At 58.9% G+C, this 55,762-nt stretch carries 57 protein-coding genes and 7 pseudogenes (1 of these 64 cut by a window edge); 34 read left to right on the top strand and 30 right to left on the bottom strand.

Annotation, left to right across the window (positions count from 1 at the left end; all coding sequences use genetic code 11):
- Both P8Q88_RS00320 and P8Q88_RS00315 read left to right on the top strand, forming a co-directional pair.
- Window positions 1-2,709, top strand: the 3' portion of a protein-coding gene (locus P8Q88_RS00320) for a TonB-dependent receptor (protein ID WP_034922553.1). 24 nt of this gene lie to the left of the window's left edge; 2,709 of the gene's 2,733 nt are visible here — the last part of the coding sequence; its start codon lies off the left edge, out of view; its stop codon occupies window positions 2,707-2,709.
- A gap of 311 nt (window positions 2,710-3,020) precedes the next feature.
- Window positions 3,021-3,200, top strand: a pseudogene (locus P8Q88_RS00315) (IS3 family transposase); the annotation flags it as partial.
- Window positions 3,201-3,355: 155 nt separating this feature from the next.
- Here P8Q88_RS00315 and P8Q88_RS00310 read toward each other — a convergent pair.
- The gene (locus tag P8Q88_RS00310) at window positions 3,356-3,769 is read right to left on the bottom strand and encodes a hotdog fold thioesterase (RefSeq protein ID WP_006834195.1); all 414 of its coding nucleotides are present in this window, start codon (window positions 3,767-3,769) and stop codon (window positions 3,356-3,358) included.
- Window positions 3,766-4,653 carry an alpha/beta fold hydrolase gene (locus tag P8Q88_RS00305; protein ID WP_011415890.1) on the bottom strand — a complete coding sequence of 296 codons (888 nt, stop codon included), beginning with the start codon at window positions 4,651-4,653 and terminating at the stop codon, window positions 3,766-3,768. The genes P8Q88_RS00310 and P8Q88_RS00305 overlap by 4 nt, the downstream gene beginning before the upstream one ends.
- Window positions 4,654-4,916: 263 nt before the next feature.
- Between P8Q88_RS00305 and P8Q88_RS00300 the strand changes: the two genes are divergently transcribed.
- From P8Q88_RS00300 to P8Q88_RS00285, 4 genes are all read left to right on the top strand, one after another.
- On the top strand, window positions 4,917-5,102 hold the full coding sequence (locus P8Q88_RS00300; protein WP_228135198.1) for a MarR family transcriptional regulator: 186 nt from the start codon (window positions 4,917-4,919) through the stop codon (window positions 5,100-5,102).
- A gap of 408 nt (window positions 5,103-5,510) precedes the next feature.
- The gene (locus P8Q88_RS00295) at window positions 5,511-5,999 is read left to right on the top strand and encodes a MarR family winged helix-turn-helix transcriptional regulator (RefSeq protein WP_094744504.1); all 489 of its coding nucleotides are present in this window, start codon (window positions 5,511-5,513) and stop codon (window positions 5,997-5,999) included.
- A complete protein-coding gene (locus P8Q88_RS00290; protein WP_278321858.1) occupies window positions 5,996-7,582 on the top strand; it encodes an ABC1 kinase family protein in 1,587 nt (528 codons plus the stop codon). Before P8Q88_RS00295 ends, P8Q88_RS00290 begins: the two co-directional genes overlap by 4 nt.
- A gap of 77 nt (window positions 7,583-7,659) precedes the next feature.
- Window positions 7,660-8,406: an NUDIX hydrolase gene (locus tag P8Q88_RS00285; protein WP_512700428.1), complete on the top strand. Its 747-nt coding sequence runs from the start codon at window positions 7,660-7,662 to the stop codon at window positions 8,404-8,406.
- Window positions 8,407-8,555: 149 nt separating this feature from the next.
- Here P8Q88_RS00285 and P8Q88_RS00280 read toward each other — a convergent pair whose 3' ends face one another.
- On the bottom strand, window positions 8,556-9,500 hold the full coding sequence (locus P8Q88_RS00280; protein ID WP_278321856.1) for a LysR family transcriptional regulator: 945 nt from the start codon (window positions 9,498-9,500) through the stop codon (window positions 8,556-8,558).
- 109 nt (window positions 9,501-9,609) lie between these two features.
- On the opposite strand from P8Q88_RS00280, the gene P8Q88_RS00275 reads away from it, so the two are divergent.
- From P8Q88_RS00275 to P8Q88_RS00250, 6 genes and pseudogenes are all read left to right on the top strand, one after another.
- On the top strand, window positions 9,610-11,169 hold the full coding sequence (locus P8Q88_RS00275) for a proton-conducting transporter transmembrane domain-containing protein (protein WP_278321855.1): 1,560 nt from the start codon (window positions 9,610-9,612) through the stop codon (window positions 11,167-11,169).
- Window positions 11,170-11,190: 21 nt separating this feature from the next.
- On the top strand, window positions 11,191-13,614 hold the full coding sequence (locus P8Q88_RS00270) for a YbcC family protein (RefSeq protein WP_278321854.1): 2,424 nt from the start codon (window positions 11,191-11,193) through the stop codon (window positions 13,612-13,614).
- Window positions 13,560-14,531, top strand: a complete 972-nt coding sequence (gene cysD, locus P8Q88_RS00265; RefSeq protein ID WP_278321853.1) for a sulfate adenylyltransferase subunit CysD — start codon at window positions 13,560-13,562, stop codon at window positions 14,529-14,531. Before P8Q88_RS00270 ends, cysD begins: the two co-directional genes overlap by 55 nt.
- Before the next feature lie 14 nt (window positions 14,532-14,545).
- Window positions 14,546-15,412: a DUF6671 family protein gene (locus tag P8Q88_RS00260; protein WP_278321852.1), complete on the top strand. Its 867-nt coding sequence runs from the start codon at window positions 14,546-14,548 to the stop codon at window positions 15,410-15,412.
- 23 nt (window positions 15,413-15,435) lie between these two features.
- On the top strand, window positions 15,436-15,663 hold the full coding sequence (locus tag P8Q88_RS00255) for a hypothetical protein (RefSeq protein ID WP_278321851.1): 228 nt from the start codon (window positions 15,436-15,438) through the stop codon (window positions 15,661-15,663).
- A gap of 239 nt (window positions 15,664-15,902) precedes the next feature.
- Window positions 15,903-16,496 (top strand): annotated as a pseudogene (locus P8Q88_RS00250) (tyrosine-type recombinase/integrase); the annotation flags it as partial.
- Between the two features lie 277 nt (window positions 16,497-16,773).
- Here the strand turns inward: P8Q88_RS00250 and P8Q88_RS00245 are convergent.
- From P8Q88_RS00245 to P8Q88_RS00235, 3 genes are all read right to left on the bottom strand, one after another.
- Window positions 16,774-18,246 (bottom strand): sensor histidine kinase, encoded by a 1,473-nt coding sequence (locus P8Q88_RS00245; RefSeq protein ID WP_278321850.1) that lies wholly within the window; start codon window positions 18,244-18,246, stop codon window positions 16,774-16,776.
- A gap of 29 nt (window positions 18,247-18,275) precedes the next feature.
- Complete coding sequence (locus tag P8Q88_RS00240) at window positions 18,276-18,704, bottom strand: response regulator (RefSeq protein ID WP_278321849.1); 429 nt, start codon at window positions 18,702-18,704, stop codon at window positions 18,276-18,278.
- 175 nt (window positions 18,705-18,879) lie between these two features.
- Window positions 18,880-19,131, bottom strand: a complete 252-nt coding sequence (locus P8Q88_RS00235) for a hypothetical protein (protein WP_278321848.1) — start codon at window positions 19,129-19,131, stop codon at window positions 18,880-18,882.
- Window positions 19,132-19,271: 140 nt separating this feature from the next.
- Here P8Q88_RS00235 and P8Q88_RS00230 point away from each other — a divergent pair.
- The 7 genes and pseudogenes from P8Q88_RS00230 to P8Q88_RS00200 all read left to right on the top strand — a co-directional run bounded on the left by P8Q88_RS00230 (window position 19,272) and on the right by P8Q88_RS00200 (window position 23,717).
- Window positions 19,272-20,447: pseudogene (locus P8Q88_RS00230) on the top strand (IS3 family transposase).
- 97 nt (window positions 20,448-20,544) lie between these two features.
- Entirely contained in the window at window positions 20,545-20,979 is a 435-nt protein-coding gene (locus P8Q88_RS00225; protein ID WP_278321847.1) for a hypothetical protein, read from the top strand.
- 225 nt (window positions 20,980-21,204) lie between these two features.
- A complete protein-coding gene (locus P8Q88_RS00220; protein ID WP_278321846.1) occupies window positions 21,205-21,753 on the top strand; it encodes a DUF421 domain-containing protein in 549 nt (182 codons plus the stop codon).
- Window positions 21,754-21,933: 180 nt separating this feature from the next.
- Window positions 21,934-22,149, top strand: a complete 216-nt coding sequence (locus tag P8Q88_RS00215) for a hypothetical protein (protein WP_278321845.1) — start codon at window positions 21,934-21,936, stop codon at window positions 22,147-22,149.
- A 46-nt stretch (window positions 22,150-22,195) separates the two neighbouring features.
- Entirely contained in the window at window positions 22,196-22,561 is a 366-nt protein-coding gene (locus P8Q88_RS00210) for a YidH family protein (RefSeq protein ID WP_278321844.1), read from the top strand.
- A gap of 289 nt (window positions 22,562-22,850) precedes the next feature.
- Window positions 22,851-23,189, top strand: coding sequence for a cation:proton antiporter (locus P8Q88_RS00205; protein WP_278321843.1), 339 nt, complete (start codon window positions 22,851-22,853; stop codon window positions 23,187-23,189).
- 39 nt (window positions 23,190-23,228) lie between these two features.
- Window positions 23,229-23,717, top strand: coding sequence for a cation:proton antiporter domain-containing protein (locus P8Q88_RS00200; RefSeq protein ID WP_278321842.1), 489 nt, complete (start codon window positions 23,229-23,231; stop codon window positions 23,715-23,717).
- A 73-nt stretch (window positions 23,718-23,790) separates the two neighbouring features.
- Here the strand turns inward: P8Q88_RS00200 and P8Q88_RS00195 are convergent, their stop codons facing one another.
- Window positions 23,791-24,009 (bottom strand): hypothetical protein, encoded by a 219-nt coding sequence (locus P8Q88_RS00195; RefSeq protein ID WP_278321840.1) that lies wholly within the window; start codon window positions 24,007-24,009, stop codon window positions 23,791-23,793.
- Here P8Q88_RS00195 and P8Q88_RS00190 point away from each other — a divergent pair.
- Window positions 24,008-24,751 carry a Crp/Fnr family transcriptional regulator gene (locus tag P8Q88_RS00190; protein ID WP_278321839.1) on the top strand — a complete coding sequence of 248 codons (744 nt, stop codon included), beginning with the start codon at window positions 24,008-24,010 and terminating at the stop codon, window positions 24,749-24,751. The two genes, P8Q88_RS00195 and P8Q88_RS00190, sit on opposite strands and share 2 nt — an antisense overlap.
- Here the strand turns inward: P8Q88_RS00190 and P8Q88_RS00185 are convergent.
- A complete protein-coding gene (locus tag P8Q88_RS00185; RefSeq protein ID WP_278321838.1) occupies window positions 24,739-25,794 on the bottom strand; it encodes a glycosyltransferase family 4 protein in 1,056 nt (351 codons plus the stop codon). The two genes, P8Q88_RS00190 and P8Q88_RS00185, sit on opposite strands and share 13 nt — an antisense overlap.
- A 70-nt stretch (window positions 25,795-25,864) precedes the next feature.
- On the opposite strand from P8Q88_RS00185, the gene P8Q88_RS00180 reads away from it, so the two are divergent.
- Together P8Q88_RS00180 and P8Q88_RS00175 are read left to right on the top strand one after the other, a co-directional pair.
- Entirely contained in the window at window positions 25,865-27,907 is a 2,043-nt protein-coding gene (locus P8Q88_RS00180) for an HAD-IIB family hydrolase (protein WP_278321837.1), read from the top strand.
- Window positions 27,904-28,794 carry a glycosyltransferase family 2 protein gene (locus P8Q88_RS00175; protein ID WP_278321836.1) on the top strand — a complete coding sequence of 297 codons (891 nt, stop codon included), beginning with the start codon at window positions 27,904-27,906 and terminating at the stop codon, window positions 28,792-28,794. Before P8Q88_RS00180 ends, P8Q88_RS00175 begins: the two co-directional genes overlap by 4 nt.
- On the opposite strand, the gene P8Q88_RS00170 is transcribed toward P8Q88_RS00175, so the two are convergent.
- The 5 genes from P8Q88_RS00170 to gntA are packed head-to-tail and all read right to left on the bottom strand — an operon-like array spanning window position 28,787 to window position 32,010.
- The gene (locus P8Q88_RS00170; protein ID WP_278321835.1) at window positions 28,787-29,890 is read right to left on the bottom strand and encodes a glycosyltransferase; all 1,104 of its coding nucleotides are present in this window, start codon (window positions 29,888-29,890) and stop codon (window positions 28,787-28,789) included. The genes P8Q88_RS00175 and P8Q88_RS00170 overlap by 8 nt on opposite strands.
- 59 nt (window positions 29,891-29,949) lie before the next feature.
- The gene (locus tag P8Q88_RS00165) at window positions 29,950-30,441 is read right to left on the bottom strand and encodes a hypothetical protein (RefSeq protein ID WP_278321834.1); all 492 of its coding nucleotides are present in this window, start codon (window positions 30,439-30,441) and stop codon (window positions 29,950-29,952) included.
- Window positions 30,438-30,716, bottom strand: a complete 279-nt coding sequence (locus P8Q88_RS00160) for a hypothetical protein (RefSeq protein WP_278321833.1) — start codon at window positions 30,714-30,716, stop codon at window positions 30,438-30,440. Before P8Q88_RS00160 ends, P8Q88_RS00165 begins: the two co-directional genes overlap by 4 nt.
- Complete coding sequence (locus P8Q88_RS00155; protein WP_278322744.1) at window positions 30,713-31,336, bottom strand: DUF1989 domain-containing protein; 624 nt, start codon at window positions 31,334-31,336, stop codon at window positions 30,713-30,715. The genes P8Q88_RS00160 and P8Q88_RS00155 overlap by 4 nt, the downstream gene beginning before the upstream one ends.
- The gene (gene gntA / locus P8Q88_RS00150; RefSeq protein WP_278321832.1) at window positions 31,309-32,010 is read right to left on the bottom strand and encodes a guanitoxin biosynthesis heme-dependent pre-guanitoxin N-hydroxylase GntA; all 702 of its coding nucleotides are present in this window, start codon (window positions 32,008-32,010) and stop codon (window positions 31,309-31,311) included. Before gntA ends, P8Q88_RS00155 begins: the two co-directional genes overlap by 28 nt.
- Window positions 32,011-32,126: 116 nt before the next feature.
- Here gntA and P8Q88_RS00145 point away from each other — a divergent pair, with 116 nt between their 5' ends.
- From P8Q88_RS00145 to P8Q88_RS00125, 5 genes and pseudogenes are all read left to right on the top strand, one after another.
- Complete coding sequence (locus P8Q88_RS00145) at window positions 32,127-32,636, top strand: hypothetical protein (RefSeq protein ID WP_278321831.1); 510 nt, start codon at window positions 32,127-32,129, stop codon at window positions 32,634-32,636.
- Window positions 32,637-32,802: 166 nt separating this feature from the next.
- Window positions 32,803-33,952 (top strand): annotated as a pseudogene (locus P8Q88_RS00140) (IS3 family transposase).
- Window positions 33,953-34,083: 131 nt separating this feature from the next.
- Window positions 34,084-36,177 carry a catalase gene (locus P8Q88_RS00135; RefSeq protein ID WP_278321830.1) on the top strand — a complete coding sequence of 698 codons (2,094 nt, stop codon included), beginning with the start codon at window positions 34,084-34,086 and terminating at the stop codon, window positions 36,175-36,177.
- Between the two features lie 9 nt (window positions 36,178-36,186).
- Complete coding sequence (locus P8Q88_RS00130) at window positions 36,187-36,837, top strand: SRPBCC family protein (protein WP_278321829.1); 651 nt, start codon at window positions 36,187-36,189, stop codon at window positions 36,835-36,837.
- Window positions 36,834-38,027, top strand: a complete 1,194-nt coding sequence (locus P8Q88_RS00125) for a zinc-dependent alcohol dehydrogenase (protein ID WP_278321828.1) — start codon at window positions 36,834-36,836, stop codon at window positions 38,025-38,027. The genes P8Q88_RS00130 and P8Q88_RS00125 overlap by 4 nt, the downstream gene beginning before the upstream one ends.
- On the opposite strand, the gene P8Q88_RS00120 is transcribed toward P8Q88_RS00125, so the two are convergent.
- The 11 genes and pseudogenes from P8Q88_RS00120 to P8Q88_RS00070 form a co-directional block, all read right to left on the bottom strand.
- A complete protein-coding gene (locus tag P8Q88_RS00120) occupies window positions 37,993-38,610 on the bottom strand; it encodes a class I SAM-dependent methyltransferase (RefSeq protein ID WP_278321827.1) in 618 nt (205 codons plus the stop codon). The two genes, P8Q88_RS00125 and P8Q88_RS00120, sit on opposite strands and share 35 nt — an antisense overlap.
- Window positions 38,603-39,325: a PIG-L deacetylase family protein gene (locus P8Q88_RS00115; RefSeq protein ID WP_278321826.1), complete on the bottom strand. Its 723-nt coding sequence runs from the start codon at window positions 39,323-39,325 to the stop codon at window positions 38,603-38,605. Before P8Q88_RS00115 ends, P8Q88_RS00120 begins: the two co-directional genes overlap by 8 nt.
- Window positions 39,322-40,449 (bottom strand): acyl-CoA dehydrogenase family protein, encoded by a 1,128-nt coding sequence (locus P8Q88_RS00110; protein WP_278321825.1) that lies wholly within the window; start codon window positions 40,447-40,449, stop codon window positions 39,322-39,324. Before P8Q88_RS00110 ends, P8Q88_RS00115 begins: the two co-directional genes overlap by 4 nt.
- Before the next feature lie 109 nt (window positions 40,450-40,558).
- Window positions 40,559-41,668, bottom strand: a complete 1,110-nt coding sequence (locus P8Q88_RS00105; protein ID WP_278321824.1) for a glycosyltransferase family 2 protein — start codon at window positions 41,666-41,668, stop codon at window positions 40,559-40,561.
- A gap of 22 nt (window positions 41,669-41,690) precedes the next feature.
- Window positions 41,691-42,188, bottom strand: coding sequence for a YciE/YciF ferroxidase family protein (locus tag P8Q88_RS00100; RefSeq protein WP_278321823.1), 498 nt, complete (start codon window positions 42,186-42,188; stop codon window positions 41,691-41,693).
- Window positions 42,189-42,457: 269 nt separating this feature from the next.
- Entirely contained in the window at window positions 42,458-42,928 is a 471-nt protein-coding gene (locus P8Q88_RS00095) for a DUF421 domain-containing protein (protein WP_278321822.1), read from the bottom strand.
- 274 nt (window positions 42,929-43,202) lie between these two features.
- On the bottom strand, window positions 43,203-44,162 hold the full coding sequence (locus tag P8Q88_RS00090) for a YihY/virulence factor BrkB family protein (RefSeq protein ID WP_278321821.1): 960 nt from the start codon (window positions 44,160-44,162) through the stop codon (window positions 43,203-43,205).
- A 178-nt stretch (window positions 44,163-44,340) separates the two neighbouring features.
- Window positions 44,341-45,165: a DUF3618 domain-containing protein gene (locus P8Q88_RS00085; RefSeq protein ID WP_278321820.1), complete on the bottom strand. Its 825-nt coding sequence runs from the start codon at window positions 45,163-45,165 to the stop codon at window positions 44,341-44,343.
- Window positions 45,162-45,608: a phage holin family protein gene (locus tag P8Q88_RS00080; RefSeq protein WP_278321819.1), complete on the bottom strand. Its 447-nt coding sequence runs from the start codon at window positions 45,606-45,608 to the stop codon at window positions 45,162-45,164. The genes P8Q88_RS00085 and P8Q88_RS00080 overlap by 4 nt, the downstream gene beginning before the upstream one ends.
- Window positions 45,605-46,237 (bottom strand): hypothetical protein, encoded by a 633-nt coding sequence (locus tag P8Q88_RS00075; protein ID WP_278321818.1) that lies wholly within the window; start codon window positions 46,235-46,237, stop codon window positions 45,605-45,607. The genes P8Q88_RS00080 and P8Q88_RS00075 overlap by 4 nt, the downstream gene beginning before the upstream one ends.
- Window positions 46,238-46,630: 393 nt before the next feature.
- Window positions 46,631-48,003 (bottom strand): annotated as a pseudogene (locus tag P8Q88_RS00070) (transposase).
- A 241-nt stretch (window positions 48,004-48,244) separates the two neighbouring features.
- Here P8Q88_RS00070 and P8Q88_RS00065 point away from each other — a divergent pair.
- Window positions 48,245-49,354, top strand: coding sequence for a S1C family serine protease (locus tag P8Q88_RS00065; protein WP_278321817.1), 1,110 nt, complete (start codon window positions 48,245-48,247; stop codon window positions 49,352-49,354).
- A 50-nt stretch (window positions 49,355-49,404) separates the two neighbouring features.
- On the opposite strand, the gene P8Q88_RS00060 is transcribed toward P8Q88_RS00065, so the two are convergent.
- From P8Q88_RS00060 to P8Q88_RS00040, 5 genes are all read right to left on the bottom strand, one after another.
- Window positions 49,405-49,905, bottom strand: a complete 501-nt coding sequence (locus tag P8Q88_RS00060; protein ID WP_278321816.1) for an Hsp20/alpha crystallin family protein — start codon at window positions 49,903-49,905, stop codon at window positions 49,405-49,407.
- A gap of 103 nt (window positions 49,906-50,008) precedes the next feature.
- Window positions 50,009-50,485: an Hsp20 family protein gene (locus tag P8Q88_RS00055; protein ID WP_278321815.1), complete on the bottom strand. Its 477-nt coding sequence runs from the start codon at window positions 50,483-50,485 to the stop codon at window positions 50,009-50,011.
- Window positions 50,486-50,734: 249 nt separating this feature from the next.
- Entirely contained in the window at window positions 50,735-50,926 is a 192-nt protein-coding gene (locus P8Q88_RS00050; RefSeq protein ID WP_278321814.1) for a DUF465 domain-containing protein, read from the bottom strand.
- A gap of 150 nt (window positions 50,927-51,076) precedes the next feature.
- Window positions 51,077-52,696: a chaperonin GroEL gene (groL, locus tag P8Q88_RS00045; RefSeq protein ID WP_278321813.1), complete on the bottom strand. Its 1,620-nt coding sequence runs from the start codon at window positions 52,694-52,696 to the stop codon at window positions 51,077-51,079.
- A gap of 52 nt (window positions 52,697-52,748) precedes the next feature.
- Window positions 52,749-53,063, bottom strand: coding sequence for a co-chaperone GroES (locus P8Q88_RS00040; RefSeq protein ID WP_278321812.1), 315 nt, complete (start codon window positions 53,061-53,063; stop codon window positions 52,749-52,751).
- Between the two features lie 263 nt (window positions 53,064-53,326).
- Between P8Q88_RS00040 and P8Q88_RS00035 the strand changes: the two genes are divergently transcribed.
- Both P8Q88_RS00035 and P8Q88_RS00030 read left to right on the top strand, forming a co-directional pair.
- Window positions 53,327-53,560 (top strand): hypothetical protein, encoded by a 234-nt coding sequence (locus P8Q88_RS00035; RefSeq protein WP_278321811.1) that lies wholly within the window; start codon window positions 53,327-53,329, stop codon window positions 53,558-53,560.
- Window positions 53,557-53,826 (top strand): usg protein, encoded by a 270-nt coding sequence (locus P8Q88_RS00030; protein ID WP_160611634.1) that lies wholly within the window; start codon window positions 53,557-53,559, stop codon window positions 53,824-53,826. The genes P8Q88_RS00035 and P8Q88_RS00030 overlap by 4 nt, the downstream gene beginning before the upstream one ends.
- A gap of 196 nt (window positions 53,827-54,022) precedes the next feature.
- Here P8Q88_RS00030 and P8Q88_RS00025 read toward each other — a convergent pair.
- A pseudogene (locus tag P8Q88_RS00025) lies at window positions 54,023-54,166 on the bottom strand (transposase); the annotation flags it as partial.
- 252 nt (window positions 54,167-54,418) lie between these two features.
- Between P8Q88_RS00025 and P8Q88_RS00020 the strand changes: the two are divergent.
- From P8Q88_RS00020 to P8Q88_RS00005, 4 genes and pseudogenes are all read left to right on the top strand, one after another.
- Window positions 54,419-54,766 carry a hypothetical protein gene (locus P8Q88_RS00020; protein ID WP_278321810.1) on the top strand — a complete coding sequence of 116 codons (348 nt, stop codon included), beginning with the start codon at window positions 54,419-54,421 and terminating at the stop codon, window positions 54,764-54,766.
- Window positions 54,712-54,846 (top strand): annotated as a pseudogene (locus tag P8Q88_RS00015) (hypothetical protein); the annotation flags it as partial. The gene P8Q88_RS00020 and the pseudogene P8Q88_RS00015, both read left to right, overlap by 55 nt.
- A gap of 87 nt (window positions 54,847-54,933) precedes the next feature.
- Window positions 54,934-55,398 (top strand): DUF2083 domain-containing protein, encoded by a 465-nt coding sequence (locus tag P8Q88_RS00010; protein ID WP_278322743.1) that lies wholly within the window; start codon window positions 54,934-54,936, stop codon window positions 55,396-55,398.
- 20 nt (window positions 55,399-55,418) lie between these two features.
- Window positions 55,419-55,762: GNAT family N-acetyltransferase (locus tag P8Q88_RS00005; RefSeq protein WP_512700427.1), on the top strand; the 344-nt coding region annotated here is incomplete at its 3' end.

Raw genomic sequence — 55,762 nt, 5'->3', positions numbered from 1 at the left:
CATTGCGCCCTTGGTGCATTGGCAGCGGCACTTGCCTTCACACCGACAGCCGCCTTCGCCCAGGATGTTGGCGAACCCGATGCGGATCTGGTTGAAGGGGCCGATGTCGAAGACCAAAACGTAATCATTGTTACCGCGCAAGGGCGATCGCAGGTCTTGGCGGATGTTCCAGTCGCCGTGTCAGCTGTTTCCGGAGAAACCCTCCAGAATTCGGGCGCCAGCGACATACGTGAGCTGAACCAGGTTGCACCGTCCCTGCTGGTGTCTTCCACCGGCAACGAAGCTAACGGTTCCGCGCGTATTCGCGGTATCGGCACGGTCGGCGACAACCCTGGTCTGGAAAGTTCGGTCGCGGTTTTTGTCGATGGAGTCTATCGCTCTCGTTCGGGAAGCGCCCTGAGTGAGCTCGGCCCTATCGACAGGGTCGAAATCCTTCGCGGTCCCCAAGGTACTCTGGGCGGGCGGAACTCATCGGCAGGCCTGATCAATATCTACACCGCACCGCCCGAGTTCGATTTCAGCGCATACGGGGCCTTCACTTATGGCAACTATGATGCGATCCGCGTCGAAGGTGGCATAAACGCTCCGCTTGGCGACACCGTAGCTGCGCGTGTGGACGGCGTGTATTTTGAGCGCGACGGCTTCTACAACGATATTACCAACGGCGGGACGATCAACAATCGCGATCGTTATCTGGTCCGCGGTCAGCTCCTGTTCGAACCCAATGACGACCTGTCCATTCGCCTTGTCGGGGATTATTCCAAAAAGGACGAAGCGTGCTGTGCCGCGACGTTCGTCCAGCCCGAGTTTGCTCCGCTTGCACGGATCAGCGCTGGATTTGATCCCTTTACGAGGCCATCGGATGGGGCCGCCCTGACGAGTACCGCAAATCCGATCGTTCCCGTGTTGCTTGCGCTTGGGCAGGATCCGCGTGCCCTCACCCAGGATACATTCAACCGCGACCTGTACCCTACGCCGGGCAGAAGCTATGAAGGCGAAACCGAAGACTACGGTATTTCCGCTGAGATCAATTGGGATTTCGGGAACGTCACGTTGACGTCTATCACGGGCTACCGTGAATATGCCAACAGCCAGGGATCTGACACCGATTACACTACTGTCGATATTCTCTACCGCGCTCCGACCGAGAATGCTCTTGCTCGAGACTTTGAAACATTCACTCAGGAACTGCGCCTTACCGGTGAGGCCTTCGATGGCAAACTCGATTGGTTGATCGGCGCGTATTACGCCAATGAAGAACTGCAGGTGCGTGACAATCTGCGGTTCGGCACCCAGTACGGCAATTTCGTAGCGTGCCGCATCGCTATCGCGATCAACCCGGCTTTGGTCAATCCGGGGGCTTCCAATTGCCTGGGTGCCAACGTGGCGGCATTGGACGGTACGCTGACCGGAAGCCCGGCATTCGGCGCTGCAACCCCGGCGATCCTCGCAGGTATCAACAACCTTGCAAGCATCAGCGATTTGGGAACGGTCAGCGAGGTCTACAATCAGACGAGTGAGAACTTCGCGTTCTTCACGCATAATATCTTTGCGATCACGGATACGCTCGATTTGACGCTGGGGCTTCGTTATACAAACGAAACCAAGGACTTCGACGCAACTTTCCGCAACGACAACACGGTTTGTCCGACAAACCGCAATCTGCTCGGAGGCTTTCTGGGTGTTCCGACTTTGGCACCTCTGGCCGGTGGTATCATCAGCCTTTCCTGCCAAGGCAATTCGACATCGGAGCTCGATGGAGTTTCTCTCGAAGACTCGCGCGAAGAAGAGGAGTTTACCGGCACGGCTATCCTGAGCTGGAAGCCAACTCCCGATCTGCTAGTCTACGGTTCGTATTCACGCGGCTACAAGGCGGGCGGTTTCAACCTCGACAGGTCTGCACTGTCAAATCCGCTTGCGTTCGATCCGGCCAATATCTCGGCAGCCGCGCTGCAGTTCGATGAAGAAACAGTCGATGCATATGAGATCGGCCTCAAATACTCGACACGCGAGTTCGGGGTTAGCATTGCAGGCTTCCGGCAAGAGTTCAGTAACTTCCAGTTGAACACGTTCAATGGGGCGTTCTACATTGTGCAGACGGTCAATAGTTGCGATAGCGATCTCGGCGGGGCCGACAGAGACGCAAGCGCGACAACCGGTGCATGCTCTTCCGATGAAGTTGCACCAGGTGTGATCGCTCAAGGTGTCGAGATCGAAACCTATCTACGGCCCGCTCGTGATTTGGATATTACCCTTGGCGTCACCTATTCTGATACGAGCTTTGAAGACAATCTTATCGGGGACGATACCGGGGCACCGCTCGACCCCGCACTACGCTTGCTGCCAGGCGACAACCTGTCGAATGCACCAGAGATCGTGGCAACATCGTCGCTTACGTGGACGCCGCCAATCGGCGACAGTGGGCTCGAAGGCCTGGTCTTCGTGAACGCTCGTATGGCTGGTGATTACAACACCGGCTCCGACCTGCTCTTCGGCAAGGAACAGGACAGCTTCGTCGTAGTGAACGGGCGTGTGGGTCTGACCAATATTGCGGATCGCTTCGCGATCGAGGGATGGGTCAATAATTTGTTTGACGTTGGGTATACGCAGGTGGCCTTCAACACGCCTTTCGTGGCTCCGCAACAAACGTTCTCCGCTTTTCTTGCGGAACCGCGGACTTACGGCATCACCGTGCGCGGCAAGTTTTAAACTTACTCGCTAATTGCAAGAGGGTTCGGCGCTTCGCTGTGTCGAGCCCTCTTTTTCGAACTTTTATTTGCTCACGACTTGGTGGCGTCCGAACAAAAGTTCCGTGTGCTCAATATCGTCGATGATGTGATAGGGAGAGGCCGGCAGCGGTGTTCGCTGCATGAATCCCTCTTCGCTGGGCTACCAGCCGCCGGCCCCACAAACGATCTTGCCTCGTCCTGCCATGCTGCCTTACGCTGCGCTCGAGGCCGTCCAGCAGGGCGACCCCAACCGCCGGAACTCTAACTTAACCGGTGGACCACCCTGATGGGGCAGGTCAGGTGGAAGACTACAACCGAAAGAGACCGCCCTCATCCCTTGGCTACGCGACACCGGCGGCGTTCGCCGCCGAACTAGATAAGCAATGGCCTGCTTCGCCACGCCCTACGGGCTCCGCTGCGCAGCCCATTGCTTCAACCGCGCTCATACGCATCAACGCAGCTCGGCTCTAATCCCAGCTGGGGGAAGATCAGGGGGTCACGTCACTCATTGGAAGGCGGCTATCGCGACGCAACTCGCTCTGAAAGTCGTGGGACTATTTTGCAGGTCTTCGAGGAACAGACCTGCTAATTTTCGCCCTGCAGTTAGTTCCATTAGGATAACGCTGTTAGCATACGTAGGCACCGCGGCCGCTAGCCAAAAGGTTGCCAGTAGGACCGTATACACGTGTTTCAGCGACCGAGATATTTTTACCGATCTTGATTATTTTGCCCGATGCTACGAGTGGTCCCGAGGTTGCCGGGCGGTGGTAGTCGACCCTCAGATCGGCGGTCGCCTTGGCCCCTGTACCTTGCGACAATAAGGTGTAGAGCCCGGTTAAATCGATCAGAGAGGCGAGCACGCCGCCATGCGCTGAACCGATTGCCGGGTTTGACACGATCTCGTCGCGCCAAGGCATCTCCAGTTCAAGCTGCTCGTTCGAGCATGACCGTAAAGTGAGGCCAAGCCACCGGTGAAACGGGGCAATCTGCAGGATCTCTTCGAGGCGCTTAGGATCGATCCTTGTCAGATTATCGGTCATGTAACGGCTCCCTGCGGACTGTGATTACGCTTGAGAAAATCGAGTATCGCTGCCGAAAAGGCATCGTTGGCATCGCCAACCACCATATGTGTTGCCTCTGCGATGTCGGTGTATTCAGCGTGTGGAACAAGTTCGAGCAATTGCGCGACCGCGTCTTCGGAAACCAGATCGCTCGATCCGCCGCGAATAATATGCAATGGCAGCGAAAGCCTGCTGGCTGCATCGTTCAGCGCATCAAACTGGCGTTCCTGATGAGCCGGATCGCTTCGCTTGGCTAGTGTGATGTTGCGGATAAAGGCCGGATCCCAATGCCAGTAGTAGCGGCCGTCTTCCTTCTCTCGCAGATAGCGCCGTAAGCCCTTGCCGGCTCCGCGCTTGCGGCGATGTGGCATGTAGCGCGCGATGACCTCTGCCGCTTCGTCCGGTGAAGAGAAACCGGTCTCCACGTGCTCCTCCATAAAGCCGACTACGCGCATAACGCCCCCCGTCTCCATACGCGGCGCGATGTCGACGAGAGTGAGCGACGCGAAGCGGCCCGGCGCAAGGTGTCCTTCGGCGATCAGTCCGGCCAGCCCGCCAAGGGAGGCCCCGACGAGCGCTGGCTTGCGGTCCATTTTTGAAGCGATCGCAACGAGATCTGAAGCGAAGTCGCGCGTTTCGTAAGCGCCCTCGGCAGACCATTCGCTGTCGCCATGACCGCGCATATCAATTGCGATCGGACGAAATCCCGCATTGGCGAGATCGGCTGTGACACGTTTCCATGCGTGACGGGTCTGGCCGCCCCCATGCGCGAGCAAGACCGGTAAAGCATCGGCATTTCCGGTCGCTTCGGCTGCTATGGAGATGCCACCATCTCCCCCGATATGGAAAGTTTGCGACTGCATACCGCAACCTCATATTGTAAATCGATTTACAGTAAACGGCTTTATTTCCTGATCCGCTATGGTAGGTTGCCCTAGATGGCTGCCATGACGGGCTATGACGCGGATACAAAGGGGGGCAAGTTCCCTCACCGATACCGATCGGCTGTTCTTTCTTATGGAGGAAGTGACCCGGCGTTTGCGCAGGACCGCCGATTCTTCGGTTGAACAATTCGGGCTCACGCGGACGCAATGGAGTATATTGGCTTATCTTTCGGAGCCCAGGCATGACCCAGACAGAGCTGGCTCGGGAACTGAAGCTAGAGCGCGCTAGCATCGGCCAGACTATTGATCGCCTGGAAGAACTTGAGCTGGTGGAAAGACGCAGGCGCGAAGAACGACAGGCGCGTTTGGCGGGTTCATTTACGCCCTGCCGCAATCGAGCTACTTCCCAAGATGCGAGTAGAAGCTGATGCAATGTATGCTCGCTTGCTCGGGGGGATCCGTTTTGGGGAACTGGAGCGCTTACGCGGATCGCTGGCTAGGATGCATGACAATCTGGGCAGCGAGCCATAATCACTCGAAATCGAGCCCATGCCCCGCGTTCACGCCCGCGTTTGCCCTTCAGGGGGTCTGATGCTCAGATGAGGGACGCCGAGCGCATGCGATCATAACATCCCGGCAGTCGTGGCAGGCGAGGTGGCCGGAGCCCCCGCACTCACCCAGCGCCGTTCGGTTCCTTATCAGCTTGAGCGACCATCGGATTCAGTTTCTGCTGTAGCGTGAAATCAGCGAGTGTTTGCATGGCGGCACTGCTAGCGAATATGGTTGACGCTGAGCTTGAACACGCCAGGCATGCGCGAGCCTTCCAAGATAGCGCTATGGATAAGCATATGCCGAAAGATGAGATACGTGATTACGCCCCCAACGAAAAGGATGACATCCTTTATTTGCTAGAAGAGGTGAACAGGACCGCTCGGCGGACCTTCGACGCTCTGATCGTGGGGCTCGACCTCAATCAAACACAATGGCGGATCATCGCGTCCTTGTTGCGAGAACCTACGCTAACACAGACCGAGATTTCTCGCCTGCTCGAGCTTGAATCGGCGACGATAGGACAGGCTGTCGCAGTTTTGGTTGAAAAAGGTTTGATCGAGCGAGAGCGGGCGGCGCACGATCGAAGGGTTTGGAACCTCCACCTCACCGAGCAAGTAAGAACCATCTGGCCGGAACTGCGCGAAGCGGCTGATCGACTCCACGAAATTCTCTGGAAGGGAATGTCTGCGCCTCAAATCGACCTCCTGCGTACGATGCTTCGAAAAGTTGCGGAGAATCAGAAGCAGGCTGACACTTGCGAAGAAAGCCGATGAAGCATGATCTGGAAAACAGTGTCGGTGAACTGACGCGGCTAGCAGAACTCGGTCAGATTTTCGCCCGGCACGGTCTGAAAAATCTCGGAAGCTTGCTTGGCTTTATGCCGGTTTCGGAGAATGAGCCAGATACCGAGGACTTGCGTCCTGCATCGGTGGTGGCGCTGTTGCGCGATGTCGGCCCTGTCGGAATAAAGCTTGGCCAGCTCCTGGCGACCAGAAGCGATCTGTTTACACAACCCTGGATTTCCGCGTTCGGCACTCTCCACGACCAGGTGGAACCGCTGCCGTTCGATAAGATCGAACCGGTGATTGTATCGGCTTGGGGCAGCGACTGGGAACGTGAATTCGCCGCTTTCAAGAGAAACCCGATCGCCTCAGCCTCTATCGCGCAGACTTATGTCGCAACCCTGCTGGACGGAAGCGAGACTATCGTGAAAATCCGCCGACCCGGCATGGCGTCTAGGATCGAGGCGGACATGAGGCTGTTGACACGGCTCGCGGGCCTCGCCGAGCGTCGGTCAAGCGACATTGCCCGCTATCGACCCGTGGAATTCCTTCAGACATTCGCCAAGAATTTAGCGCGGGAGATGGACCTGGCGGCAGAAGCACGTGCCTGTGAAAGGATTGGCGGTTATCTGGAGATGCTTGGGGTGAAGACGCCCGCGATCCACTGGGAACTCACAGGCTTGACGATCAATGTGCAGGAAGCCCTGGGCGGAAAGCCCGCGTCGCGGCACCCGGCAACTGATCCGGCAGGGAATGCCCAGTTCGCGAAGCGCTATGCCGATGCAGTGCTACGGATGATCCTTCTCAATGGAGAGTTTCATGGCGACCCGCATCCCGGCAACGTCTTCTGGATGGAAGGGAACCAGGTAGGCTTCATCGATTTTGGCTCGGTCGGCTTTCTCAGCGGCGCGCGGCGTCAGGAAATCGTCCGACTGATTTTCGCTATCGCGAACGGACAGATAGACAAGGTGGCCGATCTGCTGCTCGACTGGGCAGGCAATCCACTCGTGGATCGCGCGCAATTGGTGATGGACCTGGATGAGCTGATCGCGGAATTTAGCGGCACAGCTCTTGCCGGGATAGAATTCGCGGCAATTTTCGATCGGGTTTTCGGATTATTGCGCGATTATCGCCTCGTATTGCCGCCCGACCTCGCTATTTTGCTGCGCACCCTGCTGACCGCAGAGGGCTTCGTTCGCTCTTTGGCGCCGGACTACAATATCGCCGAAGAAACGAAGCCGATCGTGATGCAATTGTTTGCCGAGCGATTTTCGATCGGAGCCGCGCGGGATCATTTGGCCAAGGTCCGCAGTGGCCTGCTGGATTTCTCGGCATCGCTGCCCGAGCTAATCGAGAACGTTACCTCGGTCGCTCGATCGGGTACGATTCAGGTTTCCATCGACCCAGCCAGTCTGAACCATCTGACGCGGGAAGAGGACCGCAGCACCCCCGTCAAGGGTCCGGTGGTGGCAGCGTTGATCATCTCTGCCGCATTGCTGGCCGACCAATCGTTGTTACTGGCAGGAATTGTTCTGGCTTTCGCGGGAATAGCACTCATTCCTAGATGGAACTGATAAGACCACACACAATGAACGCTTAGACCACGGCCGCCCGGCACCGATATTGGCTACATCCGGGGAGAAGAGTGGAAATGACCGAGCAGAAACCTGCCGAGGCGGTGCCTGCCGCCACCATGCTGCTGGTGCGGGATGAACCGGAGTTTCAGGTTCTCATGGTGAAGCGACATCATCAGATCGACTTCGCATCTGGAGCACTGGTCTTCACTGGCGGGAAACCCCATTCAGATGATTCTTTGGAGGAATGGGCCGCTTACTCTGACGGGTGGGATCAGGTCGATACGACCCAGAGAATTTTAAAGATCGCTGCGATCCGCGAAGCTTACGAGGAGGCTGGCATTTTGCTGGCGGTCAACCGCGATGGCAGCCCTTTCGAAGGGGCCTGTGACCCGGACAGCCGCAGGGCAGTCGAACAGGGCGAAAGATCGTTCCTCGATGTCGTCCGGCAGTCCGATGTGATCTTGCGGCTCGACAGTCTCACCGATTTTGCCCGGTGGATTACCCCGGTCTTCATGAAGAAACGGTTTGACACCTGGTTCTACGTCGCTCGAGCCCCCGAACGCCAGATTGCCGCGTGCGATGGCTATGAGACGGTGGATGCAGAATGGCTGTCACCCAATCGTGCTCTGGAGATGGGCAAATCGGGCGAGCGCACGGTCATTTTCCCGACCCGACTGAACCTGGAACTGTTGTCCAAGGCGAACAGTGCTGCGGACTGCGTAGATCGCGCGCTGGCGCGCACGATCGTGCCTGTCCTGCCGCGGGTCTTGCAGCGAGATGGCAAGAATATCCTGACCATCCCGGAGGATGCAGGTTACTGACCTGCCCCAGAAGAGGCATCACATTCGAGCAATTTTTCCGCGAGTTATCTGACAGTTAGGAATTTGGTCCTCGGCAAAAAGCCCTCAAAAGGCCCTCAAAAACCATCTAATGCATTGGTTCGATGCCTTTTTCAGGACTCGGAATTGTCTCAGCAGCTTCGAATGGCAAGGTAGTTCAATGTCTCCTTTGCGCCCCAATCTCGGAAGTAGAGCGGGTCGGGCGACCACCCCAAAAGCTGACGAAGGAGAGGGTTGGGGAAGCGCCGCGAAAGCGTGACGGCATAGAATATTTCGCTGAGCTGAGGAAAACGGTCGACCTCGACGAGCCGCCCATTCTCGAGTTCGTCCTTGACGACGATGGGCGGGACAACGGCCAGTCCGGCTCCCTCGCGCGCCAGGAGCCGGATCATTGCCATGTCATCGACCTCTGCGGCGATCCGGGGACGGATGTGCAGGCGGTCGAACAGAGCATCAATGCCGGATCGGATACTGCTCTCAACGGTCGGAAGGACGAGCGGCTCACGGGCAAGCAAGACCTCGAATGCGGCATTCGTGCCGATCCTGTCGGGCGTCCCGATAAGGCTGACCGGCTGCTCGGCGATCGCATGAGATATCCATGGCGTCGCGGCGTCGCGCGGCGGCGCCATGTTGGCGAGGACCACATCAAGGCGGTGTGCTTCGAGATTGTTGAGCAGATCACCGAGCGCGCCGGAGCGAATGACGACCTCGACGTCGTCGCGGCCGAGTAGCGGTCGCAGGAAACCGATCTGGAAGTTCCGCGACAGCGTCGCCAGAGACCCTACGCGGAGCACTTCACGCCGACCGGACCTGCGTTCGCCGAGCGTGTTGAGCAGATCCTCGCCAGTAGCGAAAATGGAATCGGCGTGATCCAGCGCGATCCGGCCCGCTTCGGTGAGAACGAGCGAGCGGCCGCGCCGTTCGAACAGCGGCTGTCCCAGGCGCTCCTCGAGGTGCCGGAGCTGGGAGGAGACCGCAGACTGCGACACGTTCAACCGTTCGGCGGCGCGCGTCAGGTTCCCCTCATGCGCGACGGCGTGGAAATACCGCAAGTGATGAAAGTTCAGTTCGGGCATACCGTTCAGATAAACAGAACGATAAGCCCGGAACAATGTATTTTAATTGAGGCTGGGACGCGGCTTAGAAGCGCGTCAGTTCTGAACCGGACCGGAAGCCAGCCTGCCAATGACCTACGATCTCGTCCCCCTGATCGCGCCCTCCATCCTGCTGCTGGCCGCGCTGGTCGCCTTCCTTAGGCCCGGCCGGCGCCCGAAGCTCGTCCCGAAGGTCACCGAAGGGGCGGCGCTTCTGGCTCTTGCCGCCGCGATCGGCTCGGCGGCGCTGCTAGCGGCAGAGGGCGCACACACAGGACCGCTTCTCGGTCTGGCCGATGTCGGTCTCTCGACCCGGGTAGATGTCGTGAGCGTCACCATGCTGGTGCTGGTCGCCTTCGTCGGCTGGATCGTGCTGCGCTATTCGGCGTCCTATCTCGATGGCGAGGTGCGGCAGGGCGCGTTCCTCGGCTGGATGGCGGCGACGCTCGCTGCCGTGCTTCTCCTCGTACAGGCGGGCAACCTCGCTCACTTCGTCCTTGCTTGGATCGCAACCAGCCTTTGCCTGCATCGGCTCCTGCTGTTCTACAGGAGCCGCGTTCAGGCCCTGAGAGCGGCGCGCAAGAAGTTCATCGTCGCACGTGTCGGCGACACGGCTCTGATCGGCGCAACCATCCTGCTCGCGATTGGATATGACACGCTCGATATTGCGACCATCCTGAACGGTGCGCGCGATGGCGTCATGCCCGCTGGCGTGACCTGGGCCGCCGGGCTGCTCGCGCTCGCCGCTATACTAAAGTCCGCTCAGTTCCCGGTTCATGGCTGGCTGACCGAGGTAATGGAGACGCCGACCCCGGTCTCGGCACTGCTGCATGCCGGCGTCATCAACGGTGGCGGTTTTCTGCTCATCCGCTTCGCCGACGTGATGCTGCTCAGCTCGGGCGTGCTGGCCATGCTGGTGATGATCGGCGGCTTCACGGCCCTCTTTGCCGGCCTAGCCATGCTCTCTCAGTCGGCGGTCAAGAACTCGCTCGCCTGGTCGACCATCGCCCAAATGGGTTTCATGATCATGCAGTGCGGTCTGGCGCTGTTCCCGCTGGCGCTCCTGCACATCGTAGCCCATTCGCTCTATAAAGCGCACGCTTTTCTCGCCTCGGGGACCGCCGTCGATCTGGTGGCCTCGATCCGCCGTCCCGGCCCGATTGCCATCCCGAACGGCTGGGCCGTGCTGCGCGCCTTTGCGCTGGCGTTTACGATCTACGCGGTGATCGGGTTTGGCTTCGGGTTCGACACCAAGTCGCCCCAAGCGATTGCGCTCGGCGCGATCCTGATCTTCGGCGTCGCCTATCTGCTGGCCCAAGGGCTCGCCGACGCCGCGCCGCGCGTCCTGACCCGCCGCACCGCGCTCTTCGCAGTCGCCGCCTCGATCAGCTACTTCGCTCTGCAGACAGGCGCCGAATGGCTGGCGAAGGGCACACTGCCTACGACGCCCGCGCCGGGTCCGCTCGAATGGGCGCTGGTGGTGCTCTCCCTGGTCAGCTTCGGCATCGTCGCATTCGCGCAGGCGATGTTCCCACTCTGGTCCAACCACCCGGCGGCTGCGGGCCTGCGCGTCCATCTGTCGAACGGCCTCTACGCCAACGCGGTGTTCGACCGGCTGATTGGCAACTGGTCCGCGCGGCGCTCGTCCTGACGCTCTGGAGACGATGAACCCATGACAATGAACCACACGAACACGTCGATCGATCTCCAGGCGCTCAAAGCGACCGCCGACGCCGCGGCGCGCCAGATCCCGCCGCTCTGGCCGCTCGCCTCCTATGTCGCGGTCAACCCGTTTCTGGGTCAGACGACCGAGACATTGGCAGAGACCGGAGCCCGGCTGGCGCGCGTCGGCGGGATTCCAGTGACGATGCCGCGGCGTTGGTATCGCGACCGGATCGCCACCGGCGAAATCACCGATGCCGACTTGGCCGCAGCGCTCTCCGCCTCGTCCCATGTCCTCAAGCCCGGTGGCCTCGCCGCGCTCAAGACCGCTGCCGCAGAAGAGAGCCCGGCGTTCGCACCCCTGCCGACCGTCGCTGAGCTTGCGGCGAAGGCCAGCGGCATCGACTGGCCGGGCATCATCGCCGACCGGATCGGGGTCTGGGCGGGCGGCTATTTCGATCGCGGACAGGCGCTTTGGGCCGTCGCGCGCGGGCGGTCGGCCTGGGCTGCGTGGCGCGCCTATGCAACGCACGACTTGACGCCGGAGATCATGGGCCTCGACGGGTTCGCGGCTTTTGTCGCCAAATCGCTCCAGAACCCGGTCGAGGCGCTGGCCCGCGCCGTCGAACGGCTCGGCCTCAGCCAAGCCGCCCTTGATACCTATTTCCATCAGCTATTGCTGGCGCTCGGCGGCTGGGCGCAGTTCGCCCGCTACGAATTGTGGCGCGCCGAATTGGCCGAGCAAACCGATGCGACGATCACCGACCTGTTGGCGATCCGGCTGCTTTGGGAAGAGGCGCTGGTCACGCAATACAAGACCGCGATCGACGATGAGTGGGCAACCGCGCGGAACGCCCATCAGGCGCCCCTTGCCGCGAGTGAGGCTGGCGTCATCGACGAGATTCTGCAGGAGGCGGCCGAACGTGCTGCCCAGCGCAAACTTGCAGAGACGCTCGAAGCACAGACGCCAAAGGCTACTTCGGACCGTCCGTCCCTGCAGGCAGCCTTCTGTATCGATGTGCGCTCCGAGGTTTTCCGCCGCGCGCTCGAAGCGGTCGATCCCTCGATCCGCACGCTCGGCTTCGCCGGCTTCTTCGGCGTGTTCGCGAAGCACCGCCGGTTCGCCTCCGATGTCGAGGAATTGCGCTTGCCGGTGCTGCTCAATCCGACCTTGAGCTCGTCCTCGGGCCAAGAGGATGATAAGCCAGCGGATCTCGCGGCGCGCTACCGGGCGCGGGCCAAGCGGGCTTGGGGTCGCTTCAAGCTGGCGGCTGTGTCCTCCTTCGCTTTCGTCGAGGCGATGGGTCCGGTCTATGTCGGCAAGCTGTTGCGCGACGGCCTGGGCCTCAGCCCCATGCCGGTCCCGAATGATCCGGCGCCGCGCTTCGACCCCGAGCTCGATCTCGATACCCGCATCGGCGCCGCCGAGACGGTGCTGCGAGCCATGTCGCTGACCGACGGCTTCGCGCGGGTCGTCCTGCTCGCGGGCCACGGCGCCAACGTCGTCAACAATCCCCATGCCAGCGGCCTGCATTGCGGCGCCTGCGGCGGGTATTCGGGCGAGGTCAATGCCCGCCTTCTCGCGCAGTTGCTGAATGATAAAGAGGTGCGCGAAGGCCTGAGCGGACGCGGCATCACGGTTCCGGACGACACGCTGTTCGTCGCCGCGCTCCATGACACGACTACCGACCGGGTAACGCTCTACGATCGCGACGTGACAACCGAGGATCATGCCGGAGATCTGAAACAAGTCCGACAATGGCTCGAAGCTGCCGGGAAAGTGACGCGCGGCGAACGCGCGTTGCGCCTGCCCCGTGCTGGCCAGGAAGGCGATATCGCCAAGCGCGCGCGCGACTGGGCCCAGGTGCGACCTGAATGGGCGCTCGCCGGGTGCAAGGCTTTCATTGCGGCGCCGCGCTATCGCACCGGCGGGCGCAACCTTGAAGGCCGTGCCTTCCTGCATGACTATGACTGGCACCAGGACCAAGAGCGCGGCTTCGGCGTTCTCGAACTGATCATGACCGCGCCCGTCGTGGTGGCGAGCTGGATCAGCCTCCAATATTACGGTTCAACAGTTGCACCAGAGACGTTCGGGTCGGGCAACAAGCTGCTGCATAATGTTGTCGGTGGGATCGGCGTCCTCGAGGGCAATGGCGGCAACATGCGCGCCGGTCTGCCATGGCAGTCGATCCATGACGGCGAGAACTACATTCATGATCCCCTGCGGCTCTCGGTCTGCATCGAGGCACCGCGCGAGACGATGACCGACATACTTGAGAGCAACGACGGTGTGCGTGCCCTATTCGACAATCGCTGGCTCCATCTCTTTGCGATGGATGAACACGGTCGGCTCGCCTGGCGCTACGCAGGCGGCTTAAAATGGGAGCCGTTCGAGGAAACAACCGCTCCCCGGCAGCTCGAGGCGGTCCCGTGACGGCCGCGCGGGCAGTATCGCGGCTCTCGCATCTCGACCGCCTCGAAGCCGAGGCGATCCATATTCTGCGCGAGGGCGTCGCCGAGGGAAGGAAGCCGGTGATGCTGTTCTCGGCGGGCAAGGACTCGACCGTCCTCGCCCACCTAGCGCTGCGCGCCTTCTATCCGTCGCCGCCGCCTTTTCCGCTGCTCCATGTCGACTCCACCTGGGAGTTCCGCTCACTGATTGCGTTTCGCGACGCCTTCGCCGAGCGGCACGGGTTCGAACTGGTCGTCTACGCCAACGAAGTGGGCCGCGCCGCCGGCCTCAACCCGCTCGATCATGGCGACGCCTACACCACCGCCATGCGCACCGATGCGCTTAAACAAGCGCTCGACCTTGGCGGCTACGATATCATTTTCGGAGGCGCGCGGCGCGACGAGGAGCGGTCGCGCGCCAAGGAACGCATCTTCTCGGTGCGCAACGAGCATCATGGCTGGGATCCGCGCCAGCAACGCCCCGAACTCTGGCAATCGTTCAACACTCGGCTGGCCAAAGGCCAATCTCTCCGGGTCTTCCCACTCTCCAACTGGACCGAGACCGACATCTGGGCCTACGCGCTTTCGCGCGAGATCGAACTGGCGCCTCTCTATTTCGCCGAGCCGCGTCCGGTAATCGAACGCGACGGGGCCCTGATCGTCGTCGACGATCTCGCGCGCCTGCCGCTTCGGTCGGGCGAGAACGCCACCACCCGCACCGTTCGTTTCCGGACGCTCGGTTGCTGGCCGGTCACTGCAGCGATGGAGTCCGGAGCTCGCGACCTGACCGGGGTCATTCGGGAGACCCTGACCGCCGGCGCATCGGAACGGCAAGGCCGGTTGTCGGACCGAGATGGCGCGGGGTCACTCGAGCGCCAAAAGCAGGAAGGCTATTTCTGATGGGTGCGGCCTTGATGGAGACGACACCCGCATTTTCCGTTGCAGGCAAGTGTGCCGTCCTGGCGTCCATGCACGGCAAAGAACAGGTGATCCGTCCGCTGCTCGAAGGCGGGCTCGGGCTCGATATGGTCCTGCCGGACCGGTTCGACACCGATCAATTCGGTACCTTTAGCCGGGAAATCGCGCGATCAGGCAGCCAGCTCGACGCAGCACGCGCCAAGATCGCCGCCGCCTTCGATCACGAGCCGGGGGCTAAGGTCGCCATTGCCAGCGAGGGGAGCTTCGTGCCGCATCCTTCGATCCCCTTCATGCCGCTGAATCGCGAGATCGTCGTGATGCGCGACCGCGAGACTGACCTCGAACTGATTGGTCATCATGCCGATCTCTCGACCAATTTCGCGCATGAGGTGATGGAAACGACCCCGGCCGCAACCCGCTTTGCGGAGCGGATTGGCTTCCCTGCCCACGGCGTGATCGTCATCGGCATGCGTGACGGCAAGCCTTCGCCCGAGACATATCTTTGCAAGGTAGTGCGGACCATGGCGGAATTGAGCGAGAGCGTGGATGAGGCGCTGGTGCTTGGGGGCGTCGCGCATATCGAAACGGACATGCGCGCGTACCGCAACCCCACTCGGATGCGCGCAATCAAGCGGGCGATGATCGATCTCGTCCGTATCTATCCCAGCCCGTGCCCTGAATGTGCTCGGCCGGGTTTCACCGTCACCGAACGGCTCACCGGCCTGCCTTGTGCATGTTGCGGAGAGCCGACACTCGCGTTGCGAGCGGAGGTGTCGGTCTGTGCAGGGTGCGGTCATCGGATCGAGGAAGCGGTCGAGGCCGCGACCGCCGATCCCGGCCAATGCCCGGCCTGCAACCCCTGATGCGTTTTTCCACGGAGAAGAGAATGGAAACCAAGCGCCTAATGGAAGCATCCCTGCAAGCGGCGGAAGACCGGATCGACTGGGTGCTGGCACATCCGGGAATGAGCGACTGGCTCAAGCAGTCGCTGCGCTCGGCCCGTGAGCGTGACCCGGTCGAAGTGCTAAACGACCTTGAGCTGCTTCAGAACTTATTGGGTCCTCGGTCCAAGATTCACATCCAGCGAGAAATAGGCAAGCCCGGTGCGCAATGACATGAGCTGCTGCGCTTTACTCCCGGCCGCGATCTCCTTGGTATGAACATTGAGGCTTTGGCATAGGCATTATTACTGCGGATGGGTCTGTGGCCGGACGACTTTGAAGCCTCCGCGAGCTAAAAGCGGACTGTCCCTTTTCGGCCCACGCAGCGACGTCCCGAGCGTTACCTCTTCGGCCATAGGGGCCGAGGAGACAAGCAACGGGATGCTCACGGTATGATACAGCCACGCGGCATCGTCCGGCATGGAACGCTGGCAAGAATGTCGGGACGAAGCGACCACTGACGCAAAAGCAGATTTGGGCGATCCGGTTTCATCTCGATCGCGAAGGACGTCTGAGAGACAAGGCGCTCTTCGATCTTGCCATCGACAGCAAGCTACGCGGTTGCGATCTGATGAAGATCAAGATCGGTGACGTTGTTGCGGGCGCTGATATCCGCAATCGAGCGGTCATCCAGCAGAAGACCAACCGGCCGGTGCAGTTCGAGCTCACCGCCGATGTTCGAGCTACCTTGCTAGCGTGGCTGGAACGCCGAGGCGGCTCGATTAGCGACTACCTGTTCCAAAGCCGCGTCGATCCAGCAGGCCATATGAGCACGAGGCAGTATGCGCGCCTTGTCGATGAATGAGTGACTGCCATTGGACTGCGCAAATCAGAATACGGGACGCACTCGCTTCGGCGGACGAAGGCGGCCATGATCTACCGCGCAACCGGTGATATCCGAGCTATCCAAATTTTGCTCGGTCACACCAAGATTGAGAACACGGTGCGATATCTCGGTGTCGACGTCGAAGACGCTCTGCTGCTGGCGGAGAAGACCGAAATCTGATCCCATCTGCGGTCGATCGGCCAGACCGGTCGACCGCTTTCGAGTCGCGGGCAGCACGATCCTGTAGGTCAACATTGTGGTGGGTTTGCGACAGTCTGTTTCTGGAGCGGGGATTTGAGAAACGGACATTTCTACGACAGCACGTCATGAGTTGGAATCGGGGACCGATAGCTCGCAAGTTGCTGATAGAATCTCGGCCAAAGCGATTAGCACTGTGAGGTTTGAGAGAGCTATGTGGTTCGGGCGGCCTGATCAAAAAGAAGCCCGAAGCCAAATATTAGGACGTTTCCTCAGTTGATCCGTCTCGCCGATCTCCCGCATCCGGTATCGGAAACTTGAACTGAGCCTCGAACGTATCGCCCTGCACTCCGGTATCGATCGATCCTTCAAGCTGCCGCGCGAAAGCGGTTATGAGCCGGGTCCCCACTCCTTGCGATGCAACGGTACCGATGCGTTGCGACGCTATCTGATTTGAAACGCGCAGCGTTACCGTGTCGACGGAACGGATCAGCGCGACCTTAATCTGACATTTGTTGTCAACGCTCATGCCGTATTTTACCGCGTTGGTGAGCAGCTCGTTGAGAGCCAAGGCGATAGTAACCGCATAGTGTGAGGGCAGGATTACCTCGTCACATCGTATAGCGATCCTGCACTGGTCCGCATTCCCATCGATTGTACGCGAGAAGCTGCGCGCGAACTGCTCGATCAAACTGCCCGCAGCGACCTGTTCGACACCGGCGTCTTTAAACAGCTCGCCGTGCACATCTGCGATGGCTGCAATGCGTGTTGCTGCAAGGCGCAGGGCTTCCTGCACGCTGGGATCATCGCTTGCGCGCAGTTGCTGGGCCAACATTGCCGAGGCAATGGCGAGTGAGTTCTTTATCCGGTGATTGCTTTCGACAACGAGCGCGGCATTGCGCTTGGACAACTCGGCAAGTTCCGCCCGCGCGTGCTCTATGTCGCTCATCTCCACAAAAGCACCGAACAGTTTCAGCTTTGCATCGTCCGGATCGCGCTCGATACCGGCACGGACACGTATATGGCGCGCTTTCTGTTCGCCCGGAACCAAGACCCGGTAATCGAACGCTGCAGGCGTTCCGGCACCGCCGGCCATCGCTCGGGCGACCTCTTTATGCACCGCAGGAAGATCTTCAGGAGAGACCCGCTCGAAGAAAGGGTTGGCATGTTCTCCAGCCTCGCCATGTGCGAAGCCGAACATCGCGTCTATGCCTGGACTGCGTTCGAACAGGTCGGTCTCGGGATCGTAAGAGAAAAAGCTGATGCCCGCGCTTTGCTCGGCAGCTCGCTTCTCGGCCGCAACCAGCTTGCGGGCGCGCACTTCTTCCGTGACATCCTGCGATCGCTGTAGGATCGCAGCGATCTTGCCGTCGTGATGAACCGGCCAGTGAATAACTGACCAGAAACGCTGCTCGAATACACCGTCTTCGGTGGGGAGATCGTGCTGTAATTCGAGATCAGGAGATGGCGCGCCGCTCTCAAGGATGTCATTGACGATGCCGCGGATCGCTTCCTCAGCGCTGGCTGCCTCGCTTTCAGGATTCGGCGCGAAAGCCTCGAACATGGGTTTACCGACAATTTCCGTAACACCCCTGCCGGTCATACGGACATGGGCTTCGTTCGCATAGAGAAGGGTCAGCGCATCGTCCGCTGCAAATAGCAGCATGGGCGATGGACTGGCGCAAACCGTCTGGCAAACGCTGTTGATGAGGGAGGTTGGCACGGGCGGCATCAATAACCTCTAGCGCCTAAGACGTTAGTTCACGACAAATTTCTGTCGCTTTGGATCGCCTCGAAAAATTCATCTGTCGGCACGCCCTCCACCAGGCACTTAAGCGTATGGGCAACTACGCTGGAGGGCATGGGTTTGGGGATAATCGGCGCGTTGAACCGGGCAAGCAGCTCCGCGTTCCCTTCGACGTCACCGGTGTGAAAGACGAACGGAATACGAAGTTCGATGAGTCTTTCGGCGATGGGGATACTCGTCTCCTCCCGAGATAAGTTCACATCGAGTACTGCGGCTTCGAAGACAGTCTGTCTCACCACACGGTGAGCATCCTCGCACGACGCATACACTGAGGTCTTAAATCCAACTTCTTCCAGACCATGTTCGAGGTCCATAGCGATGAACGGTTCGTCTTCGACAATCAGCGCGCCTAGCGAGGTGAAATGATGTACGTTGTCTGACATATGCCAGCATACTGATCGTCAGAAAATTTGTTTCCTTGCAGTTCAAGAACGTCATGCGATCGGTGTCTTTGGCGGATGAAGTCGTGGCGCTCCAACTCCGATAATTTCTTCAGGTCTCACGGGCTCAGACCGCCACGCAGCTCGCCGCAAAATGTGAAGTAAGCGCAGGAAGGTTTTAACTTTCGATGTCCCTAAGCCATTTCAGCGACCCAGCTTCCATTCCTTTGAACTTGGGGTCATCCGCCAACGGGGCGACCAGAAGTGCCGCGCCATCCTTCAGTTGCCATTTAATCCGATGATACAGTTTTGAGCGGGTCAGTTCGCTCTGGATGAGATAGAGTCCGTCACGCAATCTGATGCCGTCACCACACAAGTCGAGGTCCTTTGGACCATAATCCGGATCAAAGAACAGGAGATAAAGGTTCATCTGGTTATAAATAGGCTGATAATATGAAGTTACAAATTGAGTCTTAGCAGGCCGTACAAGCCAATCTCGCCGGGGGTGACGTGACCCCCTGATTTTCCTCCACGAGCGATTAGAGTCTGGCCTTGAAGGAAGGACAGACGATGAAGCGTACGAGGTTCACCGAAGAGCAGATCATCGGCGTGCTCAAGGAGGCAGAGGCGGGTGCGAAGACCGCGGACCTCGCCCGTCGGCACGGTGTATCTGAAGCGACGATCTACAACTGGAAGTCGGAGTATGGCGGGATGGAAGTGTCCGATGCCCGCCGACTGAAGGAGCTCGAGAGCGAGAACGCCAAGCTCAAGCGGCTGCTGGCCGATGCGATGCTGGACAAGGCTTCTCTGACCCGAAGGGCGGCGAAGCCAACGATCTTCTGGCAAAAAAGTTCTGACGCCCGCCGCGCAGCGGGAAGCTGTTGCTCATCTCCAGGTGTGCCATGGGATGAGCGAGCGGCGGGCGTGCCGTGTTATCGATGCTGATCGCAAGAGCGTGCGTTACCGCTCCACCCGAGACGATGATGCCGAGCTTCGCGAGAAGCTGCGCGAGCTGGCCAATGAGCGTCGCCGGTTCGGCTATCGCCGTCTGCATATCCTGCTGCGCCGGGAGGGGAAGATGATCAACCGGAAGAAGACCCAGAGGCTCTACAAGGAAGAAGGGCTGGCAGTGAGGCGACGACTAAGCCGCAGGCGTGCTGTCGGCACAAGGGCACCTGCTCCGGTTCTGGCGCTGCCGAACCAGCGCTGGAGCCTGGACTTTGTTCACGACCAGATGGCTTCGGGAAGACGGTTCCGGGTGCTCAACGTGGTCGATGACGTGACCCGGGAGTGCCTGGCAGCGGTGCCGGACACCTCGATCTCTGGTCGCCGTGTCGTTCGCGAGCTGACCGCACTGATCGAACAGCGCGGCAAGCCAGGCATGATCGTCAGCGACAATGGCACCGAGCTCACCAGCAACGCTGTGCTGGCATGATGCGGCTAGGTCGGCGTGGAGTGGCATTACACCGCGCCCGGAAGGCCGATGCAGAATGGCTATGTCGAGAGGTAGGCCTTCGGCCAGCTGCGCTTCCAATTTTGAGCATTGCCCATGCCCGTGTCGAGATCGCGGCCTGGGTCGAAGACTACAATCGGGAGCGACCATACTCGTCTCTCGGTTATGCAACACCGGCGGCGTTCGCCGCTGAACGGGATAAGCAATGGCCTGCTTCGCTACGCCCTACGGGCTCCGCTACGCAGCCCATTGCTTCAACCGCGCTTATGCGCAAAACAACCGCCCGGCTCTAATCCCAGCTGGGGGAAAGCTGGGGTCACGTCACTTACCTTCAAACGCCCTGCGACCGGTGATTTCGATGTCGTCTTCCTGGACCACAAGATAGACATCTTGATCCTCAAGGCTCGCCAATGTGTCGACTTCGAGCTCTTAACCTGGAATGTCAGCGATGAACGTCGCATCGCGCAGCATGTCTTTCGCAACGCGAAGCTCTTGACCGACATTAATATCAACCGGCACTTCGCGAAGGCGATCGATAAGCACAGCGAAAAGCCGCGCCCCGTCCGCTTCGATCCAAAAACCGCGATCGGTCGGAACCGAGGGCATGCTCACCTCGCCGCTAAAATCGTCTCGTCCGATAAATTCTGTCGGGTTCTCGACTACGTCGCCAAGCGCATAATTCGCTTTAGCAACCGTCGCGGTAGGAAGGTCATCGTTTACGACCGTTGCTCGATGGGAAGCATTGGAAAGCTCGGCAGTGGTATCGACTACCGCATCGTCATCGTCGGCAGCTGTCGCCAACCAAAACAAGAGTGCGGCCAGTAACACCAATGCCAGCAATATCCATGGCCACCATGGTCGTCTTCTTCTTCACTGGTATTTCGTCCACCTTCATCTTCCATTGCTGCGAAATGCCACGATCAAACGATGGGATGCCGCCGGGTCCGGCTCCGAACTTTCGGACCAACATTTATCAACTCGGTGTCAGTCGACGAACGCTAGAGCAATTGCGCAATAGATGCAGAAACCCAATCAGAAGGAGCTACGGCCATGACCGGAGACATCAACACGTGGTTCAACAGTGTGAACCGCCTGGAAGATATTCTGCTTTCGGCAACGGTGATTTATCTGGCGATCATCATTCTCGTACGAATTTCGGGGAAACGCACCACTTCGCAGATGAACAATTTCGACTGGATTATAACTGTGGCTCTGGGCGGCCTGGTTACATCTGGCATACTTCTCGAAAACGTCTCGGTCGCAGACGCTTTGGTGGCAGCCTCATGGCTCATGCTCCTCCAATGGCTGATGACGAGCATCGTGCTGAGAAGCGATATGGTCGCCAACCTTATTAAGGCGAGGCCAACCCTCTTGGTTGATAACGGCGATTATCTGCGCGACAACATGCGTAAGGAACGCATCAGTGACGCGGAAATCATGGGCGCATTGCGCGAAAACGGTTTGCACGAGATCGGCCAGGCTAAGTGGGTCATTCTGGAAACCGATGCCAGTTTCAGCGTTATCGCCGATAATGACGAGCGGCCCGAAGAACCGCAAATTCTTGCCAATGTCGGTGGCCGTCCGCAGGCAGACGGATAGCTAGTTCTACTATTGCGAGAAGCACCCATAATGACAATGGCCCTACTTCGGAGCCAGACTTTCGTCTCCGACGTATTCAGCGACCGAGGCGAACATGCTGATTGATAAATGTTACTCCAAAGAAACTGGATAGCTATCTTCGCGTTCTCAGAACGTTCGCGAAAGGAAATCGACATGCTGATGAGACTCGCCGCCTTGGGCGCATTGGGGTATATCGGATATCGTCAATTCTCGAAGAAACGAAGCGCGCCAGCCTACGCTAAAGGGGAACCCGACGATGGTGTACGCAACGCCGGTCCAGAAGCAACCCGCGATGAGACTAAGGAAAATTGGGACGAAACCGACCAGGCTCTGGACGAGAGTTTTCCGGCGAGCGATCCGCCAGCGAAGTATTGAATGAGTTCCAAGCAGCAGGCGATCAACGTTCTTGCGGAGCAATCCATTGGCGTCGGGTGAAGATCTCAGCGAACAGCGCACCGACTTAGCCGAAGACCGGACGATCCTTGCGAATGAACGCACCTTTGCAGGATGGATGCGCACCGGCATGGCTGCGGTCGGTATTGGCTTGGCCTTCAATGCGGTCTTCACGAAGATCGAACCGGCATGGGTGGCACGCGCGATTGCCAGCGTCTTTATTGTCGTCGGCATTACAATTTTCTACCTTGCCGAAAACAAGGCGTGCAGCGTGATCGAACGTATGGATCCGCACGAGATCGAGCCGATCAAGCAGTTCAATATGAAGCTTATCGCTAGCCTGATGTCCCTCGCAGCCGTTTTGCTGCTCATCGCGATCTGGTTCTTGATGTGACGGTGTTCCGCATCGTCGCATTTCGGTTCATACGCTCATAGTCGTGGACGAACCCTTCTTCGCTTTTGCACCTTACCACATCCTGCTCGCAGGATGCGGATTGGCGATCGTTTTTGCTTATTGGCTTCCACGATGTTTCTCAGGTCGCGAACCAGCAGCTTCCGGACTGTTGATCCTCGGTAGACTGGCGGTCTTCGGTCTTTTGCCAGGCGTACCGGAGGCCTTCAGCCCGCTTGATCAGCCCGTTTTTTGGAATTTGCGTCCGAACTTGCTGTTATCATAGCGCTGTTTGGAACGGGCCTTCGGCTCGATCGCATTGCCGATTTTGCTAAATGGTCGCGCAATCAGGCTGCTGTTGATAGCGATGACTTTGTGCATTCTGGCAGTGGCCCTTGATGGAATGCTGATCGGTATGACACTAGCTGGTGCAGTGTTGCTCGCAGCGGTCCTGGTGCCAACCGATCCCGTGCTCGCTGCCGATGTTCAGGTGGGTCCGCCGCTCGAGGGTGGCGAACATCCAGTACGCTTTGCGCTAAAGACCGAAGCGGGCCTGAATGATGGACTGGCGTTCCCATTCGTCTATCTCGGCATTTTCCTTGTTGCCGCAACAGGCACAGCCGAAGAGTAGCTATGGAAATGGTTCGGGCTGTACGTCAATTACAAGATAGTGATCGGCACTCTCGCTGGATTTGTCGCTGGATGGCTTCTGGGCAAGGTATTGTTCGCCCTCCCCCGCAACAATCCGCTTGCAACAACGTCCTCAGGCGTGATTGCGTTTGCCGCTGTTCTTCTGACCTACGGCGCGACCGAATTGATTGAAGGATATGGGCTCATTGCAGCGTTTGCGATGGGACTTATTTTGCGGCGCGGGGAATCAGATCATGATTATCACACGCGCCTACATAGCTTTTCCGAAGCACTCGAGCATGCGTTGACAGCAATCCTATTGGTCCTGCTCGGCGGTGCTTTGCCGGTGCTATGGCCCTACCTCGATTGGCCTCATGCGCTGCTCGGCTGCGCGCTCATCTTTCTCATTCGGCCAGCGACGGGAATGGTATCGCTGTTCGGCAGCGATCTATCTCTTCGGCAACGAGCGATCATCTCCTTTTATGGTTGCGCGGGCTGGGCTCGATCTATTATCTCGTTTATGCTGTAGGACAGCTCGATCTTGTCGATGAAGGCGAATTGTGGGCAACGGTCGGTTTCACGATCCTTCTTTCCACGCTCGTTCATGGCTTCACTACAGGGGCGGTGGTTTCCAAAGCCACAAACACCGCGCATCGATAGTTCTTGGGTCGGCCGCTCAAATCGTGACCCTTGCTAGAATCGACAAACACCAGCATGAGAAGCTGCAACTTGCGAACCAGCCATATCAACGGCTGAACAATGACATAGCGATCCCAAAACGCGAACTGACGCAATTTGGTCCGCTGCGAAAGGATCGCCATGCTTACCGATTTATTTTTGAAGGGTCGTCTGCGGCACGACTTAAGCGACGAAGAAAAACGTGCCTTGGATAATGCGGTCGCGCGCACCGTCGATTTGGAACCGCGAAAGACACTTGTAGAGCGCGGAGAGCGGATCGAAAACTCCTACTTCATCGTCGAAGGATCCATGCTTCGACATTTGGACGACCAGAAGGGCGAGCGACAACTGGTCGGGGTTAATATCGTTGGAGATTTCGTCGATCCGCATGGCTTTGCCATGAAGCGTCTGGACCATTCGGTCGGGACACTGGACGCTGTGAAAGTGGCGCAGGTGCCGCATAAAGCAATCGCAGAGCTAGTGGATCAGTATCCACATCTTGGGCGAGTTATGTGGTTTTCCACCATGCTCGATGCTGCCATGCATCGAACATGGATATTCCGGCTTGGTCGGCTTAACGCGGAGGGACGCATTGCGCATCTCGTCTGCGAGCTAATCGAGCGATTGAGGCTAGTCGGGCGCTATGACGGGCAGAATTTCCCGATACCCTTGCTACAACGCGATTTCGCCGAAGCGTGCGGCATTACCACAGTGCATGCCAATCGCAGCTTTCGTACGCTGCGCGAGCGCGGTCTGCTCATCGCACAAGGTGACGGCGAAATAGAAATTCTCGATGAAGTTGGCTTGTGCAAGTTGGCACAATTCTCGCCCGATTATCTCTATGGTAAAGGTGATCTTGCTCTTGATGGCCTCTATGATCGCTGAGCGAGTACGTCTCGATAAATATCGATGGTTTCACGCGCCATTCGCGTTGAGGAGAAGCGCTCCTCAAACCGCCCGCGGATTTGCTGCCTGTCGAGCTCCTGAACCTTTTCGATCGCGCGCTCCGCTTCTTCGATCGAGTTCACGACATACCCGGTAAGACCATCTTCGACGATTTCGTTAGCGCTGCCTCGGTTCCATGCAATAACCGGCGTCCCGCAGGCCATCGCTTCGATCATCACCAGGCCAAATGGCTCGGGCCAGTCGATTGGGAAGATAAACGCCATTGCATCGCCTAAGAGGGATTGCTTTTGTGCGTCATCTACGCTGCCAATGTGCTCAACGGTTTTGCCAAGATGCGGAGCGACTTTTTGGGCGAAATAGTCTGGGTTGCCCGGATCGATCGGCCCGGCGAGCTTTAGCGGGAGCGCGGAATTGTGCGCGACCTGAATGGCTCGATCTGGACGCTTCTGGTCGGTCATGCGGCCTAGAAAGGCGAGATAGCGACCTGAGCCTTCGCCTCGCGTATAACGATCCTTCGGCAGCCCATGATGGACAATGCCGGCGAGCGAGGAGTGCGGCACCGCGCGGGACTGGTCGTGCGAGATGGCGATGATCTTCTCCCTGGGAAAAGCGCGGAAGTGTTCGACATGATCTGGTTCGTCCGCACGCCAATGGATAGTGCGCACCGCCGGAACATCGAAAGCAGCGCAAACTCCACTCGCATGAGCGCTTCCATGCAGGTGAAGAATATCGAAGTCGCGCGCGTAGCGCACGAGATCGCACAGCTGCTGCGCTTCCAGTTCAGCCGGTAACCCCGGCGGTGCCTGGGCTACGTTTTCTTTGTATGCGGATACCGAGGAATAGTCGCCGGTCAACTGCGCGCGCTCAATCTTGCAATCGGCGGGTCCGAACACGGTTACATCATGATCGCGTGTCTGCTCACGCACCAGATCGGCGATGACCCTTTCGGTTCCTCCATATTGTTTAGGTGGGACCGGATATATGACCGGCGCGATATGCGCGATCTTTAGGCGATGTAACATTTATTACTCGATTCATTAGAAACGAGGATGGGGTTACGCCAGTTAGACCCCCTGTGAAAGGTGGTTCTGGATGTTTGTTTGCCATATCGCGTTGCAGGGATGCCTAACCCTTACCGATGTTCCTTATGGCATTACCGCTGATACAGGCGGGCATATCAAATATCTGCTTGAGCTTGCTGAGACGAGCGCACTGGACCCGGAGATTGATCGGATCGATATCGTCACGCGTGGGTTTGAAGATCCCGCACTTTCAGATGAGTTTGCCCCCGGAACGGGCGAGATGCGCGGCGACATTCGGCTTGTGCGGCTTGCCGATGGCAACGAAGGCTACCTGACAAAAGAGGAATTGCACGAACAGCACGAGGCGCTGTGCAAGGCCTTTCTCGACTATCTGAAAAGCTGTCCGAAGCTACCCGACATCATTCATGCACACTATGCCGATGCTGGTGTTCTGGCGCGGGCAGCGTTTGAGGAACTGGGCATCCCCTATGTTTTTACCGCCCATTCCTTGGGAGCGGTAAAGCGTCAGGCCAATGGCACGACAAGTGCCGAACTCGAGCGGCGCATCGAAATCGAAGAGAGAGTGCTTGAAAAGGCGAGCGGCGTCATTTCGAGCTCGCGGGACGAAGCGGAAGCCCAGTACGCCCACTACTCGAAGATAGAAAGCGGCCGCATTCGCGTCATCCCGCCTGGCTGCGACTTGGAACGGTTCAAGAATGCGCCTGTGAGCGACAAGGTCCGCAGCGATGTTGCAAGATTTCTATGCGATCTTGAGAAACCCATCATCCTCGCGATCGCGCGGCCTGTACGTAAGAAGAACCTGGTCGCGCTCGTTGAAGCTTATGCTGCACACTCAGAACTGCGCGAACGCGCAAACTTAGTTATTGTTGCCGGGTGCCGGTCACAGCTATCGGAACTCGAACAGGAATGCCGCGAGGTGATCGAAGAGCTTATCGCCGCGGTCGAAACCCACGACCTTTACGGTCATGTGGCTTATCCAAAGAGCCATGAACCAAGCGACATACCGGCTTATTACGCGCTCGCGAGAGAAAGCGGCGGGGTGTTCGTCAATCCGGCGTTGAACGAACCCTTTGGGCTGACTTTGCTCGAAGCAGCCGCTTCGTACCTTCCGGTGGTGGCAACCGATAGTGGGGGTCCCAATGATATCATTGAGCGCTGTGAAAATGGCGTATTGGTTCGGCCGACCGATCGCAGCGCGATTGCAGACGCGTGCTTTTCGATCATCACAGATCGTAGAAGCTGGATCCGCTATGCCTCTGCCGGCGGTGACGCAGCGAGTGCATATGATTGGCAAGCGCATTGCCGCATCTATCACCGATTGCTAAACGATCTGGTTTCGCCCCCGCAAAATGCACCCTCATGGGGCCGGCTTTTGGTCTGCGACATTGACAATACACTGCTGGGCGACCGGGAGGCTTTGCGCGAATTTCTTCGGTGGCAGACCGAGAACAGCGAGAATATTGCGCTGGGCATTGCAACCGGCCGCAGCTTCCACAGCGCTCAAGCTATTCTTGCCGCGGAAGGGGTTCCCAACCCCGATGTCATCATCAGCGGAGTCGGTACGGCAATGCACTGGTACGATCGGGAGCGTCGCTGTTTTGTTGAAGATGAAGCCTGGAAGGCCGGACTCGCGCGCGACTGGGACCACGAACGGGTGCACGATGTTGCGACAAGACTAAACTTGCGGTCGCAGGCTTTGCTCGAGCAGAAAGTCGGCAAAGCCAGTTTCTTCACGGGCGAGCTTTCAACAGATGAAATTCGCGCTGCCTTTGATAAAGAAGGTTTGGCGGTCGAAATCATTGCCAGCCATGGTCGGTATCTGGATATCCTTCCGCGTGGCGGGGGAAAGCAAGCGGCCGTTGTCCACGCTGCAGCCCGATTGGGGCTGACCCAGTCAAGAGTTGTTGTGGCCGGTGATAGCGGTAACGATCGTTCGATGCTCGTTGCCTGTCCTCATCCGGTGATCGTTGGAAACTGGTCGGACGGCCTGGGCGAAGATCCCGCTCTGTCCCATGCGTTCGTCGCGTCGAAAACGCATGCCGCCGGGGTTCTCGAAGGCGTGCGGCACTACCAAGCGGCAGGCAGCTGGTGAGCAATTACCGGTCTTTATCGATCCTGACGCTCATTCGCGGACGCCAGGATCATTTCGACCATCTGCTTGCAGGGTTGGCCTCGCAAACTCGCCAACCCGACGAGATCGTCGTCGCCTATATGCAGGACGAGCCCCCTTCACTTCCGGAAAAGGCAGTTTGTCCGATACGATGCGTTCATGTGCCGGGCGATCCGCTACCCCTAGCCAAGGCACGAAACGAGGCAGCCAAGGCGGCTAGCGGAGATATCCTCGCATTTCTCGATGTCGATTGCATTCCCGATCCGGAATTTGTTCGCCGCGTGGATGAAGCATTCGAAGAGGATTGGTCGGGGGTCTATCTACCGGAAGTAAGATATCTTCCCGCCTGCAAAAATGGTTGGTTCAGAGCTTACGATCCCAAACCTGACTATTCTCGGTTGGTGCAAGAAGCGGTGAGACATCCCGCCAAGCCCGAAGTTTTCGACTCGGCAACCATACCAATCCGAGATTACGGCGAGCTATGGGGCCTAGCTTTTGCGCTCAGTTTTGAAACCTGGCGCAACGCGGACGGAATGGACGAAGCTTATGTCGGCTACGGAGCTGAAGAAACCGATTTCGCCGAACGGCTAGCAGCTATTGAAGCGCCATTATTTTGGCTTGGCGGTACGCTCTGCTTTCACCAGCATCACGCCGTACACAAACCCCCTCTGCAACATTTTCAATCTATCGTGCGCAACGCGCAGCTTTTTCGCGAGCGTTGGGGCAAGTGGTGCATGAACTATTGGCTCGACGATTTCGAAAGACGCGGCCTAATCACGCGGTATGACGATGCGATAGAGGTACGTCGCGAACCGAGCGCGCAGGAGGTCGAGGCTACCAAGCAGGGGTCGGACATTCGCTTTAGCTAGCGGTCCAGTACTCCATGGCTTTCGCCTCCAACCATTCCGCAGCTCGTCGCGCTGCATCCGGCTCGTGAAGTTGCGCCAGATTGGCCGTATCTAGATTATCTGTAGCAGCAAGCGCTTCCTTCCACTCCGGAATCGACGCTGGCCAGGTTTCGCGATAGATCGCTCCCCCGACCCGGTCGAGTTCGATCGCCTTGCGGCGCTGTTCATCGAAATAGCGCCACTCAGGAATGCAGAGAAACGGTTTGGCGAACCGTGCAATCTCATGCACGGTGTTGTCGCCGGCCGAGGCGACGACGCGATCGGCTGCGGCAAGATACTCGTCCAGATTGTCGACCCAGCCAAGCTCGCGTAGATTTCCGAAATCGGTCTCGTGCCCCTCTTTGTGTAAAGGCCCTGCGATGAGCCACAGTGCATTGGGTTCGGCTCGTGCGGCCACCGTTAGCGGTGCATAGGGAGTCCCCGACCCACCCCCACCTGCAATTACCAAAGTGATCGATTTGTCAGTTGGAAGACCAAGCCTCTCGCGTGCCAGTTCGCGTTCAAGCACTGGACCGTCGGTCGTACACAGTCCGCCGGTGTAATAGGTGCGCTCACGTGCCCAGGCAGGATAGTCTTCCTGCTCGATCGCTTCATCGAAGGGGGCGAGCATCCCTACCGAAGCCTCGTAAGCGGCCAGATGTCCCGTATCATTGCGAGAGCCATGCATGCGGATCGAAATGGCCGGAACGCTCATAATCCGCGCCAGTAGGGCAATTTCGGCCGAAACATCGATGACGAAGAGCGCAGGATCAACTTCGCCAAGGGTATTGGCAATGATCCGCATGTGCTGACGCATCTCGTCGACGCCTAATGGCACACAATGCATAATTGATGGTGTCGGCTCTTCGTGAAGCGCGTTGCTACGCGAAGGCGCCCCGATCATATCAGGCAGCTGCGTGATTTTCGAATGGCGCGGCATGTTGTCGAATTGGTCGGGCTTCGCGGTGAGAATGTGAAGCGGGCGGTCGTGAGGAATGTACGCCGCAATAGCCATAATCCGATTGGCATGGCCACGCCCCTGGTGATGCGCGAAGAAGACGAGCGGGCGTTTAGTCATGAAGCATTCCGGAAAGCCTTTGAGTTTCAGCGGTCATAAAGCTCATAGTGGTATGCCGTTCAGACGTCGTCATGAGGCGTGATCTTCACAATAAGCGTCCGGATGGCGGTAAACAGCAGCGCGACCATAGCGACTAGCATGGCGCTCAGAATTACGACCAGCCAGTAGAGAACCTTGTAGAGGCTCGGGAACCAGACCGATGGTATTTCATCGAACTCGCCAATCGGCATAGTCATCAGCAGCAGCATTACGACCGAGCCACCCAGTAGGAAGGCGCTGAGTAAACTGATGTGATAGACGCGCTTGTACATCGATTGGTCGAACTCGGAATCGACCCGCCGGACCAGCCCTAGAAGGGTCAGCATTAGTGCCATTGTTGTTGCTGAACTCGCAGCGATTGCGCTGCCGAGATAAAGCGCCGGCGAACTCAGTGCTTCGATCATCTCGCGCGCATGAAGCGAGGAGTAGATGGCCCCGTTCGCATAATGGCCGCCAATACCCACTGCCAAAACTAACCCAGCAGCAAGAATGGAGATCCAGGCCGACTTCATGCAGTCTTCCTTTCAGTCGATGCTGCATCAGGTTCAGCGCGAATCAAGTAGCGATAGACGCCCCACAGATTGATCGCCAGAAGGCAGATATTCTGCCATCCAATGCCCTCGGCGTCTTCGCTCATAAAAGCCCATACTATCAATGCGGCTGAAGATGTAACGAAGAGTACGAACGCCCAGCCCGATATCCGGGTGGAGATATTGGACGCAACGACCAGCGCGGCGACAACCGCTGAAATCGCGCCATACCACTCGAGAAGATCGAGGAAGTTCATCGCTTCGGCTTTCCTGGTTCGATGCGATAATCGATCGGTTTAAAGCTGCCGCCATTCGAAGCGTAGGCCGAACATGCCGTCAGTCCGATGATCAGGTCGATATTCGCGCGAAAGCTAATGAAGTCGCCTGGTTTGCTGAGCGGCGGCAACACTTCGATCGTACCGGATGAGGATACCGGCACGTTCATAAAGATATTGAACGCGGTCGGTATATGATCTTCGTCGATACCATATGGCTCGAGCGCAGCGGCCAGGTTTCCAAAGCAACCACGATGAGAGGGTTTGTCCGGGTAGAAGTGTAAAAAGGTGTCCTTCGAACACGGGCTGAGCAGAAAATCGTGTTTGCCGACCGTGTCGTCCTCGATACCAAGCATGATGCGCGAGCGGTTCGACCACAAGCGCGATCCGATCCCGAGATCGATAGTCTCTTCGTAATCGAAGGTGCGTCCGTTGGATAGCCATTCGCGTGGATCTTCGGCTGCAAAGGCAACGAGATCGCTCACCTGCGATCCCTCCGGATCGAACACGGTCAGAGCGTCTCCAGCACGGAGCTCGAAAGCTACACCAGTACGCGGTTCGATCCGCTCTTTCTCTATTGTCTCGGATCTTTGAACGGACATTCCCAATCTTCCCCCACTATTCGCCCACTATATTGACGCGCTTCGCTCGCTTCCCCGTGCCGGGCAAGCATTGGATTAATCGACCCGGCGAGTTGTTCGTCGCGCTGGAGAATGGCTTTGCGAAGCTTCTCATAGCGCTGTTCGGCTCGTAGGCGCTCGAACTGATCGTGTAGATTGAACACGAGCGTTGGATATCGCGTGCGCCGCGCGGGCCGCGAGGCGTTAGGGTGCATTCCGACTACGAAATATGCCCTGCCCCCGAAGCTCAAAGAGAAATGCGGATCGCTCGGATCGCTGCTGACGCTCGGATCATAGCGCTGCCCACGCCACCCATCTTTGGCTGCGAGAGAAGATAATCGCTCCCACATCGCTGATTCGAACGCTTCTTCGTTCAGGTCCAAGGGACCGGAAAAGACCACCACGAAACTGCGAAGTCCGCTTGGATCATTCTCATAGAGATCGCGCCAGCGAAGCAAATCCTCATGGATCGAAACATCGTCCCATGCGCTGGTCAGCTGCCAAGCCGATCGCACCTCAAGTAGCCCGGAATTGAGCGCGGACTTAGCGCCGACACAGGGAAAATTTTGGTCTTCAATATGCGTTCGAAGCGACGAAACCAGTGGCTCCGCATTGACTTCCGTTGGCACCGGTTCACGTTGACGCAGCTTATCCATGCGAGCTCTACGCGAATGTACCGCTTAAGTTTCTGCAACATGACAAAGATCACACGATTCTTCGGTCCGAAATCTCCTCGAGTTGGTAGTCGCCTAGGGGAACATGCGAAGAACAAATGAGGCGGTTCACGATCAGGCGAGTTCAAGTCTACGGTCAGCGTTGCAGCGGTACCAACGCGCTGATCAAATTAATCGAAGCCAATTTCCCCGAACTAACGTTTACTGAAGAATACGGCTTCAAGCACTGGCTGGTGCCGGAGTGGTTCAGCTTACCCAGTGACGTGCTGGGACTCGTCATCGCACGCAGTCCAGATCAATGGTTACGAAGCCTGCACAGAAATCCGTGGCATGCTGACTCCGATCTTAAAAAGCTCGCCTTTTCCGATTTCATCCGCGCGCCATGGGAAAGTGTTTGGGACGATGACTTTTGGGGCGTTTCGCCAAATTGCTATTTCTATCACACTCCCATTGTCGAGGAGCGATATCCTTCGACCGGAAGACCTTTCGTTAATTTGATCGCAAAACGAATGGCCAAGTTAAAAAACTGGATCACAATAGCGCAGCAGGCGGGGCACATGCTTTCGTTTCTCATGAGACTTTGGTGTCCAGTCCGGGGGCCCTCTTGAACAAGATGGCGCGCGCGGCCGGTATAATGCGGCATGATGGCTGGACGTTCCTCACATATAAAGGTGCTGGAGAAATGCTCTTCGTCCTGACCGCGTACGAGCTGACGTGCTCCCCTGAAATGTGACCGGTTTTTGGTAGAGTCCGACGCAAAGGAGTCGGACGACAATGAAACGAAGCAGGTTCAGCGAAGAGCAGATCATCGCGGTTTTGAAGGAACAGGAGGCTGGCATGGCGACGGCGGAGGTTTGCCGCCGTCACGGGGTCAGCTCGCCACGTTCTACAAATGGAAGTCGAAGTTCGGCGGGCTGGAGGTATCCGATGCTCGGCGGCTGCGCACGCTCGAGCAGGAGAACAGTCGGCTCAAGAAGCTGCTGGCCGAGGCGATGCTCGACAATGTTGTGCTGAAGGATCTGGCATCAAAAAAATGGTAACGCCCGGCGCGAAGCGGGAAGCCGTCGCCCATGCCCGTGAACAGCACGGGCTGAGCGAGCGTCGGGCGTGTAGTCTGGTTGGCGTGAGCCGCAGGGTGATCCGTTACGAGCCGACGAGGCCGGATGACGGGGCACTGCGGCAACGGTTGCGCGAGCTGGCGGCGGAGCGTCGCCGGTTCGGCTATCGCCACCTGGGCTACCTGCTGGCGCGGGAAGGCATGCGACCGAACCACAAGAAGCTGCTGCGCATCTATCGTGAGGAAGGCCTCCGGGTCCGTCGTCGTGGCGGTCGCAAACGGGCACTGGCCACGCGCAGACCAATGGTGCTGCCGGATGGGCCGAACCAGCGGTGGTCGCTCGACTTCGTCTCCGAAAGCCTGATCTGCGGTCGGCGCTTCCGCATCCTGTGCGTTGTCGATGACTTCTCGCGGGAATGCCTGGCGCTGGTGGCCGATACATCACTGTCAGGCGCACGGGTGGCTCGTGAACTGACCAGCCTGATCGGGATGCGCGGCAGGCCGCACACGGTTGTCAGCGACAATGGCACCGAACTGACCTCGTCATCCATCCTGCGCTGGTCGCAGGAACGACGGGTCGAGTGGCACTACATCGCGCCGGGCAAGCCGATGCAGAACGGCTTCGTGGAGAGCTTTAATGGCCGCCTCCGGGACGAATACCTCAACGAGACGCTGTTCATCTCTCTGGCTCATGCCCGGTTCGTGCTCGCTGCATGGCGGCACGATTACAACACGGTCAGGCCACACTCGAAACTGGGCGAGAAGACCCCCGCCGAGATCGCCGGCGAACGTGTCTGGGGGCATGCCCCCAGACACGTTGCCATCCCATCAAACATCAATCATGAAGGTGCGAGACTCTACCTCTGAATGGTAACAATCAGGGGAGCACGTCACGATCCATTAACAATGGTTTAGATCCTTAATTATTCTTCATATTCGCAACCGAATCCCGCGCTCTTCGTTGGCTTTACGAATTCCAACCAGATCGGAGAATGCGCATGTCGGACGAACTTATCCTGACCAAGGGCGGTGCCCCCCATCAAGAACCCAAGGGTGAAGATGATATCCTGACCACCGCGCAGGGCGCGCCGGTTGCCGATAACCAGAACTGGCTCAGCGCCGGTCCGCGCGGTCCGCAACTCCTGGAAGACCATGTCGCCCGCGAGAAGATCTTTCACTTCGATCATGAACGCATTCCCGAGCGCGTCGTCCACGCTCGCGGCTATGGCATTCACGGCACTTTCGAGCTGAAGAGGGCAATTCCCGAATATTCACACGCCGCGATCTTCAATAATGTCGATGAGAAGACCCCTACTTTCACCCGTTTCTCTACCGTGGCCGGAAACAAGGGCTCACCCGATCTGGCGCGCGATGTCCGCGGCTTCGCGACGAAGTTCTATACGAAGGAAGGCAATTGGGATCTGGTCGGCAACAACATCCCGGTGTTCTTCATCCAGGATGCGATCAAGTTCCCGGACCTGATCCACGCCGCCAAACCCGCGCCGGATCGCGGCTTCCCCCAGGCACAGACCGCACATGACAACTTCTGGGATTTCATCAGCCTGAGCCCGGAAAGCATGCACATGGTGATGTGGATCATGTCCGATCGCACCATTCCGCGCAGCTTCCGTTTCATGGAAGGTTTTGGGGTACATACCTTCCGCCTGATCAATGCGAAGGGCGACGCGAAATTCGTCAAGTTCCACTGGAAGCCCAAGCAGGGTCTGCAATCAGTAATCTGGAACGAGGCGCTGAAGATCAACGGTATGGACCCAGATTTCCATCGCCGCGATATGTGGGATTCGATCGAGGCGGGCGACTTCCCGCAGTGGGATCTGGGCATTCAGGTGTTCGATGAGGAATTCGCCGAGAGTTTCGAATTCGACGTGCTCGACGCGACCAAGATCATTCCCGAGGAACAGGTTCCGGTTGAAATCATCGGCACGCTCACGCTCGATGCCAATGTCGACAATTTCTTTGCGGAAACCGAGCAGGTCGCCTTCTGCACACAGAACATCGTGCCCGGGATGGACTTCAGTGAGGATCCGCTGCTCCAGGGCCGCAATTTCTCCTATCTCGACACGCAGCTGAAGCGGCTGGGTGGCCCGAACTTCACGCATATCCCCATCAACGCGCCCAAGTGTCCGGTCCACAATTTCCAGCAGGATGGCCACATGGCTATGACCAACCCCAAGGGGCGGGCGAATTACGAACCTAACAGCTGGTCGGGCGATATGGACGACAACCGCGAACCGCGTGGCCCCCGCGCCAGTGCCGAGCATGGCTTCACCAGCTACGAAGCGCCGGTTACCGGGCCCAAGGTTCGGGTGCGCAGCGAGACCTTTGCCGATCACTACAGCCAGGCGCGCCAGTTCTACATCTCGCAGACCGCGATCGAGCAGACCCATATGGGCAATGCGCTGGTGTTCGAGCTTTCCAAGGTCGAGCGGATGGACATTCGCAAGCGGATGGTAAGCCATCTGCGCCATATCGACGATGGCCTTGCCAAGGTGGTTGCCGACGGCATCGGTCTGACCGAAATGCCTGAAAAGATCACCGCCGCGCGCAAGCCGATCGACGATCTGCCCGAAAGCCCGGCGCTGTCCATCCTCAAGAACGGACCGGACAGTTTCAAGGGCCGCAAGCTGGGCATTTATATCGCCGAAGGCGGTGATGCCGCGGTGGTGAAAGCGTTGAAGGACGCGGCCAAGGGCGCGGGTGCAATGGTCGAGATCATCGCCCCGCATGTGGCAGGTGCGAAACTCTCCGACGGCGAGATGATGGAAGCCGACCAGAAGATTGATGGCGGCCCCTCGGTGGTTTACGACGCCGTGGCGTTAGTGATGGGTGAGAAGGCCGCCGAGAATTTCGGCAAGGACAAGCCCAGCATCGACTTCGTCAACGACGCCTTCGCCCACGCCAAGTTCATTGCTTACGTCCCCGAGACGATGGCGCTGCTCGAAGGCGCCGGTGTGGCAAAGCGGATGGACGACGGCTTCGTCGAACTGGCCACGCACGATGCCGCCAAGGATTTCATCAGTCGCTGCGCAAAGCTGCGCTTCTGGGATCGCGAAGAGGTAAAGAAGGATTGAGGACAGACCATGACCAATGACAAGCAACTCGGCCTGGCTGGCACCGTTGCCGGCCTCGGCCTTGCGATCGGGGGGCTGGCCTTCGGCGCCTTCCTGTCGCAGCGGCGCAAGGGGGGTGATGACGATGCCCCCTTCTACACCCGCAAAAGCCCCGATAGCGACGATGCGGTGCTCGGGCGCACGGTTACAATCCGCAAGCCGCGCGCTGAACTCTATGCCTTCTGGCGCGATTTCGGCAATCTTCCAAGGTTCATGGAGAATGTCGAGACGATCCGGAAAGAGGGCGACCACCGCGTTTGGGTGATCAAGGCTCCTGCTCGACAGACGGTCGAGATCAAGACTGAGGTCTGCGAGGATGTCGAAGGCAAACGCATCGCCTGGCGCTCGGTCGAAGGCTCGGACATCGTGACGCGCGGCAGCGTTGAATTCGCTGACGCACCGGGCGATCGCGGAACCCGCGTTTCGCTGGTGATGTCCTACGATCCGCCCGCCGGAAACCTCGGCCGTGCCATTGCCAAGCTGTTCCAGCGCGAGCCGGAAGTGCAGGCGCGCCACGATCTTAAGCGCTTCAAGGGGCTGATGGAAACCGGCGAGATCGCTACCTCCGCCCACCGCAAGGAAAACACCCGCGCTGCCAAGCAGCAGGAGAAGGAAACATGAGAGCCCTTACCTGGCAAGGGACGCACGACGTCCGGGTCGACACCGTCGACGATCCCGAAATCATCAATTCGCGTGATGCGATCATCGAGGTTACCTCCACCGCGATCTGCGGCAGCGACCTCCACCTTTACGACGGGGTTATTCCCGGCGTACTTCCCGGCGACGTGCTGGGCCATGAGTTCATGGGCCGCGTGGTCGAAACCGGCAGCGACAGCACGCTCGAGAAAGGCCAGCGCGTCGTGGTGCCCTTCACCATCAGCTGCGGCGGCTGCTTCCATTGCCAGATCCAGCAGTTCTCGGCCTGCGAAAATTCCAATCCGGCAGAAAAGCAGGATATGTCGGCCAAGCTCTACGGTCACTCCATGGCGGCGCTGTTCGGATATTCGCACATGACCGGCGGCTACTGGGGCGGTCAGGCGGAATATGTCCGCGTGCCCTATTCCGATGTCGGCCCGATCGTGGTCCCCGACCATCTTGATGATGACAAGGTGCTGTTTCTATCCGACATCCTGCCCACCGGCTGGATGGCAGCAGAAAATGCCGAGATCCAGCCCGACGATACCGTCGCGGTCTGGGGCTGTGGCCCGGTCGGCCTGTTCGCAATCCAGTCCGCGATCGTGATGCGCGCAAGCAAGGTGATCGCCATCGATCATTATCCTAACCGCCTCGCGCTGGCCAAACAGCTTGGCGCCGAGGTCATCGATTTCCGCAAGACGAACGTCCGCGAAGCGCTGATGGAAATGTCAGGCGGGATTGGTGTCGACGCGGTGATCGATGCCGTCGGGATGGAAAGCCACGGTTTCGCGATCGACAATATGGTTGATGTCGTGAAGCAGAAGGTCGGCATGGGTGCCGATCGCGCCAGTGCACTAAAGCAGGCGATCCTTGCGGTCCGGCCCGGTGGCCGCGTTTCCATACCCGGCGTCTATGGCGGGATGACCGACAAATTCCCGCTGGGTGCGCTGATGGAGAAAGGTCTCCAGATCCGCAGCGGCCAGACCCATGTTCAGCGCTACACCAAAGATCTGCTTGAGAAGATCGAAGACGGCACGCTCGACACCACCTTCCTGATCTCGCATCGCCTCCCGCTCGAGGATGCAGCCCGCGGCTACGAATGTTTCCGCACCGAGCAAGACAGCTGGACCAAGGTGGTGCTCAAGCCGGGTATGGACATGCCTGCGGCGAACTAGTCGCCGGGCGCGTCCGCTCGAGCAGATCGAGCCGGTAGTACTCCTCGCGCCGCGCTTTGGCCACTTGCCAGGGCGCGGCGTCGAGAAACAGTTTGACCGCTGTGTCACCATCGACCGGTAAATCGTTTTGGCCGATCCAGTTGACCAGCAGACACAGCCCGTTCCCGGTCACGCTTTCATGGGCAAGCTGCGAGACCTGGAGAATTTCCCCGGCGCTGAGAAAATAGAGAACTTCGGACAGGATCACCGCGTCGAACTGCCCCTTCGGCCAATAGTCGGGCGCTTCGGCAGCAATGAATTCGACACTGTTAAACCGATGTAGCCTCCTTGCCGCCAGCTCGATCGCCTTTGTCGAGACATCCAGCGCCACTATCGAACTGGCAAGTTCCGCCAGGCGTTCGGTCAGCGCCCCTCCCGCGCAGCCCACTTCCAGCATCCGTGCAAAGCGCCGTTTGCCCAGTGCGGCGAGCACAGCCTTCCGCTTACCGCGTTCATAGTCGCTGGTGTCGATGTCCCAGGGGTCGGGATTTTCGGCAAACAACTGGTCGAAGCGTGCCCGCCGCTCGCTGGGTGCCTCAGTCACGGTGGAAAATCTCCGGATGCGTGGCGAAATGCTCCAGCAGCGGGGCAGGCATCAAAAAGGCCTCCGGGTCATCGATGACGTCCGTGAATTGCGAGCGATAGGCCGAAAGCGCAAGCCGCTTGCGCTCCGCCAGCGGAGGCGCTTCAAACAGGCGAAGCTCGGTTTCGGGCAGCCGTCGCTCGCCAAAGCGGCCCCAGATCGGCGCGCTCCACAACGTTGTCCGGTAATGCTCCGCCAGATTGCGCGCGATCGCATGGGCGGTGATGTGATCGCAATGCGGATCGATGTACGAGGTGGTCCAGATCGCCTGCGGATCGATGATATCTGCAAAGGCAAAAAGCGCCTTCTGGCCCGCGTCTGAGAGATTGCCATGGCGACTTTGCCCGTCGGGCAGTCCAAGCGCCCGAATTGCGACCGGACGTCGCGGGGCGAGGCTCGATAGCGCTTCCTCCAGCTCGGCGCGGCGCATTGCGACCAGTTTGGCGCGATCATAGAAGGGGTGCGAACTTTCGCCATTGGTCACCAGCACCACCCCGATCGTTCGCCCCGCATCTGCCGCTGCGGCCAGAGCCTGACCGCAACCCAGCGTCTCGTCGTCGGGATGCGGCATCACCAGCAGCAGCCCGCCGGGCGGCGACAGCTCGTCCAGTTCGATCGCGGCCCCGCCTTCCGCAGCGCGAAGCACGCTGCCTTGCGCGATTACAGGAACGCTCATAGATCTTCTGCCCGTAACCCGCACCCGGCCAGAGCCTGCGCGGCACGCTGGCGCTTGGCATCAGGCTGCGCCTGGCACAGGAACAGCCCCAGATCACGGCGGATCCGCTCGATCGCGGTGCCCTCCTCGTGCGCTGCCATCCCCAGCCCGCGCTCGACCAGCGCCAGCACTGTGCGGCAATTGTCCTCGGTCACCTGCCGCGCCAGTAGCGAGAGGGTGGCGGTGCCGGGCTTCGCATCGCGCGCCTCTACCGCTTTTGCTGCTCGCCACAGCCACAGCCGCATGGTTTCGAGCGCGATAGCGCCAGTTGCGATACGGTCGAGCTGGTGCGGATCCTCGATTCTGCCGCGCTCCAGCAAGGCTTCGCGGAAATGCGCGAACAGTGCCTCGGCACCGCCGCAATGTGCAGCGCAATAGCGCCAGATCCCGCCCTCGAAATGCGGCTCGCGGGAATAATCCCCCAGTTCGCCGAGCACGGCATCGTCTGCAAGTTCGCCCCCGGTAAAATCGTAACGCCCAGATCGCGTGGCGCGCATCCCCGAGACGTTCCAGCCGGAAGGATCGCAGCGCGAAGGATCGTTGGCCGGGGCGAGTGCCAGCAAGACGCCCTGCTCTCCGTTGATCGCCACCACCGCGTGGCGAACGAGGCCGAGGCCCGATGCGAAGCGTTTGGCGCCCCCCAGTACAATGCCTGCGGGTTGGTTCGAGAGTCTCAGCGGGCTGGCTGGATCGTCCGCACCCCATACGCCGAGCAGCTCGCCTGCATGAACACTGTGCGCGAGACGCTGCTGCGTGTCCTCCCGGCCATAAAGCGCCACCAGCTTTACCGCGTTCATATGGCCTTCGAACAACCGCGCGACCGAGAGATTGGCCCGTCCAAGATCACGCAAGGCTTCGAATGCCCCCGCCACCCCTTCCGGCGCGCAACCCCAGCCCTGTCCGCCGTGCTCAAGCGGGAGGCAGGAGGCAAGCCACCCAGCATCGTGGAGCGCCGCGACATCGTGGGAGAGGTCACCACCCATCCGGTCACTGGCCGCCGCGCGGGCGGCAATGGCAGCGAGCATTTCCTTACGGGGATCAGGCCGGGGCGCTATCATGCAGCGGCCCGGTATGGACGCATCCATGCAGACGTGCTTTGGCGTCGGGGTGCCTGCTCTTCGGCTGCGGACTGGAGGTGCCCGGTCCGCGAAGAGAATATTGCTCGATTGATACCGGGTCTTGCCAAACGGTCAGTCACGCTCTGACACCCGCTGCGCGAAGCGCACTCGTTGTGTCATCCAGTGTCACCTTTCGAGCATTGGACAGGTTGACCATGACCTGGGACATGCGCATCCGGCGATGTTGCAATGCAGGATCGCGCGCTATTGCGTCCTGGAACTGCGCGTATCTCCCCATGCCGAATTGCAAACCATTCCAGACCTCCGCAAGGCGTTGCAGCAAGGCGAGCGGCACCAGCTGCTCATCGCAGTAAGGATCGTCGTGCGTGGCACGGTCGCGCAATGCATCGCCCATTCCGCCAGCCGCGCGCCCCAAAAGTCGTCCGGAGGTACTGGCTGTCACGTCGCTCGCTACCTTGATGGACCAGTCACGGCGACGGACGAGAATGGCCAGCGCCTTGTCCTCAGCAACAGGTGGTATCGGCATACCGCCGATACCACGATAGCGCGCAGTCGGCAGCGCTAAGCTGGCACCCATCGCGGCGATCTGGAAACTCGGCGCATCCCCGCCGGTCCAACGCTGCCACAGATGTTCAAGCTCTGCCGAGTAAGCTGCTTCAACCTCCCCGCAACGCCGAACGGAGTGGGGCAGGCCAGTATATTCTTGCGGGTCGATCGAAACGGTGCCGCACACGAGATCGGTACCATCGCGAATATGCCGTAGGTTCGCCGCCGCCCAATTCGGAGCAACAAGGGTGTCAGCATCGGTTGTGAGTAGCGCGCCATCCGGAACGAGTAGCGCCCCGATATCAAGCGCGATACGGCGTGCGTGCGGTGCATCGGCGACGGCTGGCCGCAGCGAAACCTTGATGAGCAGATAGTTGCATCCCGAAGCCTCGAGCATGCTGGAGGCGACCTGCCAAGAACGGTCTGCGCTGTTGTTGATCAGCAGGACAATTGCCCCTACCTCGCCGCTGCGCTCAACCGTATCGATGAGTGACGCCAGAGAAGCGGGCAGGATATGCTCCTCGTTCCGGGCGGGAACGCAGATAGCGAAATCCACTTTTGTGGGGAGTGACGAGGCAACCGTTCCGACGGCAATCCGGTTCTTAAACGGCAACCCGGCAACCGCTTCCTCGATGATCGACGAGGTGCGAATGCGTCGGCTGCCGACCCACTTGGTCAAGGGGCCAGCACCCATCATCATGTCAGCCCTTGGCTTGGAGGTTGACCGATCGTTCCGCCAGATCGGTCATGTTTTCGTCCGCGCCGTAGATATCGGCCGTAATTGTATCAAGCTTGGCGGCGTGGTCATTCTTGCCGAGCGCTTCGGCAAACGCCTTGGCAGTGCCGAAGCCGCAAATACCGTAATGGCACATGCGTTGATACTGCGACACGATGACGACGTCGCGAACATCATTATCGTCGATATCCGCATCGATGACATGCTTCTTCGCTTCTTTGACGAGGCCTTCCATGCCCTTGCAATGCTCTTTCTCGCTCTCGCCGCAATCCTTCAGCAGCTTCTCCAGGGTCGCGGTATGATCCTTGATACCCTCGGCAGCCTTGCTGAGACGTTCCTTGAGCTTGGGATCGCTCGCTTTGTCGGCCAGTTGGCTGACCATTTTCGACATCTGATCATTTGCAGACCAGTTGTCGGCCAGTTCTTCCTTGTAGCAATCTTCGAGGTTTTTCGGTGCAGACACAGTAGGCCTCCTTTTTGATGGCCATGAAAACTCACGGCAGCTTCTGATTGGGTAATCTCTGAGCGGGCCGTTTGGTTTCGAATAATTTAAATCCAAGGAATTAACGGTATAGCCGTAACAATCGATATGCCGGGATGTCTTGGTGATTATCGGCAAACGCCGTTGAACAACGGTTCCTGCGGTCACTTATGAACTGAAATGGTTCGCAAGGAACATGGTTTTCATCTGGCTCGATGTAACGACCGTTTGCGAGATGCATGCAAACAACGTTACGAGCCGCCCGGTCCAACGTCCTTCATCAACTGCGCATTGTCCAAGGATGTATCGTCTCGAGGGATGATCGAAAACTTTCCGTCATTTTCAAGGATTACCCAGTTGGCATCGTCGAGGCTCAGGTGCCCCTTCTGCCTCAAAGCGTTGTAGATTTCGGCTTCGGAGATGCGTTCGGCGCGCATCGCGTCCTTCTGTAGTTCGCCCTTGTGCAACAGCATGCGCGGTTCTGCCTTGATAAGCTTGGAGAAAACATCGCTGCGCAGCACCAGCCAGGACGTCGCCCACTGAAGCGCGAACATGATTGCAATACCCAAGGCAGCGTCGGCTATACTGACATCTTTAAGCAAGATACCCGAGGCCGCGAGACTCCCCACCGCGACGGTCACCATCCAGTCGAAATTGTTCATCTGACTGGTCGTGCGCTTGCCCGTAACGCGGGTCATCGCAACGATCAGGATATAGAACACGACCGCGCCGATAGCGATGCTGGTAAGCCGATCGAAGCTGTTGAACCGAGTAACAATATCGCTGCTCGGTGAAGTCATTTATACGCTCGCAAGGGTTCGGCGGTTGGTCCTCGAATGAATAGCTAAGCAGAGCGCAATCGGCGACACAAGCAGAATGACGGCGTTACGCAACCGTTCTCGCATGGTTCTCACCGAAATCCGGGCCAGACCCCGAAATCCCGTCCGGTGCAATGGTATGCGGGGTTGCCAAACACAACATTAGGCGTTCGGCAGTTCAGGTTTTTTCTTCCCCGACCGTATCGGCTTTGATGGCATCGCGATTGCCCATCCGCTCGTTCGGTCCGACCGTCGTATCGAGGCGGGTCTGGTGCTCGATTTCGGAATCGAGTTCTGCACCAAGCAGCACGATGTATGACGACACCCATAACCACATCAGCAATACGATAACGCCGCCGAGCGCCCCGTAGGTTTCGTTATAGCTACCGAAATTCCGCACGTAGATGGCAAAGGCGATCGATGCGAGTAACCAAACCGTCACCGCCGCGACCGAACCCGGTGTGACCCAGCGCCATTCCGGCGCATCGCGCGAGGGACCATATCGGTAGAGCACGGACAACCCGCCAAAAGCGATAAGAGCCAACAACACCCACCGGCCATAGAATACAACGCTTTGAATGAAGGACGGCAGTCCGAGTCCGTCGGCAAGCAGGGGCAGGACGATCATCAGGCCCATCGCGATAACGAGGACGAGCACCATGAGAACCGTCAGCACAAGGGCTGTCGCATTGATCCGAAGAAAGCCACGCGTTTCGTCTTCGTCATAGGCGACGTTCATGCCGACCATCAGCGTTTTGACGCCTTTCGACGCGCCGTAGATCGCGAAGAGAATGCTGCCGAGCGCAGCCCAGCCCAACGTGGTGTTCGCGCCGGCGGCAACCTTGCGGGCTTGGTTCTCCAGTATTTCGGCTGCGTTTTGCGGTAGCCCGGCGGTGAAACTTTCGATCTGCTGTTCGACCACCATCGGATCAACGACTAATCCCGCGATCAGGATGATCGCGGCGATCGCGGGAAAGAGCGCGAGCATGCCGAAGAAGGCGACGCCTGCGGACACGACCGAAACATGGTCGGCTTCGAGCTCGTCCTTCGTTCTCAGAAGGATGTCCTTCCAGCCGTTCGCAGGAATGTGCGAAGGTTTCTTTGCCGTGCGCCCACGTGGTTCGTCAGTCGAAGTCATAGATTGCCAGTCGAGTTATCCTAAGGTGATCTATCGCATCAGACCGGCGAACACCGTTTGACGCCGCCGGCATGATTTCAGACAATTGCCCGATGCATCCGGGCTCAATACCCGTGCGCCAGTCCCGACAGAGATGAAACCTCGATCGGACTGGCGCAACTGGCGAGCAGGCAATGCGTTACGCCGGCCCTTTTTCTTCCATCTTGCGGTCGGCCTTGGCAACCGCTTCGTCCTTCTTCGCGCGTGCTTCGCGGCCAACCTCGCGGGCTTTGGCCTTGGCTTGGTCCAGTGTCTTGGCACCTTGGGGGCCCAGCTTTTCGCGCTCCGTTTGCGACGACGGTATCACCGATCCGGCAATGGCGCCGACGATGGCCGCTGCCAGCCCGGCGACGAGCGGATTGCTGTTATAGGCATCGCGTCCCTTGTCCATCGTGCGCCGACCACGTTTAGCCAGATCACTTTGCGTTTGGCGCGCGCTATCGGCAAAGCTGTCGCGTTTTTCGCGCATGCGGTTGGTCGCGTCGTCGAGCCGCTTGTGATAGGACTTGTCGTCCTCGTCATGATCGCGTTCGATCATCAGATAGGTTCCGCGATGTTCGTCGCGACGGCGACGATAGATCGTGTCGTCTTCGTCGGGCTGCCGCTCAATACGCGACATATGTTCGACATAGCCGCGATGATCGGGATCGTAATCGTACGCGTTGCTCGAAACGCCGTCGCTTCCGGAATTGAATGTGAACGCCGATGGCTTGGCATCGTAATCGCTGACCAGCCAAATGCCACCGGCAGAGATCAGCGCCATGGCGAGCGGATTGCGGCGGGCACCGTCGAGGATGTAGCGCGCGTCGATGCCGTTCTCGTCCGCCTTGTCTAACAAAGCGTCAAACAGTTTGCGCGGCGACATCTGGTCGCCAATCCGATCGACAGTTTCGCTCATGTTTTCCTGTGTGCGGCGGATGTCGGCTTCGATGGCATCGGGGTCGCGAGCTTGGTTCTGGGTCATCGTTTAGCTCCGGAATGGGTAAGATCGCCGGTGGCCGCATTAGGCGTGCGTTCGACCGTATCGATCGTGCGCTCCGGCTTGAGATTGGTTGCCTTCATTTTGCTTCGGGCGACGCCGTAGAGGATGGCGGCCAGAATGAGGGTTGCAAGGCCAACCAGCAGGGTTGCCAGATCGCGGTCGTCGATGGCGTCGCCGATCAGATAGGCAATGCCCATCAGTGTGACACCGAGACCGGCTATGCCGAACACCGCTGCGCCCAGAAGGCTCGCAACCGATTTCTGTATGTCTGCCACGGATTCGCGCATTTCCGCTTGGACGAGATTGACCTGCTGCTGCGCCAGATGTGCACTCTGACTGGTAAGACGGCCGAGCAGGTCGACGACGTTATCGTCGGTTCTGCTGGTCTTCGTCGCGCGGTCGGTTCTGTTGTCGATCTGGCTCACCGGATTTCTCCCGTTGAACGGGAAGACGCAACGCTGGTGCGCCCCGGTGCGACAGTCTTTTCGCGATCACCCAAACCCGTCGTCGCGGTAGGAGTGGTCGAGGCGGCGGTAGTGGCCGGGGTCGTTTCGGCCATGCCGGTCGAAGCACCATAGGTTCCGCGTGTATGGTAAGCGTTGCCGCGGTCGCTATCGTTCTGGCCGACATCGTAGTCATCGTGATATTCGGCGCCAGCACGAAGGAAGCGGGCGGCAGCGAACCCGGCGGCAGCCGATGCGGCGAGGAAGGCCGACGGATTGTCGCGGGCGAACCGGCGCGTTTCGTTAGCCAGTTCACGCGGAGACTTGTTCTCCAATCGCGATGCCAGCCCGTCCACTTCGCGTGCCACGCTGCTGAATGCAGAAGCAAGCCAATCGGGTGCCCGGTCGTCGCCCTGCAGTTCGTCGGCGGCGGTTTGCATGGCCGAAGAAGCGGAATGCGCCGCGCGTCCGACCCGATCCTTTTCTTCGGCGACCTTCGCTTCGCCCTGTCTGGTCGCCGTTTCCTTGAGGTCGCGGGCGTCGCCCTTGAGATCATCGGCTACGTCGCCGTGCTGAGAGCTACTTGTTCGGTTTCGTGGGGTGTCCACCATGGTTAATCTCCTAAAAAGATAACACTAGAGCGGTATCGCGCTGAGATTGTTCCGCAAGTTGCCCAAGATCAATCGAATTGCAGCGTCCAAAGTCCGCGCATCTTGCCTTCGGGAAATCTGTACCAAAGAAAGGCCCCATGTTCAGAGATCGACACGAGCCATAGATAGACTGATGGAAGGATTGCTTGCGAAAGGGGGCCAGCAGCACCATAGGGACCGCCTTTGGTCGCGCGTGGAATGTCGGCTTTCGACGCTGCCGCACCATATCCGGACAATCCGTTTCCGGCCCAGAAGCTGCCAGGCAGCAAAGCGCCCTTATTCCGTTGAAGAAGTCGCTGCTGGAGCGGTTCGACAGTGACGGCTGACAGCGGACGAGCGTCCTTGCCGCTCGGCTCAGGCGGGTACGAGCCCCTGGATCGGCTTCATCTTGGCCAGCTTGCGTAGGTTCTGGGCCGCGGCGGCGAGGTGGAACTCGTCTTTCGCTCCATTGGGACCGCGCAGGCGCAAGCGGTCCAGCTTCAGGATGCGTTTGAGGTGCGCGATCAGCATCTCGACCTTCTTCCGCTGGCGACTGGAGACAAGGAGGGCGTCGCTGGCGGTAATCTCGCGGGTAAGATCGCGTGCACCTTCGTAGACCGACCGGGTCACCTTGCGGGCTGGCATGTTGGGCGTGCAACGCTGCCGCAGGGCGCAGGCCTGACAGTCCTGCTGCCGGGCGCGGTAACGGATCGACGCGTCCTTATCGATCCCGCTGCGCGGCGTGTTGAAGTTGCGGTTTGAGCGTCGCAGTCGATTACCACCTGGGCAGATATAGCTGTCATCCTCGTGGTCGTAGGTGAAGGCGGATCGCTCGAAGGTACCGTTGTTGCGCGCGGATTTCTCGAACACCGGGATATGCGGCTCGATGCCTCTCTCCTCGACCAGCCAGGCTAGGTTTGGCGCGGAGCCATAGGCGGTATCGGCCACCAGCTTCTCGGGCCACAGGCCGAAGCGATCCTGCGTTCGCTCGATCATCCGCCGCTGGGCGAGCACCTCGGCCTGTCGGATCGCGGTCGTCGCCTCGACATCCACGATGACGGCATGGTCGAGATCGATCAGGTAGTTGGTGCTGTAGGCGTAGAAGGCGCGCTCGCGCGTGGCCGCAGTCCAGCGCGCAGCGGGATCGGTGATGTTGATGCGCTTGGGTGGGACCGGGGTCGATCCGCCGAACGCGGCATCGTCGAGCATCTCGAGATACTCGGCCACGGCGCGGCCCGCAGCCTCGGGTGGCAGTCCTTCCTCTCCGGGAACCGAGCGCTGGCGATGCACATCGGCACGGATCAGGCTAGCATCGACCGCGAAGCCCTCTGCGCCGACCAACCCCTCGGCCATGCAGCGCTCGACGGTCATCTCGAACAGCTTGCGCAGAAGATCGCTGTCGCGGAACCGCCCGTGCCGGTTCTTCGAGAAGGTCGAGTGGTCCGGGACCGCGCCGTCGAGATCGAGCCTGCAGAACCAGCGATAGGCAAGGTTGAGATGCACCTCCTCGCACAGCCGCCGCTCCGAGCGGATACCCATGCAATAGCCGATGTTCAGCATTCGGATCATTAGCTCAGGATCGACCCAGGGCCGACCGGTCGAGCTGTAGAACGGCTTCAAGTGCTCGCGTATGCCAGACAGATCGACGAACCGTCGATCGAACGCAGCAGGTGGTCCTGCGGCACATGATCCTCGATGCGGAAGCTGTAGAACAGCGCCTCCTGCAACACCGTCCATTCGCCCATCATCAGATGATCTCCTGATAGCGGGACCAGTGAATCAGGACTTCATCCCGACCGCAAGCGCGAGTTTTTCAACAGAATACGCCCTCATGTCGGACGTTCAGGCTCTAACAAACGATCCCTGAAAGCCAACAGGTAGCTTGCTCTAGTTATGCGCACCGCTGATGTTCGATGATGGTTGGCATTGCGTTGATCCTGTCACAACCGGCGCTATTTATCCATGATGAGACAAACGTTGACGAAGCCAATGTCATATGCGCGTCCGTGGATAGTGGTTCTGATCATCATGAACGTCTTTCTTCTCGCCGCCTCCGCAGCCCTCTTGATCAACCAATCCGCCCCGTTGGCCGAACCCCGCGTCGTCACTGCGCGGGGCGATCTTGGCGCGGATGAACGTGCTACAATCGATTTGTTTCGCAATGCGCGCGACTCAGTGGTGTTCATTTCCACCCGACAGCGTGTGGCCGATTTCTGGACACGCAATGTCTATAGCGTGCCGCGCGGATCGGGCTCGGGTCTCGTATGGGACGAGGCAGGCCATATTGTGACCAATTTCCATGTCATCGAGGGCGCCTCCGAAGCGCAAATCCAGCTTGCCGACGGTCGCCAGTTTTCCGCCACGCTGATCGGTGTTAGCCCACAACACGATCTTGCTGTCCTGAAAATAGGCGGTGCGGGCTTCACTGCGCCCGCGCGGGTGCCAATCGGGACAAGCAGCGACCTGCAGGTCGGACAGAATGTTTTCGCAATCGGAAATCCGTTCGGACTGGACTGGACCCTGACCAAGGGCATCGTTTCGGCGCTCGATCGTTCGCTGCCGAATGAGAATGGTCCCGACATCCGGCACCTCATCCAGACCGATGCCGCCATAAATCCCGGTAATTCGGGTGGTCCGCTGCTCGATTCCGCGGGCCGACTGATCGGGATCAATACAGCGATCTATAGTCCCTCCGGGGCATCGGCAGGAATCGGCTTTGCCGTGCCGGTCGATACGGTCATGCGCGTCGTGCCCCAGCTTATTTCCGAAGGGCGCTACACGCGGCCCAGCCTTGGCGTTGAAAGCGATGACGATATAAACGACCGGCTCAAGCGCGCCTCGGGGATCGAGGGCGTTTTTGTCCTGCGGGTCGATCCCGGGTCCTCGGCGGATCGCGCCGGTCTGATCGCTGCGCAGCGTACGAGGCGCGGTGTCGCTCCAGGGGATATTGTCATCGCGCTGAATGGCAAACCTGTTTCCAGGGTCGGCGATCTGCTAGCCCGGCTTGACGATTTTCGCGTCGGACAAAGCGTCGAACTCGCGCTGATGCGCGGCGGCGAAGAGCGAACAGTCGGGCTCGAACTCGAACCGGGAAGCTGATGCAATAAGAAGGGCCGGTCCACTGGTAGGACCGGCCCTCACGGCTGCCATTAACCGGCGTTGATCGGGATCGTCTTGCGTCCCTGAGCCGCTTCTGCGGTGCGCGGAACCGTAACGGTCAGAACACCATTGCGGAAGGCCGCCTCGACCTTGTACTCGTCGATCTGCGAGGGCAGGCCGATGCGACGCTCGAAGCGTCCATAGCTGCGTTCGGAATAGCCGCGTTCCTCGTCGCTAGTTTCGGACTTCTTTTCGCCCCGGATCACCAGCTGGCGATCGTCCAGGCTTATTTCGATGTCCTTTTCCTCCATGCCTGGCAACTCGGCCGTGACACGAGTTTCCTTGTCGTTCTCCGACAATTCGACCCGCGGCCAGCTAAAGCTGCGCCCGATGGGCGGCAGCGACGGCATGGAAAACCCGCGAAACATGTCGTCGAACAAGCGATTGATATCCCGATGAAGCGACATCACCGGATGATCGACCCGCTCCTCTTGCCGGGGAGCGATGTCTTGGCCCTGGCTTTTCCAGGGAATGAGATCGCGAATGGCCATCTCGACATTCCTCCTGTTTTCCGACTGGTTCAGGCAAAGCTTCGTCAAGCGGGGCAGGCGCGATTGCACCCACCCCGCCGAGGATTTGCCCGGTGATTAAGGTTTAGGCCGCTTTGTCTTCGGTCAGCTGTGGCGTGTCGTCATTGACATGCTCGCGGCTTCCGATGGCGATCTTGCGCGGCTTGAGCGATTCCGGGACGATCCGCTGGAGCGAGATCGTCAACATGCCGTGCTCATAGTCCGCATCGCGCACTTCGACATAGTCAGCCAGCTGGAACCGACGCTCGAACGCACGGGCAGCGATACCGCGATGAACGAATTCGACACCGTCTTCGTCCTTCTCGGTCTTCTGACCGGAGATGACGAGCTGGTTCTGCTGTGCAGTGATGTCGATTTCGTCCGGACGGAAGCCGGCCACCGCCAAGGTGATCCGGTAGCTGTCTTCGCCGGTGCGCACGATGTCGAAGGGTGGGTAGCTATCCTGCGTTTCGGCGCGGAGGCTGTTCTCGAGCGCATCGAAAAGCCGATCGAAGCCGACCGTCGAGCGGCGATAGGGGGTCAAATCAAATGCAGTTCTCATTTCCAAATCCTCCTTGTTGAGCAATCTGGGCATGAGAGGCGCCGGGAACCAAGAGCCGACGCCCTCTGTCCAACCGGACCCATTATGGCATCCGGTACTGACAAAATTAGGAAACGCGCAAGTGATTTCAAGACCCGATAAAAATTTTTTATCGTCTTGTTTTCAGTGCTTTGCAAGGGAAAACCAGGCACACCGATAGAGGTGCGCCTGGCCTTCTTCCAGGAGAAAATATGATTGAATGCAGTCTGTTTACGCGGTCAGCCGATCGCTGCTCGCGTGATCGGAAGTCCAGCTTTGCATCTGGTCCTTGAGCGCCAGTTTGAGCTTCTTCAGCCGGGCAATCAGAACTTCGTCAGGCCGGGGTCGTTTGCTTTCCAGCCGGATTTCGTCCTCCAGCCGCGCATGTTCGCGTGAAAGATAGTCCAGAAACCTGTCGGTCATTATCTCCTCCTCTCTCATTCGACCGATTTTCCGATGTCGCCGTGTTGGGAGCCTGCCGCGTTTCGAACAGCGTGTGCAGGCACCCAAGAGGCACTGCCGTGCACGGGCGGATGGGAGAGCGCAGCTTAATGCCGCGCTCTCCACACCGGATTAGAAGTCCATCGCCGGCATCGGTGCGGGCGTGTCTTCCTTGGGCAGTTCGGCTACCAGCGCCTCGGTGGTGATCAGCAGCGAGGCAACCGAAGCCGCGTCCTGCAGCGCAGTGCGCACCACCTTCGCCGGATCGATGACACCCGACTTCACCAGGTCTTCATATTCGCCGGTCGCGGCGTTGAAGCCGTGGTTGTAGTCGTCGCCTTCGAGCAGCTTGCCGACGATATAGGCACCGTCCTCGCCCGCGTTCTCGGCAATCTGGCGAGCCGGGGCGCGCAGCGCACGGCGCACAATGTCGATACCCGACTGCTGGTCGTCATTGGCGGCCTTTAGGCCTTCGAGCGACTTGAGCGCGCGGAGCAAGGCGATACCGCCACCCGGCAGGATGCCTTCCTCGACGGCCGCACGGGTTGCGTGCAGCGCGTCGTCGACACGATCCTTGCGCTCCTTGACCTCGACTTCGGTGGCACCGCCGACGCGGATGACGGCAACGCCGCCAGCCAGCTTGGCCACGCGTTCCTGCAGCTTTTCACGGTCGTAGTCGCTGGTCGTGGTCTCGATCTGGGCGCGGATCTGACTTACCCGGGCGTCGATGTCGGCCTTGTTACCGGCACCATCGACGATGGTGGTGTTGTCCTTGTCGATGATGACCTTCTTGGCCCGGCCGAGCATGCCGATCGTGACATTTTCCAGCTTGGTGCCGAGTTCCTCGCTGACCACATTGCCGGCGGTGAGGATGGCAATATCCTCCAGCATGGCCTTGCGGCGATCGCCGAAGCCGGGTGCCTTGACCGCCGCGACCTTGAGGCCGCCGCGCAGCTTGTTGACCACCAGGGTAGCCAGGGCTTCGCCTTCGACATCCTCCGCGATGATCAGCAACGGCTTGCCCGACTGCACGACCTGTTCGAGCAGCGGGATCAGCGCCTGCAGGTTCGACAGCTTCTTCTCATGGATGAGGATGTAGGGATCCTCGAGTTCCACCTTCAGCTTTTCGGCGTTGGTCACGAAATAGGGCGAGAGATAGCCGCGATCGAACTGCATGCCCTCAACGGTTTCGAGCTCGGTCTCGAGGCTCTTGGCTTCCTCGACCGTGATCACGCCTTCGTTGCCGACCTTGTCCATCGCTTCGGCAAGGATGCGACCGACAGTCTCGTCACCATTCGCGGAAATAGTCGCGACCTGTGCGATCTCGCTGTTGGCCGACACCTTCTTGGCATGGCTTTCGAGGTCCTTGACCACCGTGCCGACGGTGAGATCGATACCGCGTTTGAGATCCATCGGGTTCATGCCAGCGGCAACCGCCTTGGCACCTTCGCGCACTATGGCTTGGGCCAGAACGGTGGCGGTGGTCGTGCCGTCACCTGCCTTGTCGTTCTGCTTGCTGGCGACTTCGCGCAGCATCTGTGCGCCCATGTTCTCGAACTTGTCCTTGAGTTCGATCTCCTTAGCGACGGTGACGCCGTCCTTGGTGATGCGAGGGGCGCCGAAGCTCTTCTCGATCACCACGTTGCGGCCCTTGGGGCCGAGAGTTACCTTGACCGCATTCGCAAGCGTATCCACGCCGCGGAGCATGCGATCACGCGCGTCAGATGAAAACCTTACTTCTTTCGCAGCCATCTGGCCTGCTCCTTTCTCTTCCTTCGATTGAATTGAAGATCGGGTTAGTTGCTTACGCCGCCTTCTTGAGTTCGGCGGTGGATTCGATGATGCCGAGGATGTCGCTCTCCTTCATGATGAGCAGGTCCTCGCCGTCGATCCGCACTTCGGTGCCGGACCACTTGCCGAACAGGATGCGATCGCCTGCCTTGAGGGCAAGATCTACCAGCTTCCCGGCATCGTCACGCGCACCCGGGCCGACGGCGACGACTTCGCCTTCCATCGGCTTTTCCTTGGCGGTGTCAGGGATGATGATACCGCCGGCCGTTTTCTCTTCGGCCTCGAGGCGGCGAACCAGCACGCGATCGTGCAAAGGTCGGAAATGCATGCATAACCTCCATTACAAAGCGAAATGACTTACAGCGCCTCCCCCGCATGATCGGCAGGAGGCATTTCGCGATCTAGTTTTGCCGAAAACGGCTTCAAGAGGCCCAAATCAGATTTTTTGGCACTCGTGGATTGCGAGTGGCGAGGGGCTTTTTCCGTATGCCTTATCAGGGTCTTGACGGCCCAAAATAGACTCACAAAATATCCCGAGCGGAACAATCCGCAGTGAGTGACCAGCGGCAAGGCAGAAAGGAGGATTTTCCTATGTCGCAACCATTCGCACGCTACCTGCATCCCTTCGATGTAGCGCATCATCCCGCGCTTGAGCCCGAAGTGAAGCAAGCCATCCTGGCTTCCTGGGCGTCCGATAGGCATGCCGTCGAAAACGAGCCGGCGATGCGCCAGCCCCCCGAACTCAAAGGTCCGATTTCCGCTGATGATGTACTCGCCGCACCGCGCTCGCTCGACGGCCCGGACAGCCAGCCCACGCTACAATGACCGATCGCGCTTTTCTGGTTCAGCTGGACGGATACGGACTGACCACGGCAGAAATCTGCTATTTCATGCCGGATCATCCCTCGCTCCTGCAGATCTACGCCTGGCAGGAATATGATGCAGCACCGGATTTTCCGGTACTGTTCGACTTCCTCGCGCATTGGCGGCGCGAGATCGAAGCGGAGATCAGATCAGTCCGCATCGCACACGAAAAGATGATCCGGCCAGCGAGCTGGCGTTCTGCCGACGGGGTGATTTCCTGGGAGTAGTCCTGCCGGGCGATTGCGCCTACAAGCTCGGATTCATACTTATGGAAATGGACTGCTACCTAGAAGTCTGGTAACCTTCGCCCACTTGATTGGCAGCTTTCCCATTTTCCCGCACTCAAATCTGCCAGTCGGTGTCCGGCCAAATCATTCATTGAGGCGGCAAGCTCGGAATTTATGCGGGCCTAGCTGCGGGCCGTCGTGCGAACTGCCGCTTCCATGCATAAAGCGAATGCTGGCTCACCCCGAGCCGCTGCGAAACCTCCGCCACCCGATAGCCGCGCTCGGTGATCTGCGCCACTGCATCGCGCTTGAACTCGTCGCTGAAATTAGCCTTGCCCATCGTCGCCTCCTGTCCTCAAAATTAGGAAAGAAAGCGTCCACAAATCTAGGGGCGATTCATTCAGACACTTTTGAGGTGCAATTATCGAGGCTGTCCAGCCGTCATTTTCGGGCTCGGCGAAGCATCAAACGTCACCATGACATGGCGATGTCGCTGACTCCCGCGAAACTTGCCGAAGCCAGACCTGCCTGATCAACGACCTTCGAAGTCCGGATTTCGCTTCTCAAGGAAGCACGGCTTCCATGGGAGGAGGTGAGAGACTGGTTCCACCTGTCGAACAACTACGTCGACAGTCTCAACCGCGCAGCCGAGAGATTGGCGAACTCCCTTGTCGATGAGCATGCTCACCTCACCGGATCAGCTATGAGGCAGCATCTCCTTGCTCAGCATGGGATCGTGGTAATTCTGGAGAGATCGGACCGGGCTCGCAAGTTCGATACAAAGGCGAGCGCGCTGGTAATCAATGCGGGCCAGCCAGCATCAGGAATCCGCTTCCAGCTTGCCTACCAGATCGCAGTGATGACGCTGGAGAGACCATCACTCAGGTGGCTGCGGATGCCGATCTTCGATCGCAGGCCGCGCGCGAACTCCTCAAGGTAGGTCTCGCCAATTATGCAGCTGGGGCCATGCTGATGCCATGCGAGCATTTCAGGCAGGCGGCCCGCGCCGAACCCCAAGACATGGACAGATTGACGCTACTCTATCGGGCAAGCTTCGAGCAGGTCTGTCATCGCCTTTCGACATTGCAACGCGAGGGCTCCCGAGGCGTGCCTGTATTCTTCTGCCGCGTCGATATGGCGGGCAACATCACAAAGCGTCACAGCGCCACCAGACTGCAGTTTGCGCGATTTGGCGGTGCCTGCCCGCTATGGATCGTCCATGAAGCCGTGGCCAATCCCGATCGGGTGCAGGTCCAGCTGGCGGAGACGCCGGATGGGGTCCGTTATGTTTCCATGGCCAAAGGGCTGATCAAGACGTCAGGAGGATTTGATCGGAATCCGCGCCGTTATGCTGTCGCGCTCGGTTGCGAGGTCGGGCATGCTAGCGAATTCGTTTACGCCGACAATATCGACCTGATCTCAGCTGGAGTGGCCACCGAGATCGGGGCATCCTGCAGGATCTGCCCACGAACGGGCTGCGACCAACGCGCATATCCTCCAAGCGACCAGCAGATCGCAGTCGATCTGTTCGAAAGGGGCGTTGTTCCCTATTCGATGCGGCAAAACGGCTAGATGGTGATCTGGCGAAACGGATGAGAGCGATGGGCGAAGAGCGATCGCAAGAGATAGAGAGCGAACAAGCCAAAATGCATACAGCCAGCACTGCCCACAGATGGCGAAAGATGGTTGCGGACGATCTCCCGCGCGTGCTTGCCATCGCGGACAAGTGCCATCCCGATCATCCTGAAGACGAGGCGGTGTTTCGAGAGCGGCTCGAACTTTTCGCAGGAGGATGCTGTGTTCTCGAGCAAGACGGGGAGACCGTTGGATACATCATTTGTCACCCCGCTACTTTCGGCCACCCGGTGCCACTGGACACACTCCTAGGCGAACTGCCTGACAATGCGGATGTGCTCTACATTCATGATATCTCGAT

The sequence above is a fragment of the Qipengyuania marincola genome, from assembly GCF_029688625.1.
In the GTDB taxonomy this organism is placed as follows: domain Bacteria; phylum Pseudomonadota; class Alphaproteobacteria; order Sphingomonadales; family Sphingomonadaceae; genus Qipengyuania.
The sequence above is the reverse complement of the archived record's forward strand: the minus strand, read 5'-3'. Positions and strand labels throughout refer to the sequence as shown.

Excerpts from the sequence above, each read along its gene's own strand:
- P8Q88_RS00195 (WP_278321840.1), bottom strand. The coding sequence starts at position 24,009 with ATGGCGATCCTTTCGCAGCGGACCAAATTGCGTCAGTTCGCGTTTTGG.
- P8Q88_RS00155 (WP_278322744.1), bottom strand. The coding sequence starts at position 31,336 with ATGTCCGTTCAAAGATCCGAGACAATAGAGAAAGAGCGGATCGAACCG.
- P8Q88_RS00290 (WP_278321858.1), top strand. The coding sequence starts at position 5,996 with ATGAAGCATGATCTGGAAAACAGTGTCGGTGAACTGACGCGGCTAGCA.
- P8Q88_RS00110 (WP_278321825.1), bottom strand. The coding sequence starts at position 40,449 with ATGGATGCGTCCATACCGGGCCGCTGCATGATAGCGCCCCGGCCTGAT.
- P8Q88_RS00060 (WP_278321816.1), bottom strand. The coding sequence starts at position 49,905 with ATGGCCATTCGCGATCTCATTCCCTGGAAAAGCCAGGGCCAAGACATC.
- P8Q88_RS00170 (WP_278321835.1), bottom strand. The coding sequence starts at position 29,890 with ATGACTAAACGCCCGCTCGTCTTCTTCGCGCATCACCAGGGGCGTGGC.
- P8Q88_RS00035 (WP_278321811.1), top strand. The coding sequence starts at position 53,327 with ATGTCGCAACCATTCGCACGCTACCTGCATCCCTTCGATGTAGCGCAT.
- P8Q88_RS00135 (WP_278321830.1), top strand. The coding sequence starts at position 34,084 with ATGTCGGACGAACTTATCCTGACCAAGGGCGGTGCCCCCCATCAAGAA.
- P8Q88_RS00270 (WP_278321854.1), top strand. The coding sequence starts at position 11,191 with ATGACAATGAACCACACGAACACGTCGATCGATCTCCAGGCGCTCAAA.
- P8Q88_RS00075 (WP_278321818.1), bottom strand. The coding sequence starts at position 46,237 with ATGGTGGACACCCCACGAAACCGAACAAGTAGCTCTCAGCACGGCGAC.
- P8Q88_RS00030 (WP_160611634.1), top strand. The coding sequence starts at position 53,557 with ATGACCGATCGCGCTTTTCTGGTTCAGCTGGACGGATACGGACTGACC.
- P8Q88_RS00160 (WP_278321833.1), bottom strand. The coding sequence starts at position 30,716 with ATGAACTTCCTCGATCTTCTCGAGTGGTATGGCGCGATTTCAGCGGTT.
- P8Q88_RS00090 (WP_278321821.1), bottom strand. The coding sequence starts at position 44,162 with ATGACTTCGACTGACGAACCACGTGGGCGCACGGCAAAGAAACCTTCG.
- P8Q88_RS00125 (WP_278321828.1), top strand. The coding sequence starts at position 36,834 with ATGAGAGCCCTTACCTGGCAAGGGACGCACGACGTCCGGGTCGACACC.
- P8Q88_RS00040 (WP_278321812.1), bottom strand. The coding sequence starts at position 53,063 with ATGCATTTCCGACCTTTGCACGATCGCGTGCTGGTTCGCCGCCTCGAG.
- P8Q88_RS00185 (WP_278321838.1), bottom strand. The coding sequence starts at position 25,794 with ATGTTACATCGCCTAAAGATCGCGCATATCGCGCCGGTCATATATCCG.
- P8Q88_RS00115 (WP_278321826.1), bottom strand. The coding sequence starts at position 39,325 with ATGAGCGTTCCTGTAATCGCGCAAGGCAGCGTGCTTCGCGCTGCGGAA.
- P8Q88_RS00305 (WP_011415890.1), bottom strand. The coding sequence starts at position 4,653 with ATGCAGTCGCAAACTTTCCATATCGGGGGAGATGGTGGCATCTCCATA.
- P8Q88_RS00275 (WP_278321855.1), top strand. The coding sequence starts at position 9,610 with ATGACCTACGATCTCGTCCCCCTGATCGCGCCCTCCATCCTGCTGCTG.
- P8Q88_RS00285 (WP_512700428.1), top strand. The coding sequence starts at position 7,660 with ATGACCGAGCAGAAACCTGCCGAGGCGGTGCCTGCCGCCACCATGCTG.
- P8Q88_RS00255 (WP_278321851.1), top strand. The coding sequence starts at position 15,436 with ATGGAAACCAAGCGCCTAATGGAAGCATCCCTGCAAGCGGCGGAAGAC.
- gntA (WP_278321832.1), bottom strand. The coding sequence starts at position 32,010 with ATGGATAAGCTGCGTCAACGTGAACCGGTGCCAACGGAAGTCAATGCG.
- P8Q88_RS00260 (WP_278321852.1), top strand. The coding sequence starts at position 14,546 with ATGGAGACGACACCCGCATTTTCCGTTGCAGGCAAGTGTGCCGTCCTG.
- P8Q88_RS00065 (WP_278321817.1), top strand. The coding sequence starts at position 48,245 with ATGTCATATGCGCGTCCGTGGATAGTGGTTCTGATCATCATGAACGTC.
- P8Q88_RS00215 (WP_278321845.1), top strand. The coding sequence starts at position 21,934 with ATGAGACTCGCCGCCTTGGGCGCATTGGGGTATATCGGATATCGTCAA.
- P8Q88_RS00295 (WP_094744504.1), top strand. The coding sequence starts at position 5,511 with ATGGATAAGCATATGCCGAAAGATGAGATACGTGATTACGCCCCCAAC.
- cysD (WP_278321853.1), top strand. The coding sequence starts at position 13,560 with ATGGGAGCCGTTCGAGGAAACAACCGCTCCCCGGCAGCTCGAGGCGGT.
- P8Q88_RS00085 (WP_278321820.1), bottom strand. The coding sequence starts at position 45,165 with ATGACCCAGAACCAAGCTCGCGACCCCGATGCCATCGAAGCCGACATC.
- P8Q88_RS00280 (WP_278321856.1), bottom strand. The coding sequence starts at position 9,500 with ATGCCCGAACTGAACTTTCATCACTTGCGGTATTTCCACGCCGTCGCG.
- P8Q88_RS00130 (WP_278321829.1), top strand. The coding sequence starts at position 36,187 with ATGACCAATGACAAGCAACTCGGCCTGGCTGGCACCGTTGCCGGCCTC.
- P8Q88_RS00145 (WP_278321831.1), top strand. The coding sequence starts at position 32,127 with ATGAGGCGGTTCACGATCAGGCGAGTTCAAGTCTACGGTCAGCGTTGC.
- groL (WP_278321813.1), bottom strand. The coding sequence starts at position 52,696 with ATGGCTGCGAAAGAAGTAAGGTTTTCATCTGACGCGCGTGATCGCATG.
- P8Q88_RS00220 (WP_278321846.1), top strand. The coding sequence starts at position 21,205 with ATGACCGGAGACATCAACACGTGGTTCAACAGTGTGAACCGCCTGGAA.
- P8Q88_RS00180 (WP_278321837.1), top strand. The coding sequence starts at position 25,865 with ATGTTTGTTTGCCATATCGCGTTGCAGGGATGCCTAACCCTTACCGAT.
- P8Q88_RS00235 (WP_278321848.1), bottom strand. The coding sequence starts at position 19,131 with ATGAACCTTTATCTCCTGTTCTTTGATCCGGATTATGGTCCAAAGGAC.
- P8Q88_RS00055 (WP_278321815.1), bottom strand. The coding sequence starts at position 50,485 with ATGAGAACTGCATTTGATTTGACCCCCTATCGCCGCTCGACGGTCGGC.
- P8Q88_RS00165 (WP_278321834.1), bottom strand. The coding sequence starts at position 30,441 with ATGAAGTCGGCCTGGATCTCCATTCTTGCTGCTGGGTTAGTTTTGGCA.
- P8Q88_RS00190 (WP_278321839.1), top strand. The coding sequence starts at position 24,008 with ATGCTTACCGATTTATTTTTGAAGGGTCGTCTGCGGCACGACTTAAGC.
- P8Q88_RS00240 (WP_278321849.1), bottom strand. The coding sequence starts at position 18,704 with ATGTCAGACAACGTACATCATTTCACCTCGCTAGGCGCGCTGATTGTC.
- P8Q88_RS00310 (WP_006834195.1), bottom strand. The coding sequence starts at position 3,769 with ATGACCGATAATCTGACAAGGATCGATCCTAAGCGCCTCGAAGAGATC.
- P8Q88_RS00300 (WP_228135198.1), top strand. The coding sequence starts at position 4,917 with ATGACCCAGACAGAGCTGGCTCGGGAACTGAAGCTAGAGCGCGCTAGC.
- P8Q88_RS00050 (WP_278321814.1), bottom strand. The coding sequence starts at position 50,926 with ATGACCGACAGGTTTCTGGACTATCTTTCACGCGAACATGCGCGGCTG.
- P8Q88_RS00245 (WP_278321850.1), bottom strand. The coding sequence starts at position 18,246 with ATGCCGCCCGTGCCAACCTCCCTCATCAACAGCGTTTGCCAGACGGTT.